Source organism: Flavobacterium palustre, from assembly GCF_014639535.1.
Lineage (GTDB): Bacteria > Bacteroidota > Bacteroidia > Flavobacteriales > Flavobacteriaceae > Flavobacterium > Flavobacterium palustre.
This window is the reverse complement of sequence record NZ_BMGA01000008.1, coordinates 173,015-230,685: the sequence shown is the minus strand read 5'-3', so window position 1 is coordinate 230,685 and position 57,671 is coordinate 173,015. Positions and strand designations below refer to the sequence as shown.

36 protein-coding genes (2 of these 36 running past the window's edge) are annotated in these 57,671 nt (G+C 33.9%); 20 read left to right on the top strand and 16 right to left on the bottom strand.

What is annotated here, in order from left to right; translation table 11 throughout:
* From IEV84_RS14495 to IEV84_RS14465, 7 genes are all read right to left on the bottom strand, one after another.
* Window positions 1–2,243: part of a glycoside hydrolase family 98 domain-containing protein coding region (locus IEV84_RS14495; protein WP_188495164.1), annotated on the bottom strand (this coding region is incomplete at its 3' end). 2,665 nt of the annotated region lie to the left of the window's left edge; the window shows 2,243 of its 4,908 annotated nt.
* Window positions 2,244–2,654: 411 nt separating this feature from the next.
* The gene (locus tag IEV84_RS14490) at window positions 2,655–3,710 is read right to left on the bottom strand and encodes a DUF5627 domain-containing protein (RefSeq protein ID WP_188495162.1); all 1,056 of its coding nucleotides are present in this window, start codon (window positions 3,708–3,710) and stop codon (window positions 2,655–2,657) included.
* 23 nt (window positions 3,711–3,733) lie between these two features.
* Window positions 3,734–5,542 (bottom strand): RagB/SusD family nutrient uptake outer membrane protein, encoded by a 1,809-nt coding sequence (locus IEV84_RS14485; protein WP_188495160.1) that lies wholly within the window; start codon window positions 5,540–5,542, stop codon window positions 3,734–3,736.
* A gap of 19 nt (window positions 5,543–5,561) precedes the next feature.
* On the bottom strand, window positions 5,562–8,546 hold the full coding sequence (locus IEV84_RS14480) for a SusC/RagA family TonB-linked outer membrane protein (RefSeq protein WP_229732699.1): 2,985 nt from the start codon (window positions 8,544–8,546) through the stop codon (window positions 5,562–5,564).
* A 93-nt stretch (window positions 8,547–8,639) separates the two neighbouring features.
* The gene (locus IEV84_RS14475) at window positions 8,640–10,613 is read right to left on the bottom strand and encodes a RagB/SusD family nutrient uptake outer membrane protein (protein ID WP_188495157.1); all 1,974 of its coding nucleotides are present in this window, start codon (window positions 10,611–10,613) and stop codon (window positions 8,640–8,642) included.
* 12 nt (window positions 10,614–10,625) lie between these two features.
* Window positions 10,626–13,802, bottom strand: a complete 3,177-nt coding sequence (locus tag IEV84_RS14470; protein WP_188495155.1) for a SusC/RagA family TonB-linked outer membrane protein — start codon at window positions 13,800–13,802, stop codon at window positions 10,626–10,628.
* A 1,062-nt stretch (window positions 13,803–14,864) separates the two neighbouring features.
* The gene (locus IEV84_RS14465; protein WP_188495153.1) at window positions 14,865–16,928 is read right to left on the bottom strand and encodes a transketolase family protein; all 2,064 of its coding nucleotides are present in this window, start codon (window positions 16,926–16,928) and stop codon (window positions 14,865–14,867) included.
* Window positions 16,929–17,298: 370 nt separating this feature from the next.
* Between IEV84_RS14465 and IEV84_RS14460 the strand changes: the two genes are divergently transcribed.
* The 10 genes from IEV84_RS14460 (at window position 17,299) to IEV84_RS14415 (ending at window position 30,327) form a co-directional block, all read left to right on the top strand.
* A complete protein-coding gene (locus IEV84_RS14460) occupies window positions 17,299–18,345 on the top strand; it encodes a LacI family DNA-binding transcriptional regulator (RefSeq protein ID WP_188495151.1) in 1,047 nt (348 codons plus the stop codon).
* A gap of 346 nt (window positions 18,346–18,691) precedes the next feature.
* Window positions 18,692–20,857 carry an alpha-glucuronidase family glycosyl hydrolase gene (locus IEV84_RS14455; RefSeq protein ID WP_188495149.1) on the top strand — a complete coding sequence of 722 codons (2,166 nt, stop codon included), beginning with the start codon at window positions 18,692–18,694 and terminating at the stop codon, window positions 20,855–20,857.
* Between the two features lie 15 nt (window positions 20,858–20,872).
* Window positions 20,873–23,773 (top strand): glycosyl hydrolase 115 family protein, encoded by a 2,901-nt coding sequence (locus tag IEV84_RS14450; RefSeq protein ID WP_188495147.1) that lies wholly within the window; start codon window positions 20,873–20,875, stop codon window positions 23,771–23,773.
* 16 nt (window positions 23,774–23,789) lie between these two features.
* Window positions 23,790–24,908 (top strand): endo-1,4-beta-xylanase, encoded by a 1,119-nt coding sequence (locus IEV84_RS14445; protein WP_188495145.1) that lies wholly within the window; start codon window positions 23,790–23,792, stop codon window positions 24,906–24,908.
* A gap of 154 nt (window positions 24,909–25,062) precedes the next feature.
* Window positions 25,063–26,499, top strand: a complete 1,437-nt coding sequence (locus IEV84_RS14440) for an MFS transporter (protein WP_188495143.1) — start codon at window positions 25,063–25,065, stop codon at window positions 26,497–26,499.
* 15 nt (window positions 26,500–26,514) lie between these two features.
* A complete protein-coding gene (locus tag IEV84_RS14435; protein WP_188495141.1) occupies window positions 26,515–27,534 on the top strand; it encodes a glycoside hydrolase family 43 protein in 1,020 nt (339 codons plus the stop codon).
* A gap of 205 nt (window positions 27,535–27,739) precedes the next feature.
* A complete protein-coding gene (gene coaD, locus IEV84_RS14430; RefSeq protein ID WP_188495139.1) occupies window positions 27,740–28,195 on the top strand; it encodes a pantetheine-phosphate adenylyltransferase in 456 nt (151 codons plus the stop codon).
* A 525-nt stretch (window positions 28,196–28,720) separates the two neighbouring features.
* Entirely contained in the window at window positions 28,721–29,245 is a 525-nt protein-coding gene (locus tag IEV84_RS14425) for a TetR/AcrR family transcriptional regulator (RefSeq protein WP_188495137.1), read from the top strand.
* Window positions 29,246–29,257: 12 nt separating this feature from the next.
* The gene (locus IEV84_RS14420) at window positions 29,258–29,668 is read left to right on the top strand and encodes a nuclear transport factor 2 family protein (protein WP_188495135.1); all 411 of its coding nucleotides are present in this window, start codon (window positions 29,258–29,260) and stop codon (window positions 29,666–29,668) included.
* 149 nt (window positions 29,669–29,817) lie between these two features.
* The gene (locus tag IEV84_RS14415) at window positions 29,818–30,327 is read left to right on the top strand and encodes an HPP family protein (RefSeq protein WP_188495133.1); all 510 of its coding nucleotides are present in this window, start codon (window positions 29,818–29,820) and stop codon (window positions 30,325–30,327) included.
* A gap of 4 nt (window positions 30,328–30,331) precedes the next feature.
* Here the strand turns inward: IEV84_RS14415 and IEV84_RS14410 are convergent, their stop codons facing one another.
* The 4 genes from IEV84_RS14410 to IEV84_RS14395 all read right to left on the bottom strand — a co-directional run bounded on the left by IEV84_RS14410 (window position 30,332) and on the right by IEV84_RS14395 (window position 34,135).
* On the bottom strand, window positions 30,332–30,880 hold the full coding sequence (locus IEV84_RS14410; RefSeq protein ID WP_188495131.1) for a chlorite dismutase family protein: 549 nt from the start codon (window positions 30,878–30,880) through the stop codon (window positions 30,332–30,334).
* Between the two features lie 103 nt (window positions 30,881–30,983).
* On the bottom strand, window positions 30,984–31,790 hold the full coding sequence (locus IEV84_RS14405) for an ABC transporter ATP-binding protein (RefSeq protein ID WP_188495130.1): 807 nt from the start codon (window positions 31,788–31,790) through the stop codon (window positions 30,984–30,986).
* A 103-nt stretch (window positions 31,791–31,893) separates the two neighbouring features.
* Entirely contained in the window at window positions 31,894–32,781 is an 888-nt protein-coding gene (ntrB, locus tag IEV84_RS14400) for a nitrate ABC transporter permease (RefSeq protein WP_188495128.1), read from the bottom strand.
* Between the two features lie 118 nt (window positions 32,782–32,899).
* Window positions 32,900–34,135, bottom strand: coding sequence for a CmpA/NrtA family ABC transporter substrate-binding protein (locus IEV84_RS14395; protein ID WP_229732698.1), 1,236 nt, complete (start codon window positions 34,133–34,135; stop codon window positions 32,900–32,902).
* A gap of 857 nt (window positions 34,136–34,992) precedes the next feature.
* On the opposite strand from IEV84_RS14395, the gene IEV84_RS14390 reads away from it, so the two are divergent.
* From IEV84_RS14390 to IEV84_RS14380, 3 genes are all read left to right on the top strand, one after another.
* Window positions 34,993–38,511, top strand: a complete 3,519-nt coding sequence (locus tag IEV84_RS14390; RefSeq protein WP_188495126.1) for a nitrate reductase — start codon at window positions 34,993–34,995, stop codon at window positions 38,509–38,511.
* A 76-nt stretch (window positions 38,512–38,587) separates the two neighbouring features.
* Window positions 38,588–40,033, top strand: coding sequence for a rubredoxin (locus IEV84_RS14385; protein WP_188495124.1), 1,446 nt, complete (start codon window positions 38,588–38,590; stop codon window positions 40,031–40,033).
* 27 nt (window positions 40,034–40,060) lie between these two features.
* Window positions 40,061–40,612 (top strand): acyl-CoA thioesterase, encoded by a 552-nt coding sequence (locus IEV84_RS14380; protein ID WP_188495122.1) that lies wholly within the window; start codon window positions 40,061–40,063, stop codon window positions 40,610–40,612.
* Window positions 40,613–40,768: 156 nt separating this feature from the next.
* Here the strand turns inward: IEV84_RS14380 and IEV84_RS14375 are convergent, their stop codons facing one another.
* The 5 genes from IEV84_RS14375 to rpsA form a co-directional block, all read right to left on the bottom strand.
* Window positions 40,769–41,323, bottom strand: coding sequence for a fasciclin domain-containing protein (locus IEV84_RS14375; protein WP_188495120.1), 555 nt, complete (start codon window positions 41,321–41,323; stop codon window positions 40,769–40,771).
* Window positions 41,324–41,479: 156 nt separating this feature from the next.
* Entirely contained in the window at window positions 41,480–43,603 is a 2,124-nt protein-coding gene (locus IEV84_RS14370; RefSeq protein ID WP_188495118.1) for an OmpA family protein, read from the bottom strand.
* A gap of 10 nt (window positions 43,604–43,613) precedes the next feature.
* Window positions 43,614–44,549 carry a PorP/SprF family type IX secretion system membrane protein gene (locus tag IEV84_RS14365; RefSeq protein WP_188495116.1) on the bottom strand — a complete coding sequence of 312 codons (936 nt, stop codon included), beginning with the start codon at window positions 44,547–44,549 and terminating at the stop codon, window positions 43,614–43,616.
* 31 nt (window positions 44,550–44,580) lie between these two features.
* Complete coding sequence (locus tag IEV84_RS14360; RefSeq protein WP_188495115.1) at window positions 44,581–47,226, bottom strand: gliding motility-associated C-terminal domain-containing protein; 2,646 nt, start codon at window positions 47,224–47,226, stop codon at window positions 44,581–44,583.
* A gap of 291 nt (window positions 47,227–47,517) precedes the next feature.
* Window positions 47,518–49,296 (bottom strand): 30S ribosomal protein S1, encoded by a 1,779-nt coding sequence (gene rpsA, locus IEV84_RS14355; RefSeq protein ID WP_188495113.1) that lies wholly within the window; start codon window positions 49,294–49,296, stop codon window positions 47,518–47,520.
* Window positions 49,297–49,773: 477 nt separating this feature from the next.
* On the opposite strand from rpsA, the gene IEV84_RS14350 reads away from it, so the two are divergent.
* The 7 genes from IEV84_RS14350 to IEV84_RS14320 form a co-directional block, all read left to right on the top strand.
* Window positions 49,774–50,022, top strand: a complete 249-nt coding sequence (locus IEV84_RS14350) for a hypothetical protein (RefSeq protein WP_188495111.1) — start codon at window positions 49,774–49,776, stop codon at window positions 50,020–50,022.
* Between the two features lie 448 nt (window positions 50,023–50,470).
* Complete coding sequence (locus tag IEV84_RS14345) at window positions 50,471–51,940, top strand: MFS transporter (RefSeq protein ID WP_188495109.1); 1,470 nt, start codon at window positions 50,471–50,473, stop codon at window positions 51,938–51,940.
* A gap of 143 nt (window positions 51,941–52,083) precedes the next feature.
* Window positions 52,084–53,265, top strand: coding sequence for a hypothetical protein (locus tag IEV84_RS14340; protein WP_188495107.1), 1,182 nt, complete (start codon window positions 52,084–52,086; stop codon window positions 53,263–53,265).
* Window positions 53,266–53,687: 422 nt separating this feature from the next.
* Window positions 53,688–54,305 carry a GNAT family N-acetyltransferase gene (locus IEV84_RS14335; protein ID WP_071183295.1) on the top strand — a complete coding sequence of 206 codons (618 nt, stop codon included), beginning with the start codon at window positions 53,688–53,690 and terminating at the stop codon, window positions 54,303–54,305.
* Window positions 54,306–54,392: 87 nt separating this feature from the next.
* Complete coding sequence (locus IEV84_RS14330) at window positions 54,393–55,586, top strand: argininosuccinate synthase (protein ID WP_188495105.1); 1,194 nt, start codon at window positions 54,393–54,395, stop codon at window positions 55,584–55,586.
* A gap of 119 nt (window positions 55,587–55,705) precedes the next feature.
* On the top strand, window positions 55,706–56,683 hold the full coding sequence (gene argC, locus IEV84_RS14325; RefSeq protein WP_188495103.1) for an N-acetyl-gamma-glutamyl-phosphate reductase: 978 nt from the start codon (window positions 55,706–55,708) through the stop codon (window positions 56,681–56,683).
* Window positions 56,684–56,787: 104 nt separating this feature from the next.
* Window positions 56,788–57,671, top strand: the 5' portion of a protein-coding gene (locus IEV84_RS14320) for an aspartate aminotransferase family protein (RefSeq protein ID WP_188495101.1). It continues 256 nt past the right edge of the window; the window shows 884 of its 1,140 coding nt (coding positions 1–884); it begins with the start codon at window positions 56,788–56,790; the stop codon falls past the right edge of the window.

The following is a 57,671-nucleotide window of genomic DNA, read 5'->3' as shown; positions in this document are numbered from 1 at the left end:
GCACTTGTAGTGGCAACATCATTTGTAAAATTATAAACACCATTATTCTCATTTTGTGAAAATGTAATATTGTCAAAATAAATAGTTGCTAAACCTGCCGCGTTAGCTTCTAATTTTATTTCGTTATCTCCCTCATTCAATTCTATATTTTGTGATATCGTTAACCAGGAACTTTCATCATTGGTTTTATTAAATATTGGAGTTGCAACTTTAATCCCGTTTACATATAAATCAATTGTTGTAACTGCTGAAATTGGAGCTGTATATCGTATCTTAAGTTGATAAGTCCCTTTTCTTAAAGCTTTAATTACATCTTTTATACTTGCTGCTGCATTTGTTCCAAAATTTAAATATCCCTGACCCTGATAATTTCTTATAGAACCATTTTGACCACCAGTTGTAATGCTGTTGATGTTTTTATAATCAAAATGTTCTGCTTCATTTTGGCGGGATCCAATATAAACTGAGGGTTTGTTTGGTTCAATTAGCTTGGCTTCTGTATAAGTCGATAAACGTCCTGTTGCTGTACCTGAACAATTCACAGTTAAATCAAGAGGACCATTATGCTGAATAGTTAAAGTAAGTACCCCTCCGGACCAGTTTTTTGTGATAATACTCGCCTGATGGCTGGCTCTATCCTGATAAGAATAAGTTGGTTCAACACTGCTTCCATATATTTTGATGATATCTGTTTTCAAAGTAGCATCATACTCATTATAATTCGTTAAATAGAAATTAACTTTATTCGAAAATTCCTTAATTATTCCCGTAGTGTATTGTGAATAAGTCAACTCTACTTTTTCGCAGGTATTGTATTTAAAAGGAATACTTCCACTGGCAACTTGTCCAACTGTTTTATATGGATTATAAGTCACCCAGCCGTTTTCATGTCTTCCAACATATAAATCTCCGGTGTATTCTTCAGGAAACAACGCATTTAACTCAGTTTGTTTAGAAGCTACAGTTGGCCATTTAGTAGCATAATTTGATTTATTTATCTGAACATTAAATGACTTGGCCTCAGCATCATCTAATTGAAATACAGTTGGAATAGTGGGATATCGTCCTGTTTTCTTAAAGAAAGTCTTATTGTCTTTAAGATTTCCATCACCATCCATACGATAAAGTCCTTCGAACAAAGTTTCAGGAGTGCTATAAATATTATCAGGAGTCCCCGATTGAACATCATTGACAATTACAACCTTAGTTCGGTCAATAACTTCGGTTCTCGTTGGAATACGAACCGTTCCATCCAATATTTTTCGAAAAATATCTACAGAAGTATTATCAAATTGAGGAAAAGTTTCCCAATTTCGACTCACATAACCATTTGATGAAGTGACACGGTTTGTTTCACGGAAACACTGTGTCCATATAAGCTCCGGACCATCTATTACGGTTTGTCCAGTAAGCATCATGTGTTCAAAATGGGGTGCAGCTGCAGTAGCCATTGTAAATCCTTCATGGACTCCACTGGTATTTGTCCAGCCTGTATCATCATAACGGATACCATAATTCCCACTATAGCCTGAAAGATAAGATCCCAAACAAAGGCTCTCCATATCAGATTGATATGAAATTTGAGTGTGTTTTTCAGACAGTATATAATTTTCTGTATAATCCCGACAAGCTTTGGCAAAAGCAGGATTACGTTTCATCATACCAATAGGATTTATAGAAGGACTCCACTGATTTCCACACCAACTCACTGACAGATAACCTCCATATTGATTGCTCAATTTTAATAAATTAGCAAAGTGAGACATTCGATTAGACCAGGATGGCGAAAGCGGGTCGCTGGTATCATCATATCCCCAGAATTGTTCGGCATAATTAAATCCTATAAAATTGGGATATTCTTTATAAAACTCTTCATAAACCGAAAGATCAAAATCTGAAAACTGAGAAAAACCTCCACTAGAAGGCTGGATCATAGTCCACATTCTATTTTGGGCACATGTTCTAATCCAGGATTTAGCAATTTCATAGCCATATTCAGCCACTTTAAATTGGCTGGTGGCTACATCATGACTAATAGAAAGCGAAATATTCATAACCACATAAGGACGAATATCTACAGGTATTAGATCTATAATTTTTTGAGGATCGGCATAATTCCACGTATCAATATGGATTAACCACATGGGCTTGTTTGGTGAAATTTCACGCCTTAAAGGAGTATTTTGCTGAGCATGAATTACATGCGTAAAAAAGAAACAGAATATCATCAAAAAAATATTCATAATTCTTTGTTTATAAAAAAGTATTTTTTTAATCATAATTAAATTATTTTATTAAAATCGACATAACTATATAGCAAAACAATGAGCATAAAATATCATAGAACGAATTAAACATATAACCGCTCAATAACATCTTAAAAAAAGCAATCGATTGTGTTTTCTCAACTAAGTCAAAAAAAATCTACCTTTTTAAATATTAAAAAAAAACTAATTACTCTTTTGAGTTATTAGCAAAATGCTAATAGTAAATAAAAAACAATGAAGCTATTGCTTCATTGTTTTTTATTAAAATTGAAGTATTATTAAAACAATTATTAAGAAGGATTGAAATTCTAAAATTGTCTATTATGAAGTAACTTTTTATTATATGATAAATAAAAATATAGATACCAGATTTAATATTATCTATATTTACGGTGCTAAAGTAGCTGAAAATTGCTCCATAACAACACCTCTGTTTCTCATTACTAAAGTATCCTTAGTTTGTGTTGTAATACCTTTTGCTGTATGAGTTACGGTGTAATCTAAATAAAGAACATCTCTATCAAGACCTCCAAAACTTTTCTTTTCACCCTTTTTCACAAACTTTCCTGTACCCGTCGCTGTATAAGTTGATGGATCAGAAGAAGTAATGGTACAATTATTGTCTTGATCAAAATTCAAATTTAAAACACAATTATAATTTTGTGACGCATTATCCTGATATACTATTGGGAATCTCAAAACATTTAAAGATTGAGTACTTAATGGAAAAACCCATTTTTGAGAATCAGCAGCTGAAGCGTCATAGGTTAGAACGTCAAACGGACGTCTAACAGTAGTAGCTACTTTATTTCCTGTGTATGTATCTACACCTCTTCTAAGATACTGACCATGCCATGTATTAATGTATTTTACAGCATACAATACATAATCTTTTGCTCTAACATCCCAAAGTGTTCCATTAAGTCTTCTAGGTTTAGAACCAAGAACAATTGGCTTTCCTTGCAAAATAGTATCGGCATTAGTTACTGTAGTCATTAATAAAGGAATTACATAATTATTAGCCGTAGCCAAAGGATCTGCAAAAAAAGCATCCGTTAACTGTACTTGTACACCTCCGGAAATACTTCCCTTCTTAATGATAATTTGATTAGATGCTAATGTATAATAATTTCTAGGCATAGCCTTTATAGCTCTGGTAGTACCTGTAAAGTTATAACCCGTAGGTATAGTATCAGCAATTTCAATATTAACTATTCGATCTTGTTTATTATCATAAACCCCACCCAGTGCACAAAAAATTTCGCACTTACCCTGAAGATCTAAAGTATTATCAAAAATATCTTCTCCAAAAGTTATCGTTCGTACAGGGAACTGATAAGGAAAATATACAGCTGAATAATCATAATCAGGAAATGATATTGGATCATTAGAACATCCTACTGCCGATATCAATACCAATAAAAATAAAATTAGTTTTTTCATAATTTCTGTTGTTAAGTATATTTCTAATTATTCCAAAGATCGTTTTGAAGCAAATTAGTAAATTTTAAGGTTTCCAAATATGGAATTGGACCATAATACATATGGTTTTGATAAGATCTGTTTTCAACATCGGATGGAGCACTATAAACTGGTGCTGCTAATGTTCCTGTTACCGTAATACCTCTGGCCGGTTCTGTTAGTTTAGAGAAAGAAACTTTCCAACGACGTAAATCCCAGAAACGGAATCCTTCAAAAGATAATTCTAAACGACGTTCATTACGAATCAACTCACGCATAGCATCCTTATCATTTTTAATAGATTCCAAGTAAGGATCTGTATTCAATCCCATTGCTCTTTTACGAATAACCTTTATGATATCATAAGCAGTATAACCATAACCTTGTGGATCTGAAACTGATCCCCATGCTTCATTAGCAGCCTCTGCATAATTAAGATACATTTCAGTATAGCGAATACGTGGTCTGTAATGCAACTGCGTATTTCTACCACTTGGATTGTAATTTACATCCTGTCTTAACAATTTTCTCATATAATAACCTGTACGAGTAGAAGTTAACACCTTGTTTACCGGGTCTTGAGTACCAGTTGCCATATTAATTTGCGCATTAGTAACTCCAGCTGTCCTTCCGTGATAATTTACAAACTCTGCTAAACGTGCATCTCTATTGGCATAGGGATTATTAGCATTGTAATTAGAGGAAGGATGCGATATTGGATACCCATTACTAGCAGGGAAAGCATCTACAAAATTTTGAGTTGGATTAACACGACCATTACCAAACAAAGAAGGAGGAAAATGTTCGCGTTCTAAATCATTATTATTTGATGTTCCCGCTCTCCATAATACCTCTGGAGGATTAGATCCTGCTGTCAACGCATTAATTTGCGATGTATTTCGGTACCATGCTACACCACTATTAAAATCAGTAGGTAATCCAGCTAAACCACCTTTAAAAGCAATAACTTCAGCAGCATCTTTAGCCGCATTTGCCCATGTCTCATTTGAACCATTGGCAGTACCATCAGCAAAAGCAGGACTGGCTGCCATTAAAGATGTTTGCGAACGTATTGCTTTTACAATAATCCCACTTACTAAACCTAAATACCTCAATCCCATAGCTCTGTTATATGCCGCAACTGAAGGATTAATCGAATTATAAAAAGCGGGTATTTCAGATACATTAGTAATATCTCTGTAGTTTTGAGGTAAACGTACTGCTGCACTATCCACATCTTTATAAATTTGTGCTACACAGGTATTAAAATCCTCACGTGGAACATTAAAGTTAGAATCCTTAGTTAAAACCTCTGAATAAATAGGAACTCCCATTAATTTTCCATTTACCCAACCTGCGTGTGACTGCAACAAATTAAACATAAAAAGAGCACGTAAGCCATAAGCCTCACCTTTAATACGCTCTTTAAACAATTTATCAATCATAGGATCGTCGGCAAACTTCATCTTATCGGCTTCAGTTAAAACAATATTCATATATTGTATTCCTGAAAAACAAGATGTCCAGCGATCAGCTGCATTATTGGATGCTGTCCATTGACCGGTTGCCAATCTTAAAAAACCATTATTTACATCATTACTTACCGCATCATCAGTGGCTACTTCACTAAAATTGTAGCCATTAGTAGGAATTCTGGTGTACCCCTGAGTAAGTAATCCCAAACCAAAATTTGGCTCATTATACGTTGAACTTTGGTCACGAATATTCTCATCTGCCGGATCTATAACATCTGTACAGCCAACAAATAAAATGGAGAGAATTAAAATTACAAATATGTTTTTATTCTTAGTCATTATACAAATATATTTTAAATTAAAATGTTGCTGTTAAACCCATATTAAAAGATCTCATCTGTGGCATAGAACCAATATTAGTTTCCATATGTCTTCTCTCTTTAGAGATTAACAATAAATCATTACCATTTACATAAAGCCCTAAATTGCTAATAAAACCACTGTTAGGTAAATACGCCTTTGGCAAATCAAATGAGAATTGAATTCTGGATAAGTTTATTCTATCATTCTTAAACAACCAAAAATCTGAATTTCTGTAATTATTAGCCCCAGCAGTAGTTGTCAATCTTGGATAAGTAGCAGTCTCTGCTGTTTCTGGTGTCCAACGGTCACGTAGCGCTGCAGAATATTTAGCATTTGCACCAGCAGTTGCCCAATAATAGGAACTATTTTTTAATCCAACAGAACCACTTGTTCCATTAGCCAAAACAAACAAAGAGAAATGTTTCCATTTAGCTGTTACATTAAGACCTAACGTTAACGGTGATCCTGCCGATCCTACTCTTCCAAGATAAACCTGGTCATTATTATCAACCAAACCATCATTATTAACATCAACATATTTAATATCACCAGCTTTAACGCTACCAAAAGCAGGAGTAGGATAATTGTTATCAATGATATCTTGTTCAGAATAAAAACCATCATTTTTTAAACCCCAAAGAGCATCAATAGGCATTCCTTGTCGCTTTTGATAAGCTTCCTCAAATGTTATATCATTTCTTAAACCAGCATCTGCTTTATAATAAGTAGCCACCATACCTACATTCAAATCAACTTTACTCACTCTCTTGTTGAAAGATACACCTACATCAAAACCTTGACGGTTATCAGCGTTATAATTAACAAAAGGAACAAAAGAACTAGGAGAAGGAAACTGAACTGCTAAAAAACTAGGGTAAAGATTAACATCATTAATAGGAATACCAGTCAATTTATTCACAAAATAAGAGGCATTAAACTGCAACATATTTTTAAACAAAGATCCTTCTATACCAAAACTGATTTCTTTTCTTTGCTGGTACGTTAAATCTGGATTACCTACTCGTTGAATATCTGTAGCACGCAACTGACGACCTTCCTGCCATGAGAAATAAGCACCATTATTTGTACTGTAAACATCTCTCTCTAAGAAATAAGCACCATTGCCAGTTAGAAGAGATTCAAAATCTAAATCGGTATTCAAAATACCTGCACTAGCTGTTAATTTTAAATCATCAATAAAACTTGAATTAGCTAAAAAATCCTCTTTGCTTATTCTCCACCCAATGGAAGCTGTAGGAGAAAAAGCGCCACGATTCCCTTCAGCAAATCTTGCAGAATGTACCTGATTTGCCGTAAAATCAAGATAATATTTTTGCTTAAAATTATAAGCTGCCTGAAAACCTAAATTAGCATTACCAATAGCATGATATACCTGTGATTCAGCAAGCTTATAACCGTGTGCTAGTAACATCCCCGATACATTGTGTACGTTATTGAATGTATTTTTGTACTTAAAAGCTCCTGAAAAGAACAAAGTTTGACGTTGGTATGATCCATCTAATGTTCTTAAATTATTTTTAGCATTTGTACCTATAGGAGCACTAATCGCTGTTATTTTATCATCAGTCCATGTTGGAACATAAACAGCATAAGTATTATCTGAAATATTCTGAGCATAAGAAGTATTATAATCAATAGCAAACTGTGTGTCAAAAGACAAACCTTTTAAGACTTTGGCTAAATCAAAATTGATAGTCGCATCAAACTGGTATTTACGCGTTGTTGCTTGTCTTGTACCTCTGGTATAGATGTCTGCAAAAGGGTTTGTTGTCTGTGTTGGAGTACCTCCCAGAATATATTTACCATCAATAATAAAAGGATTAGAATCCAAACGCCCCTGAGAAACAGCATCTAAATTTTCAAAATAGCTCAATGGCAACAAAGGTGCTAACAAATTAGGTCTAAAAGTAGCAGCAGCTCCCCAAAAATTACCCTGTGCCATATTATTATCATAAAATGTAACATTGGTATTAATCTTGGTTGAAATCATGTCGTTGATTTTGATATCCAGATTTCCTCTAACATTGAAACGATTTTCACCCTCTTTTTTACCATTTCCTATATCAAGTAATGAAGTGGTATTGTAATTCCCTATGTTAACATAAAATTGTGCACTTTCAGTTCCTCCAGTATATTCAGTAACAATTTCTGAACGTCTGGCAAATTTATTGATATTCTTAAAAGAATAAAAATCAACATCCGGAAAGCGGAACGGATTAGTTCCAGCAGCATGATTTGCTATTTCAGTATTAGAATATAAAGGAGCAATACCATCATTAGCTAAAGCTTCATTATAAAGAGTCATATACTCAGCAGAACCTAAATATTCAGCATAACGTTTAGGCGTATAAAGCGTATTATTTAAACGCACGTCAAATTTACTCTTTTTAGCAGTACCTCTTTTAGTAGTAATAGATACTACACCTTTAGCGGCACGACTTCCGTATAAGGCTACAGCAGCAGCACTCTTTAACACCGTAATATCTTCAATTTCAAATGGTAAAACATTGAATTCATCACGTGGAACTCCATCAACAATAACTAATTTACTGTTCATCCCCCATATATTACCATGGTAGCCGGGAATAAAATTAGCCAAATTATCTAAACTCGAAATGGAATAGTTAGAGTTTATCATCCCCGCAATATTTACATTCGAAACACCACCAAGGATATCAGCTTTGTCCACTTTATTAAAAGCAACATTAACCATATTAGAAGTATCAGCTTGCAAAACTATGGTCTTTAAATCTGGCTTAGCCTGAAAAGTACTTATTTTATACCCAGGAGCTTTTACAGACAAAATACTATTAGCGCCAACAGTCAGTGCAAACTCACCATCTTCATTAGCAATTACAGTTTGATTATTCTCATCTACTACAATAGCGCCTGGTATATTATTCCCTTTTGTATCAAGCACAACTGCAGACACAAGTAGCTTGCTGACTTGTGCACTCATTTTTGGTAAAAAAAGAGTGTGTATTGCGCATATAAAAAAAACTATTTTGATATATTTCATTATTATTTACTTTTTTTCGATTATATATTGCAATTACCAACCAGGATTTTGAGGAAATTCTGCATACAAGTTCGCATCCGCTCTTTTCAAAGGAAGCCAATAATGTCTTTCAGTAAAATTACGCTGCCAAACTACATATTCTCTCAAATTTTCAATTCTATTATTTTGAGGAACATTCTTATCAAGGAAATTAAAGGTTGGAGTTGCATTATTGGTTTCAGGAATTGATCGATCAAAACTAATACCTGTTTTAACATTATATGGCGACTTAATTAACAAACGCCAACGACGTAAATCATTGAAGCGATGTCCTTCGTAAGCCAATTCAACTGCACGCTCACGTCTAACCTCAGACATAAAACTCTCAACAGAAGTAAGAAATATTGGAGCAACACCAGGCAGAGGGTTCCCATTTGGTAATATAACACGATTTCTTACTTTATTAATCGCATAAACAGCATTCTGACTAAAAGTTGTCGAAGTAGCATTAATATTATTATACCCCATAGCCACAGATTCTGCATACATCAAATAAACATCAGACAAACGCATCCAAGCTGTATGTACTTGATGTCTGTTGTATGCATTATCATATTTATTAAATCCAAGAGGATTGAATTTCATCATCAAATAACCTGTATTACTACCTGTGTTTGCAGCTCTGTAATTTCCTCCGGTATATAAATTAGCATAAACAAAATTTTTAGCAGCAGCAGCAGTACTGTTTACCATTTTTTGAGTATCAATACCAAAATTGATATAAAAGCGTGGATCTCTATTTTTCCATGGATAATGAACATCATAAGTTGAACCCTGATCTCCAGGAACATCTGCTTTACTGGCACTATTGATAGGTAAACCTGTATCCATACCAAAATAATTTACATAATTTGCTGTAGCATACTGCGACCAACTTCTGTCTTGTAAAACACCACCAGCACACAAATACTGTTTATTAGTGGATTGATCAGTACCGCCCCAGTTAGGTCCTCTAAAAATAGCCTCATTATAAACAACATTATTAACTGTTGCTGTACCAGGCATTCTCCCTCCTTGACCATTGGTCATGTAATTTTCAGAATATTTACTCCAAGGAATCAAGCTGTACTGACAAGCACCAGATTCAGAAGCCTGTAACAATATACCAAAGGCATCTGCCGCTTTTTTGCAATATTCAGCATTGTAAGACTCAGAACCTCCTGAATACAAATTCATAAGTGGGCTACCCGCGTACAAATAATTTTTTCCTAAATAGGCAATAGCCATCCACTTGTTTATTCTAAGTTCATTTTTACCTTGAGTCAGCTGACCTGCTGGTACCGCATCCCAGTTGCCTGGCAACAATTCATAGGCTTTTTGAAAATCTTCAGCAATCTTATCTGCCGTTTGTTGATAAGTTAAACGAGGTAATCGCAATGGTTGATCAGATGGTAATACTTCATCAATATAAGGCATACCTCCCCAATACGTAATTAAATGCATGTGAAACCAAGCTCTAAAAAAATACAATTGTCCTGCAATTATATTTTTCTCTTCAGGAGTAGCATCGATCATTTTATCTAAATTGGCAAGACCAATATTAGCTCTTCTTATTCCATACCATGCACCAACCCAAAGTGACTTAGATCTTTTGTTGTTATCAGTACTAAAATTGTCAGTGTTTTGATCCAGAAAAGAACCTCCGTTTCCAAAACCACCTCTTTGCCAAGCCCAATAGTTCCCTAAATCCACTTGCCAAATCCAAGCTCCTTGATTAGTAGCATTTTGTTGCCACATTTCTTCTTCACCATTATTAAAGAAATTGTTATCATCACGATTACAAAAACTTGGAACACAATTATACAACTCTTCAGTAAAACCTTGGAAATTTATAAAATTTTTGTAAGCATCGTCAGGATTAACTAAAGATGCAGGTGCAACATCTAAATAATCTGTACAAGAAGAAGTGCTTCCTGCAAGTAAAAAGAATAGCCCAGCATACAAGATTATCTTATTATGTATTTTCATTTTTAAAGTATTTTATAAAGTTAATCTAAAACCTAAATTGACACGTCTAACTGTAGGATATGCTATACCTCCGTTATCAACCTCTCTATCATCAGGTGTTTTAGTCCATAAAAACAAATTATTACCATTAGCATAAACGCGTAAGGATTCAAGACCAATAGACTTAACCCAATTTGAGGTGAAATTATAAGCAATCTCTGCATTCTTCAAACGGACATAAGAACCATCATACACATAACGTGTACCCCAACTATCACCATTTAATGTATTATTCAATCTTGGTACAGGCGAATCGGCATTGGTATTGTCTTTAGACCAATAGCTTCCTTCCTCAAAAACATTGTTAAAATACGCTAATGAAAAAGTTGAAATTGGCACAGAACGCATCACATTATTTACACCGTAAAATTGAACCATAGCTGAAAATCCTTTCCAATCTACACCAAAAGTAGCATTATACGTATTTTGCGGATTACTAGGATAACCATATCGTACTCTATCAGTGTCTGCATTAATGATACCATCACCATTGTAATCCATTATTCTGTAATTACCAGGTATTTTAAAATCATTACTTTCAAAAGCTGTACTACCATACAACTCATCCCAAGTATTGTAAAACCCCTGATCAATCATATACCTTCCTTGTCTAAGTGGATAACCAGCTCTTTTCATGTAGTCAGGCAATAGTTCTGGATCATCTCTAAAGACTACTTCATCTTTAGCATGAGTCATAGCAAGATCCGCCCACAAGCGTACATCATTATTGATTCTCTTGCTAAAGTGCAACTCAAACTCATATCCACTTACCTTCATAGCTCCTAAATTTACAGAAGGAGGAGTGAATCCAAAATAAGGAGGCATTGCTCTATCACCACCAGCCATTAGAATATCTGTTCTGTAATCATGAAAAATATCAACGCTTCCTGAGAATAATTTATCAAAAACAGAAAATTCTATACCTAAGTTTTTCTTTGTTACATTCTCCCAAGCAATGTTAGGGTTACCAATTTGTGTTTGAGTATACCAACCATAGGCAGAACTGGTTTCACCTTCTGTGGTCGTTAATCTCGGTCTGGTAATTCCATTACCATATTGGTCAAAGTATAAAAAACGTGCATTTGAACTATCATCACCAATTGTTCCATAAGAAGCCCTTACTTTTAAATTATCTAAAAAAGTAAGTTTACTCATAAATTTCTCTTTTGAAATTACCCAACCAACAGTTCCAGAGTTGAAAAAACCAAAACGATAAGCAGGAGCAAATTTTTCAGTACCGTTATAAGCACCACTATATTCCGCAAAATATTTGCTTTTATAATCGTATGTCGCACGGAAAACCCAATCCTCTCGATACGATGGGATTCCGCTACCAACTCCTAACTCTTGACGCTGAAGGTTACCCATAGCAGTAACATTATGCCCTCCAAATTCACGTCCATAAAATAATTGAGCCTGATACGTTAAATTACGACGAGTTTGATTGTTATCCATTAATCCCCCGTTAGTTGTCCAGTCTGAAGATTCATAGAAGTCAAAACCAGTAAGACCGTCAGGAGCATTACGTAAAGTAGGAATACCAGTTAGCGGATCTATCCATTTTTCATAAACCGTAAAGTTTTGGTTATTGGCTCCTCTTTGATTTTCAACAAAAGTATTATCCAGAGAGAAAGTTACATTTGCAGAAAGCCCTTTTATGAATTTTCCTAAATCTTGTTTTAAATTAAAATCTGAGGTAATACGAGTTGTTGTTATATATTCAGCCCCCCCCATACTCAAGTTCATTGCAGAATTTGCTCCTTGAACCTGATTTAAAGGATGGTATCCCCATGCCCCATCGGAATATTTAGGATAGTAAACATCAGGGGGTAAGGTATAAGCCCCCTGCCACAAATATCCTTCAGAAATTACCCTCCAAGGCTGTTGCTTTTGGGAATAAGAACCTGCCAAATTCACTTTTAAAGTAGTAGTTTTAGACAATTGAAAATCTAAATTAGCTCTGGAATTCAATCTGTTTAAAGCATAACCAGAATCAAAACCTTTCCCATTAGGAATCAAATCAACCAAATCGCCTTCATGCAAATAATCCACTGCGGCAAAATATTTAACCTTATCCGTTCCTCCTGTAATATTTAAATTAGCATTATGAGTCATTGCAAAGTCTTTGAACATAAAATCCTGCCAATCAATATTAGGATAACGTTCTCTTTGCTCCTGAGTAGTTTGATTACGATAATTATCAATAAAAGATTGTGGTCTTATGTAAGACCAACTGTCAGGCCTTTGATTTAATTCGTATTCAATTACTCTGTTTTTAATAAGCAAAGCGTCATAAGCATCATATTTACCTGGCAACTTAGAAGCTGTTTTCATTACAGAGTTGAAACCAAAATCAATTTTTGCTTTCCCCTGAACCCCTCTTTTAGTTGTAATCAAAATTACCCCATTCGCTCCACGAACCCCATATACAGCAGTAGCCGAAGCATCCTTTAAAACTGAAACGGTTTCAACAGAAGTAATATCAACACTGTTAATTGCACGCTCAATACCATCTACAAGAATAAGTGGGGCACTATTATTCCAGGAACTAACTCCTCTAATAATAATTTGAGGGTCTTCTTCTCCTGGCTTACCAGTTGTTTGTAAGGTAGAAATACCCGGAAGATTACCCGTTAAAGCAGCACCTAAACTGGATACACCACCTGTACGCTGCAAAACCTTGCCAGTAGTTTGAGAAATAGCACCAATAACACTAGCTTTTTTTTGCGTTCCAAAACCTACCACAACTACCTCCTCTAAAGTAGTTTCACTTGAAGTCATTATTACATTGATTACAGATTGGCTTCCAACTCGTTTTTCTATCGTTTTCATACCAATACTGGAAAAAACCAATATTACATCAGACGAAGGTAAACTAATTTTATAATTCCCATCAAAATCAGTTACTGTACCATTTTTAGGGTCTCCCTTAACAAATACATTAACACCAGGAATTGGCATTTTATCGTCTGCCGAAGTTATTGTTCCCGAAACAGTAATTTGCTGACTGTTTTGATCCTTTTTAGTAACTAAAGAAGAAGAAGGACTCCCTTCATTAGCCAACAAGACATTCGAAAACATAAACTGAAACAAAACTCCTAATGCCGCGAATTTTATTTTATGCGGAATTTTAATTAATTGTATTTTCATATTAATATTTTGACATTTTTTAATTTATTAAAAATTAGATTGATAGACCAAGTATATAAAAATGAAACATATCACTTGAATCTAAAAAAAAACAGATACCTTCATTTATTCAAAAACAAAAATACCTTTAAAAAAGGTGGTTAACTCATAGGCTTTTTTCTGGTTTATTATTAGTTAGTTAATAGATTAGTATGGTTTAAAAATTTATTCATTTTTATAAAAACTTAAGTATCTCTATCTTTTAGTTATCACAAATTAAAGATAGATATTTAAAAAAACAATCGGTTGTTTTTTTAAAGCTTGTATTTCTCCCAATTTATTATTCTTTACAAAGAAGAAAAAAACTCAGTCAAAAATATTGATCCTAGAAACTTATTTAGTTGTTATATTTTTTGTAAATTATTATTAAAGCTAGATTTGCTAACAAATAGAAATCTCTCGGTTTCCTAAACAAACATTAACAACAATGTCTGGCTCTACTTCTTTAATGAAGGGTTACCTAACCAAAGCAACCCCTCTAACATTAAAAAAAACAAACTAACCAAACTTCAATTTCTTTTATTGATAAAACAAATCAATACATAGTGTCAAAAACACACTTCATAAACAAGCAACAGAAGTGTTAAACAAAAACAATCCATTTAACATTACGTTTTATTTACATTAACAAATATAAATAAAATTTTATTTTAAACAACCGATTGTGTAATTTTTTTTTCAATTATTTGTAAAAAAAAATCATTTTAAATTATTAATAAATAATAAAAAATAGATATTGTTAAACATAATTTAAAAAACCATCTGCAATAGAATTATTTATTAAATAAAAAGCAAACAATAACTAGAAACCTTAAAAAAAATATAAAAAAATAAACTTTAATAAATAACTAAACAGCTAAGTAATAGACAATCAACAACTCATTAGATTTCAAATTTTAATAATTCTAATAAATTTCATCCTAAAAAAGATATACCCCTTAATTGTGCTGCATAAAAAAGGGAAGCCTTATTAAAGACTCCCCTTCCACTACAGTTAAATACCCTAAAGTAAAATTCAATAACTTAATTTATCAATTTATAGCAATTTACCTTATTATCGATTAAGTATTGAATAATTTCTTTACTCACATTCTTCGCATTAAAACCAAACTTCTCATCTAAAACAGTTGCAGGAGCTGAATATCCAAAATGTTCCAGACCAATAATCTTTCCAGTATCACCTATCAGGCCTTCAAGATTTACAGGAAGCCCTGCTGTAAGTCCAATCACTAATTTATCTTTTGGAATTACGCTTTCCTGATACAATTTAGATTGCGCTTTAAATAAACCTTCAGAAATGATAGAAGCAACATTTATCTTCAAACCATTTTCTGTTTCTAAAATAGTCGCAGCATCCAAAAGAGTCGAAACCTCAGAACCATTTGCAATTAAAGTAATATCTGCATCCGGAGTTGATTTTACTAAATAACCTCCTTTTTTAGCCTGAATAGCATCTTCATATCTGGAAGCTCCGGTTGCAGGAATATCCTTAATGCCCTGTCTTGACAAAATTAAAGCCGTTGGAGTAGTAGTGTTTTTTATAGCCATATCCCAGGCAACAGAGGTTTCAATTGCATCAGCTGGACGTAACGCTAATAAACTTTGATGACCCGAGTGATTTTTTACTTTTTCCAACAATCTCATTTGTGCTTCTTGTTCAATTGGTTGATGTGTTGGTCCATCTTCCCCCACCCTAAATGAATCATGGGTTAAAACATATTTTACAGGAAGCTCCTGAATGGCAGCCAAACGAATAGCAGGCTTCATATAATCAGAAAACACAAAGAAAGTAGCAACCACAGGAATAACTCCTCCATGTAATGCAATTCCATTTGCTATGGCTGTCATTGTTAGTTCAGCTACTCCAGCTTGTAAAAAAGCTCCGTTAAAATTATTTTTCTGTAAAACAGATGATTTTTTCAAAAAGCCATCCGTTTTATCACTATTTGATAAATCTGCTGACGATACAATTATATTCTCTACATGTTCCGCCAAATAAGCTAATACTGCCGATGATGCATCCCTTGTAGCAGCATTTGATTTTTGAACCACGGCACTCAAATCTAATTCTGGTAATTTACCCGAAAGGAACAAATCTAATTTTTGCGACAAAACCGGATTTTCTTTTCTCCACGTTGCAATAGCACTTTTTACAATAGCAGCTTTGGCCTTTTTTTCAACTAAAATATTTCCGTAATAATGCCTAACTTCATCATAAATCTCAAATGGCTGCTCCGGATTAGCATTTAAATTTATTAATGTCTTTACAAAATCAGCTTTAGTTTCACCTATAGGCTTTCCGTGCAACTCACACTCTCCTTCATACATTCCTCCATCAGCAGTCACACAACCTTTACCCATGATAGTCTTACCTATAATTAATGTTGGCTTTTCAGTTTCTGCATTGGCTGCATTCAAGGCTTCCCTAATTTGCTGATGATCATGCCCATCTATTGTAATAACTTTCCATCCCCAGGCCTCATATTTCTTAGCTGTATCTTCAGATGTTACTTCATCAGTCATTGAAGAAAGCTGTACATCATTAGAATCGTAAAACATAATAAAGTTATTCAAGCCTAAATGCCCAGCAATTCTTCCTGCTCCTTGCGAAATTTCTTCCTGTACCCCACCATCAGTTATAAAACCATATACTTTATGATTAAATAATCCATTAAACCTAGCATCTAAAAATTTCGCAGCAATAGCCGCACCAATCCCCATAGCATGACCTTGTCCTAATGGTCCTGAAGTATTTTCAATTCCTCTAAGAACGTCAACTTCAGGATGTCCCGGTGTAACAGAACCCCATTGTCTGAAATTTTGTAAATCTTCTTTGGAATAATTTCCTAGCAAATGATACTGAGAATACATCAAAGCCGATAAATGACCTGCATCCATAAAAAAACGATCTCTAAATGGCCAATTCATTTCTGTTGGATCGAAATTCAAATATTCAGTATATAAGATATGCATGAAATCAGCTCCTCCCATAGCACCACCGGGATGCCCTGATTTTGCTTTTTCTACCATCGAAATGGCTAAGGCTCGAATGTTATCAGCTGCTAAATTGTCGATTTTTTTATTCATCATTTTTATTTTTAAAAGATATATCTAGATAAAGTATTATTAATTTAGCGTTACATACAAAAGTCAAAGGAACCTGATTTTCTTTTCAAAACATACTCTTGCTTAATTTAATACTAACAAAAAACAAATTTTAATCGTGCTGTTCTGGTCTGGTATGTTTTGCAAATATAATCTTTTTTTTGATTTGTTGATTAAATAATTTCCCAAAAATTAAAATCTGTAACTTAAATCAGGAATGAATCAAACAAAGAATATCAAAATTAAAACCAAGGAAACAATACTAATGAAAACATAATTTATTGGAAAAAATCACAAAAAATTAATGTTTTATAATTAATTAAATATATTTGTTTACAGAATGATATAATTTATGGAAGAGAATAAAGACGTAACTATTTATGATATTGCCGAAAAACTAAACCTAGCAACCTCTACAATATCGAGAGCCTTACAGGATCATCACACCATTAGTAAAAAAACCATAAAAAAAGTAAAGGAAACTGCTGAAAAAATGGGCTACGTTCCTAATACTTTGGCAGCAGGTTTACGTGGTAACAAAACAAAAACTATAGGTGTCTTAATTCCAACAATTACACAACCCTTCCTGTCATCATTAATTAGTGGTATCGAAATTGCTGCGCAAAAATCAGGCTACACTGTAATAATTATGCAATCGCATGATTCTTATAAAGAAGAAGTCAATATGGCCAAAGCATTGTATAGTAATCGTGTTAGTGGTGTCATTAGCTCTCTTGCTATGGAAACCCGAGATACATCCCATTTTGATCAATTTATAAGCAACAATATTCCCCTGGTCTTTGTTGACAGGGTACCGAAGAACTTTAACACCTTTAGAGTAATCATTGATAACTATGCCGCTGGCTACAAAGCTACAAAACATCTTATAGACCAAGGTTGTACACGTATTGCTCATCTTACAGCAGGTTCCGAATTTGGTAATCTTTATAACGAAAGAAAAAGAGGTTATCTCGAAGCATTAAACGACCACAATATCCCTGTAGATGAAGATTTAATAATTTACTTAAACGCAGTTACTTATGAAGAAGGTGTCAAAGCCAGTAACAAATTATTCGATTTAAATCCTATACCCGATGGCGTATTCGCATCAGGTGACATCATTGCTGTTAGTGCTGTTCAAACTGCCAAAAAAAGAGGATTTAAAGTTCCTGAAGACATTGCTGTTATCGGTTTCAACAACGACCCTATTTCGCAAATTATTGATCCCAATATTTCCACAATTACGCATCCGGCTGAAAAAATGGGGAAAGCATCTGCAGATATTATTTTGAAAAACTTAAAATCAGACAAGAAAGACGATGTCAAAGAAATTACTTTCTTAAATACAGAAGTTATCATTCGCGAATCGTCGAACAAACTAAACAATAAACTGCCATAAATCTTTAAATAATAAAAACATCTTTTTATTCCAATTCAGATTTCTATAAGCAACAAGACTTTGGAGTAATCCATGGCCTAAATGAATTATTCTAATAATTGATTGGTTTTAGCCCAAAAAACCATACTCTATTAAAAAAAAAAAACATCTATTCTTTTAGCTGTTTCAAAGAAAATCAAATTCTAAAAAAAATGACTTAAAATTTTTTTCTTCAAAAACAAAACTATACTTTTACGCAACCGATTGCAAATATAAATGTATTTATTCTGATTCATTATTATCAAATATTCTTTTTTTATTAAAATAATACAGAATATAAACAAAAATAAGCTACAGTAAAAGACACATGAAACTTAAAAACATTCAATCAATATTCTATATCATTATTATTTATGCTATGTCTTTTACGGCAACTGCACAAAAAGATTATAAATTATGGTTGCAATACGAGTCTAAAACTGATCGTGAAATTATAACTAAATACCTGAATACAATTCAGGGAATTGAAATATTAGGGAGTTCGGAAACCTTAAAAGTTGCCTTAGCAGAACTTGAGCTTGGACTTGAAAATATGCTAGGTAAAAAAATTACTCATCCTACTGATAATGAACAAAATAATTTAATAGTAATAGGAAATAAATCATCCCTACCCCTTACCCTTCAGGAAAATTTGAAATCAGAATTTGAAAAAGTCAGCAAAGACGGTTTCATAATAAAAACCATTACCAGTAAAGGCAAAAAAAATATAGTAATCACCGGAAAAAATGATGTGGCTGTTTTATATGGAGTTTTCAATTTTTTAAGACTAATTCAAACCAATAAATCAATAGAAAACCTAAACATTATTGATTCGCCTAAAATAGATGTAAGAATATTAAATCATTGGGACAATTTAGACGGAACAATAGAAAGAGGTTACGCTGGTTTTTCATTATGGAATTGGCACAAACTACCCGATTTTATTGACCAGCGTTACATAGATTATGCGCGTGCAAATGCTTCTATTGGTATAAACGGAACCGTACTAAATAATGTGAATGCCAATGCACTCATATTAACACCGCAATATTTAGAAAAAGTTCAGGCTTTAGCAACAGCTTTCAGACCTTATGGATTGAAAGTATATTTAACGGCACGTTTTTCTGCTCCTATAGAAATTGGAGGATTGAAAACTGCTGATCCATTAAATGCAGATGTAATCAATTGGTGGAAAAACAAAGCAGCAGAAATTTATGCCCGAATTCCTAATTTTGGGGGATTCTTAGTAAAGGCAAATTCTGAAGGACAGCCAGGACCCCAAAATTATAATCGCAATCATGTTGATGGCGCCAATATGCTTGCCGATGCAGTAGCTCCTTTTGGCGGAATCGTCATGTGGCGTGCTTTTGTTTATTCAGAACATGATGCCGACGACAGAGCCAAACAAGCCTATAGTGAGTTTGTCCCTTATGATGGGAAATTTAGAGACAATGTAATTGTTCAGGTAAAAAATGGAGCGATAGATTTTCAACCCAGAGAGCCTTTTCATCCGCTATTTGGAGCCATGCCAAAAACCAACACTATGATGGAGTTCCAAATCACTCAGGAATATTTAGGTTTTAGTACGCATTTAGTTTATTTGCCTAAATTATATCAGGAAGTATTAGAATCAGACACCTATAGAAAAAGCAAAGGTGCTACTGTTGCCAAAGTAATTGATGGTTCTTTATACAACAATAAAATTACAGGAATTGCCGGAGTAGCTAATATTGGAAATGACTTAAACTGGACAGGACATCCTTTTGCGCAAGCCAATTGGTATGGCTTTGGAAGATTAGCCTGGAATCCTTATCTGGATTCAGAAATCATTGCCGATGAATGGTTAAAAAGCACTTTTTCTAATGATGAAAATTTTGTCAAACCAGTTAAAGAAATGATGTTACAATCCAGAGAAGCTGTTGTAAACTATATGACTCCGTTAGGATTACATCACATCATGGACACAGGTCATCATTATGGCCCGGGACCTTGGGTTGGCAATTTATCAAGACCTGAATGGAATCCCACTTATTATCATAAAGCCGATACTAAAGGAATCGGATTTGACCGCTCTAAAACCGGAAGCAATGCTACAGCTCAATATGCTCCTGAAGTAGCTAAATTATTTGACGATGTAACAACTTGTCCTGAAAAAGACTTGCTATGGTTTCATCATCTGTCCTGGGATTATAAATTAAAGAATGGTCAATCGCTTTGGGACGGAATAGCTTTAAAATATCAGGAAGGAGTTGATGAAGTTGCTTCAATGAATGCAACCTGGAATAAAATGACAAATTATATTGATAAGGAGCGATTTAAAGAAGTTCAAATGCTTTTAAATATTCAAAATAAAGAAGCTAAATGGTGGCGTGATGCCTGCCTGTTGTATTTTCAACAATTTTCAGGAAAAGAGCTACCCAAAGGAGTCGAAAAACCAACTCAATCTCTGGAATATTTTAAATCCTTAAAATTCCCATTTGCACCCGGTAATTAATAAAAATTAAATCAAATGCAGTTAATTAAGAAACACTTTTACCTACTCTTATCCAACTTTTTACTTGTCCTGTCAAGTAGCAATGGCTATGCTGTAAACCCAACAAAATATGTAACCAGTAAATCTTCTTCTGAAAATTTTGCTTTGGCAACAAAAGGCCAAATAGCTTCATTATTAATTAGTAATAATGATTTTTCAGGCGTTATAAAAGTTGTTGGACATCTTCAAAATGACATCAATACAGTTACTGGCTTAATGCCAAAACTTTTCAAAGATCAAATAAATTCAGAAGAAAATGTCGTAATCATAGGTACATTAGGAAAAAGCTCCATAATTGACCAATTAGCTAAAGAAGGCAAAATCAACGCCTCACTTTTACAAGGTAAATGGGAAAAATTCACAACTCAAATTGTAGAAAATCCAATTAAGGGGGTTAAAAGAGCCTTAGTAATTGCAGGGTCTGATAAAAGAGGAACTATTTATGGTATTTATGATCTTTCAAACCAAATTGGTGTTTCTCCATGGGCATTTTGGGCGGATGTTCCTGCAAAAAAACAGTCAGAATTACATATCCTCCCTGGAATTCATTCTTTAGGAGAACCTAAAGTAAAATACCGTGGAATTTTCATTAATGATGAAGCTCCTGCCCTTACTGGTTGGGTTCGTCAAAACTATGGAAAATTTAATGCTAAATTCTATGAGAAAGTATTTGAATTAATCCTTAGAATGAAAGGAAATTATTTATGGCCAGCCATGTGGAGCGAAAAATTTTACGCTGATGATCCCCAAAACGGAATTCTGGCTGACGAATACGGAATTGTTATGGGAACCTCACACCACGAACCACTGGCGAAAGCACATGGCGAATGGAATAAATCCGTAAATGGTGAATGGGATTTTAATAAAAATCCTGAAGGTTTAAAAAAATTCTGGACAGACGGAGTTAAAAGAATGGGAAATAAAGAAACACTGCTAACCATTGGAATGAGAGGCGATGGCGATGAACCCATGACAGAAGGAACTGCTATTGAACTTTTAGAAAACATTGTTAAAACGCAACGTGAAATCATAAGCACAATTACTCAAAAACCTGCCGAAAAAATACCTCAAATGTGGGCTCTATACAAAGAAGTTCAAGAGTATTATGACAAAGGAATGCAGGTTCCTGATGATGTCACTTTATTATTATGTGATGACAATTGGGGAAATCTAAGAAAATTACCGGCATTAGATGCAAAACCCAGAAAAGGAGGTTATGGTATTTACTATCATTTTGACTATGTAGGAGGACCTCGAAGTTACAAATGGATCAATACTTACCAAATTGAACGCACTTGGGAACAAATGCACTTAGCCTATGAACATGGAGTAAATCAAATTTGGATTGTAAATGTGGGTGATATAAAACCCTTAGAATTCCCTATCGAATTCTTCTTAGATTATGCCTGGAATCCGGAATATTGGAACGAAAGTAATCTAAGCGATTATTACAATCAATGGGCTGCAACTAATTTTGGAGGACAAAATACCGAAGACATTGCTACTCTTTTAAAGATGTATTCCAAATACAATGCTAGTAGAAAACCTGAACAATTGGATTCTTCTACCTATAGTTTAATCCATTATAATGAAGCCGAAAATGTAGTTTCAAATTACAATAAATTGGTTCAGAAAGCACAGGAAATTAATGCTCAGCTCAAACCAGAATACAAAGATGCCTTTTATCAATTGCTCTTATACCCTATTTTGGCAAGTGCAAACCTAAATGAATTGTATGTTACGACAGCAAAAAACAATTTATATGCTAATCAGGGAAGAGCTGCAACCAATGAATATGCTGAAAAAGTAAAAGAATTATTTAACAAAGACGCGGAACTTTCGACCTATTATAATAAAACAATGGCGAATGGGAAATGGAATCACATGATGTCGCAAACTCATATTGGATATACCAATTGGCAGGATCCAAGAACAAATATTATTCCTAAAACAAAAACTATTGAAGTTCCTGTAAAAGCTGAATTAGGAGTTGCAATTGAAGGGGCATCAAATTGGTGGCCAAATACAACCGAAAAAGCAGTATTACCAAGCTTTAATTCTTCTGAAAACAGCACTTCTTATATTGATATTTTCAACAGAGGAACCACTCCTTTTTATTTCAAAATCAAATCCAAATCAAATTGGATAAAGTTATCTAAATCAAAAGTAAGTATTGATAAACAAGAAAGAATCACAGTAAATATAGATTGGGAAAAAGCACCTCAGGGAAGTCATACCGAAATTGTGACTATTTCAGGAGCTGGAAAAAAAATAGCTGTTGCTATCAAAACCAATAATACTGAAATAACTACTGAGAAAGGTTTTGTTGAAAACAATGGATTTATAGCTATAAAAGCCGTACATTTTTCAAATAAATCCGAACCAGATTCATTCCAGTGGAAAGTTGTTGATAATTTAGGAAAAACTGACGGAGCCGTAATTTCATTACCAATAAAAAAAGGAAGAGTAGAATTGAATGAGAATTCGCCTAAACTATCGTATGATGTACATTTTAAAAACGCAGGAACAGTAAAGGTTCATTTGCATTTCTCTCCTACTATTAACTATTCTACAAGAGAAGGTATGTATTATGGATTATCATTTGACAACGAAAAACCTGTTAAAATAAATTATGCTTCAGACCCAATTATATTTGATTATAATGGTAAGGTGACTAAGAATTGGGACAAAGATGTAACCGAGAATATCAAAGTTATTACTACTGAATTAAAAATTGATAAACCGGGAAATCATACGCTGAATTATTATCGGGTTGATGAAGGTTTAGTTCTTCAAAAAATCATTATAGAAACTGAAAAAAGCGAATTAAAAACAACTAAACTGGGTCCTCCTGAAAGTTCAAACATCAAAAATTAATCAAAAAATATAGACCATGAAATCGACCAAACCTTTTCTACTATTTTTCTCGGCTGTAATTACACTGAGCAGCTGTACCGCTATAAGTCAAAAAAAAGCGAACCAAAGCTCACTTAAAGATGCCTATAAAAATGATTTTTATATCGGTACTGCATTAGATATTAATCAAATAGAAGAAAAAGATGCTAAAACAACCCAACTAATTGCTAAAGAATTCAACAGCATCACACCCGAAAACATCATGAAATCGATGTTTCTTCAACCCGAAGAAAATAAGTTTGATTTCAATGTGAGTGATAAATATGTGGCTTTTGGACAGAAACACAACATGTTCATTCATGGACACACTCTTGTATGGCATAGCCAATTAGCACCTTGGATGACAAAAATAAAAGACAGTGCAAGCATGGCTAATATGATGACAAATCATATTACAACTGTAGTGAAAAGGTACAAAGGAAAAATCGATTCCTGGGATGTGGTAAATGAAGCATTGAATGAAGATGGAACATTACGAAAATCAGTCTTTTTAAAAACCTACGGAAAGGAATTCCTAACACTGGCTTTTAAAACAGCTGAAAAGGCTGATTCAAAAGTAGATTTATATTACAATGATTACAATCTATGCAATGCTAAAAAAAGACAAGGAGCTGTTGAACTTGTAAAAAATCTTCAAAAAAGTGGAGCTAAAATTGATGGCATTGGAGAACAGGGACATTGGCATTTAGATACACCAACACTTGAAGAAATAGAAAAAACAATTCTGGATTTTTCTGCTCTTGGAATAAAAGTGGCTTTTTCAGAATTAGACATCTCTGTACTTCCTAGTCCTTATGGATTACAAGGCGCTGAAATAAGCCAAAGATTTGAAAATAATGAAAAGATGAATCCTTATCCAAAATCTTTACCGGATTCAATGCAGGTTAAATTAGCTCAACGTTATGCCGATATTTTTAAATTATTCTTAAAACATAAAGATAAAATAAGCAGAGTAACATTTTGGGGAGTCAACGATACTCAGTCCTGGCTAAATGATTTTCCAATTAAAGGAAGAACCGATTATCCACTATTATTTGACGCTGATTTAAAATCTAAAAAAGCCTATTTCAGTGTTTTAGACATTAAGAACAATTAAACATAATTCTCTAAAACAGATAAAAAAACGCTAATTTCTTGTTTTAAGCAATTTTTTATATACTTTTACACAACCGATTGTTTAAGTTGGAAGTTCTTAATACAAATACGCTAAAAATTATCTTGAAGATAAATACACTATTAAACCACACCTAATGAATTCAACCACCGAAAAACTATCCATAAAAGAAAAAATTGGATACAGTTTAGGAGACCTTGCCGCAAATTTGGTTTTCCAAACCCTGATGACCTATCTCGCGTATTTCTATACCGACATATATGGTTTATCAGCAAAAGATTCATCCATAATCATGCTGGTAGTAGGGCTTATAGCGGCTTTTATATTCAATCCAATTATTGGAGCTATAGCCGACAGAACTTCAACTAAATGGGGAAAATTTCGTCCCTGGATATTATTTACATCAATTCCTTTAGGTATTATTGCTTTATTAGCCTTTACTACTCCTAATTTCTCTTATCAGGGAAAAGTTATTTATGCTGTAGCAACATATACATTGCTTTTACTTTTTTACGCCAGCAATAATTTACCCTATTCAGCACTTAGCGGTGTTATTACAGGAGAAATGAAAGAGCGTAATAGTTTGTCATCCTATCGTTTTGTTGCTGTAATGTTTGCCCAATTTTTTGTACAGGTTTTCATGCTTGGCATTATTAAAACGGCAGGTAATGGCGATAAAGCTATTGGTATCGAAAAAGTAATGACTGTATTAGCAATAATTGGAACAATAATGCTCATCATTACCTTTTTGACAACTAAAGAGCGTATTATCCCTAAACCGGAACAAAAATCAAGTTTGAAAGAAGATTTAGGTGATTTATTAAAAAATAAGCCTTGGGTAATCATGCTAACACTAACCACTTTGGTTTTTGTAACCCTGGCAATGAAAGGTGGAGCTTACGTTTATTATTTTGAAAATTATGTAAACAAAGAGCAGTTAACTCTATTTGTACAACCATTACTAGATTGTTTTAATTCAATGGGAATTAATCCTTTTGGAGAAGACCCTATCTCAGCAGGATTTGGATTATTTAATGCTGGAGGAATTATTTTCATGATTGTGGGAATTACATTTTCAAAAAAATTGGCCGACAAATACGGTAAAAGAGATGTTTTCAGACTTTTTTTGTTAGTATCAACACTTTTTATAATAGCTTTTTATTTCTACTCTCCTGAATCCATTATTTTAATATTTGTATCTCAAATTCTACATGGCTTTTTCTACGGAATTACCATCCCTATTTTATGGGCAATGATAGCCGATGTAGCCGATTATTCAGAATGGAAAAATAACCGACGTGCCACTGCTATTATATTTTCAGCTATGATGGTGGGATTAAAAGCGGGATTAAGTATTGGAGGTTCATTAACAACTTGGTTTCTAAGCTATTTTAACTACACTCCTAATTCAATTACCCAACAAGATAGTGCGATAAACGGAATAAAATTATTGATAAGCATTTTCCCTGCTATTCCATTTTTAATTGGTGTAGGAATACTTTTTTTCTATGAAATCAATAAAAAAATGGAGCTGGAAATTGAAAGCGAATTAAAAGAAAGAAGACAACAATAAATAATGCAATAAGTTATGCCTGAGAATAGTATAGAACAAATTGATTTTGCCGAATTAAATAAAAAAGCAATTTCACAACCCTTAATAAATCATATATATACTGCCGATCCATCTGCTCATGTTTTTGATGGTAAAATTTACATTTATCCTTCACATGATATTGATGCCGGAATTCCTTTTAATGACAATGGAGACCATTTTGGGATGGAAGATTACCATGTTATTTCAATGGACTCTATTGATTCAGAAGCTAAAGACAATGGAGTAGCCTTACACGTAGATGACGTGCCATGGGCTGAAAGACAAATGTGGGCTCCGGATGCTGCACATAAAGAGGGTAAATACTATTTGTATTTTCCGGCAAAAGCACATGACGGTATTTTTAAAATAGGCGTAGCCATAAGCGATTCTCCTATTGGCCCATTCATTCCTGAACCGGAAGCAATTGCAGGAAGTTATAGCATTGACCCAGCCATTTTTGAAGATGAAGATGGTAAATATTACATCTATTTTGGTGGCATATGGGGAGGCCAACTTCAAAAATACCGAAACAATATTTATTCAGAAATAAATGAAGAACCTCATGCTGATAAAAAAGCTTTAGGCCCTATTGTTGCCCAACTTTCCGAGGATATGAAACAATTTGCCGAAGAACCTAAAGAAATCCTTATTCTGGATGAAAACGGCAAACCCTTATTGGCCGGAGATCATGACCGCCGATTTTTTGAAGCCTCCTGGGTGCATAAATACAATGGAAAATATTACTTTTCATACTCAACAGGAGACACACATTTTATTTGCTATGCCACTGGAGACAATCCTTACGGACCATTTACCTACAAAGGACGAATCTTAAACCCTGTAGTTGGCTGGACAACACACCATTCTATATGTGAATACAAAGGTAAATGGTATTTATTTTACCATGACTCGAGCTTATCTGAAGGAGTTACCCATCTGAGGTCAATAAAAGTTGCCGAGATAAATTATAATGAAGATGGTACGATTGTTCCTTTAAACCCGTACAAAAATTAATGGTATAGCACTCTTAATAGTAAAAACACTCCAAATCTTAAAGAAAATAATTCGAGATTTAGTTCGTTTTAAAAACAAGACAGGAAAAGAGATTAAACAATCTTTTGTCCTGTTTTTTTTATCTAGAAAACTGAAGTTACAAAACAAGAAACTTACTCCTGAAAATCTTTGTAACTTAGCAGCTCAGAATCTTAAATACTCTAACATGAGAAAAGCCATATTTCCGGGGTCATTCGACCCAATTACCTTAGGTCATGAAGACATTATCAAAAGAGGAATTCCGCTTTTTGATGAAATTGTTATTGCTATCGGGGTGAATGCCGAAAAAAAATACATGTTTCCTCTGGAAGAAAGAAAACGTTTTATTGAAGAAACTTTTAAAGACGAACCAAAGATTTCTGTTATTACTTATGAAGGCTTAACCATTGATTTGTGCAAAAAAATCAACGCTAATTTTATTCTTCGCGGTTTGCGCAATCCTGCCGACTTTGAATTCGAAAAAGCCATAGCACACACCAACAGGGAGCTGTCAAAAATAGAAACTGTATTTTTATTAACCGCAGCCAGCACTTCATACATCAGTTCCAGCATCGTAAGAGATGTTCTTCGAAATGGTGGAGAATATGAATTATTAGTTCCTAAAGCTGTCAGAACGAAGTAAGTTGGGAGCCGGAAGTTAGAAGCTGGAAGAGTGGAATTAAAAATTAAACTTTAATTAATCGAATATCTACTTCCTTTTCCACATAATTCCATTCTTCAGTTTTTCTAAGTTTATACAATAATTCCTCAAAAGCTTCTTCATCAGAAGGTGCAAATTCGAACCAGGTTAAAAAATCAAAAACTTCACCTATATCCCGACTATGGAATAATTTTCGGGCAATGGCATGCTAAGTATCTTAAATCTTATTGCTTCTCGTTATCAATAGGCTACTACTTAAATGAATGATAATTCGTTGCATTTATAAAAACAATTCCTAAATAGATTTGATTTACAATCTTTTCTTTTCTTAAAAAAAATAAATACGAATACAGATTGCTTACGATTACTTCTCCCTCCTATTAATAGTACTTTTTAGACGTTGTAAAGCTGATTTTTAAAACTTTTCAAAAAAAAATCAACAAAAAAAACGAACAGACTTGTCTGTATGTTTTATTTTTTATACATTTGATAAAAAATAAAGAACTGATGAGTGCACCAAGAGAAAGAATACTAGAAAAAGCTTCTGTTTTATTTCATCAACAAGGTTACAACAGTACCGGAATTAACCAAATTATAAGTGAGGCTAATGTTGCGAAAGCCAGCTTTTACCAGCATTTTAAATCTAAGGATGACTTATGTATTGAGTTTCTAAATAGAAGACATGAATATTGGTTTAGTAAGCTTGTAGATTTCACTTCAAAATCAAAAAAACAAAAAGAAAAAATTGTAAGTGCATTTGACTTTATCATACAAATGAACGAGAGAGAAAATTTCAGAGGTTGCAGTTTTCTTAATATTTTATCCGAAATATCAAAAGAACAAGAAAGTATTCTTAGAGTAATTCAATCACACAAAAATGATTTGAGAGTATTCTTTAATCAGCTAATAAAGGATGAATTATTGGCGACACATATTTATATTCTATTTGAAGGTTCTATTATAGAAAGTCAATTGTTTCAGTCAAACGAAATTGTAAACAAATCAATAGCAATAGTAAAAAGTATAATTTAAATTAATAACAAAATGGAACAGAAACACCCACTTCCTCCTTTTACGTTGGAAACCGCAAAGCAGAAAATTCAAATGGCTGAAGATGCCTGGAACTCACAAAACCCAGAGAAAGTTTCATTAGCCTATACCATTGACAGCGAATGGAGAAATCGAAGTACTTTTGTCAATGGAAGAGAAGAAATTGTAAAATTCTTAACCGACAAATGGAAAAGAGAATTGAATTACAAACTCAAAAAAGAGTATTGGTCGCATTCAGAAAATAGAATCGCTGTCAGATTTGAATATGAGTATCAAACCAAAGATGGAAAATGGTTTAGAGCTTATGGAAATGAAAACTGGGAGTTTGATGAAAATGGCTTGATGAAGAAAAGATATGCAAATATAAATGACTTAGAAATAAATGAGTCTGAAAGATATTTATAAAACAGAAGGCAGTTGTAATATATTAATATTGTGCAACTTAAAAACACAAACAAACCTCTATAAACTAAAAAAAAGAGGTTTGTTACCAAAACAGGGAGTATCTCAAAACATACAATTAAAAAGGAACTAAAAAAATCAATTCCAGTAAAATGAAAAATTACATTATCAAATTTAAAACTGCTGATACAAGCCCTAAACCAGTAACAGTTAAATTTTCAGTTTATTCAGCACTCGGTGGCTTTATAGCGATTACAATACTAGCTTTTCTTACAAAGAATCTCCAGATGCCTTTTATTATGGCACCATTTGGAGCTACCTGCGTACTGGCTTTTGGTGTGCCCGATAGCCCTTTAGCACAACCCCGAAATATCATTGGCGGACACTTGATTTCTACATTCATAGGGCTTTGCTGCTTTTTCTTATTTGGCAACCAATGGTACACGCTTGCTTTAGGTGTTGGATTAGCTATAGGAACAATGCAACTGACCAAAACAACACATCCACCTGCAGGTGCGGACCCTTTAGTTGTTATATTAGGTGCTTGTCATTGGGATTTTTTATTAAACCCTGTTTTATCTGGTTCTGTGATTATAACGATTATCGCTTTATTGTTTAATAATATCAGCCCTTACAGGAAATACCCAAAATATTGGCTATAAACATTTAAACTTTAATTAGTCGAATATCTACTTCCCTTTCCACATAATTCCATTCTTCTGTTTTTCGAAGTTTATACAATAGTTCCTCAAAAGCTTCTTCATCAGAAGGAGCAAATTCGAACCAGGTTAAAAAATCAAACACTTCACCTATATCCCGACTATGGAATAATTTTCGGGCAATGGCAGGTAAATATTGAAGTCCGGTATGGGTATGCCTGGAACTTTCTTCCATGATTTTTCTTCTTTCATCCTGAGCGAGATTCCACCACTCAGCCGATTTTCGCAACGGAATAAATGCGGCATGAGTAGCTAATGGTCGGCCTAAATCTTCCTGAATAGCTATTAATTGTTCTTTTTCGGCTTTTTCGGTGTATCTCAAATTACTAATTACACCTTTTAGAGTCCAAATTCCACTATTATTATGAGCAAGAGAACTTACAACCTTATTAATATGAGTTATCTCGGGCAAATCATCCCCTCTTAAGGTGGCTACTTTTATCACTTTCCAGTCTCCTGTTGTTCCGCCAACAAAATCAAAAACGGTATTATTCATTTAACATCATTTTAATTACACATTAAAAACTAATCGATACTATTGAAAAATCCCTATTGTCAGGACCACAATAGGGATTAAAAAACAAACAAAACAAATTAAACTAATTTTTATATTTCATTCCCATGTCTTCAATTGAGAAATGATCTGTTAATAAGTGTAATAACTTATCTCTCAACTCAATATATTCGGGCATTTTTACAATTTCAATTTTGTTTCTTGGTCTTGGCAAATGCACTTCAACAATTTCTTTTATCGTTGAAGATGGGCCATTGTTCAAAACAATAATCCTGTCTGATAAAAACAAAGCTTCTTCAATATCGTGTGTAATCATTACAATGGTTTTTTCACGATTATCCAAATTCCACAATTTCAAAACTTCTAATTGCATCGAACCTTTAGTCAACGCGTCCAAAGCTCCAAAAGGCTCGTCCATTAATAAAACTCCCGGATTAATAGCAAAGGCACGGGCAATAGCCACTCTTTGTTTCATTCCTCCTGAAAGCTGTCCCGGTAACTTGTCTTTATGTTCGAATAAATTAACCATTTTAAGGTTTTTTTCAACAATGTCCTGTTTTTCAGAAGCAGTACCTTCCATAACTGAATCCACTACCTGATAAATGTTTTGATAAACAGTTAACCAAGGTAAAAGAGAGTAGTTTTGAAAAACAATTCCTCGATCAGGTCCCGGTCCTTTAATATTTTGATTGTTTAATACTACCGAACCGGCTGATGGTGTCAACATTCCCGCAATAGCATTTAAGATGGTGGATTTTCCACAACCGGAATGTCCAATAATTGATATGATTTCGCCTTTTTTAATTGATAAATTAATATCTCTTACGGCTGTATATTTCCCTTTTGGTGTTGGAAACGAAATTTCCAAATCTTTGATTTCTAAATAACTCATGATATTTCGATTTTAGATTGTAGACTTTTGATATTAGATTTTAGATTTTGGCTCTGATTTTCAGACTTAGTATCTTAACTACTCAGAACCTTAGCGCCTTTCCTTAAGCTTTGTAAGCCACTTTGTTTTCTATGTAAGTAAATAATTTGTCAAAAAGTAATCCCACTATACCAATGATAATAATGGCTGATATTACTTTTTCAAGACTTAGTGCATTCCAACTGTCCCATACAAAAAATCCAATACCGGCTCCTCCGGATAACATTTCACCTGCAACAATTACCAACCAGGCCACACTAATACTCAAACGTAAACCGGTAATAATATGAGGTAAACTAAACGGTATTAAAATTTTTGTCAGGTATCTCATTTTAGAAAATCCAAATGCTTTGGCAACATTTTTATGATCCTGTGGTAAAGAAGCAATACCAAAAGAAGTATTAATTAATGTTGACCATAATGACGTAATAAATACAATAAAAATTGTTGCTAATCCGGTGTCTTTGAATACAACTAACCCAATAGGAAACCAGGCTAACGGTGAAACCGGCTTTAAAAGTTGTACAATAGGGTAAAAAAGTTGTTTACAAACAGTACTTGCTCCCATTAATATCCCTACAGGAATAGCTACCAATGAGCCTAAAAAGAAACCTAATAATACGGTTTTTATAGAGTTAAATAATTGCAATCCGATTCCTTTGTCGTTAGGACCGTAATCATAAAAAGGATCGCTAATCATTTCATATAAAACCGTTAATGTTGCGATTGGAGTAGGTAAAGCACCTGTAGTTAAACTACTTACTAATTCCCAAACGCCTCCAAATATAATTAATCCTAATGCGGCCAAAAAACCTGATTTTGATTTTTCTATAAGTTTTTCAGTTAATAAACTTAATTTTTCGTTTTTGCCTTCTTTACTCTGAGAAGTGGCTACCGAAGCTGCTTTTACCTCCTCATAAGTTCCTACTGCTACTATTTCTCTTTCTGACATAATTCAATCTTTTTTAGTTTAACTTCCTTGTAATGCTTTTTTTGCTTTGTTTTATTATGTGTACTTTTTTTTATCAAACATCCCTCCCTTTCAAGAGGGATGATTGACTATGCTTTTTTTATTTTTTAACTACTTTAAGATAAGCTGCCGGATTTAAAGGATTAAAAACCGTTTTATCCATTGTAAGTGAAAATGGTTTCATATCATCTGCAGGTACTTTTACTTTCATACTTGCCGCTACTTCTTTGTACAAATCCTGTAGAATTAATTTATCGGCTATCGCTTTGTAATTTGGCGCTTCTTTCAAATATCCAAATCTAACAAACTGTGCCATTGCCCAAATAGCATGTGATTTACGGGGAAAATTAACCATCCCTCCTTTATGAAAAACCATTTGGTCTCCTTTGTAGATTTTTTGTCCCAGCTTACAACCCAAGTTGTATTCTCCATTTAAACGATCTTGGATAACATCATTGTTAGCATTTACATAAGGAGCTTTTCCAATAATGTCAGCTGTTTTTTTACGATTTGCAGGAACATCCAGCCAAATACAAGCTTCCATTACTGCTTTCATTACTTTTTTAAGATCCTCTCTTCTTTTAGCACTAAAATCTTTATTTACTACCAATGCTTTTTCCGGATGATCTTTCCAGATGTCCTGAGTAGCAATTTGTGTAAATCCAATTCCCTGCATAGCAGCAACTCCTCCCCACGGCTCACCAACACAGAATCCATCCATGTTACCCACTTTCATATTAGCCACCATTTGCGGAGGCGGGATAGTAATAATTTTAGATGTTTTTTGATTTACTCCGGCTGAAGCTAACCAGTTACGAAGCCACAAATCATGTGTTCCTCCTGGAAAAGTCATCGCAAAAGTCACTTCTTTTTCAGCTTTTAACTTAGCTGCTACTACCGGTGCCACTTTAGCCATATCTTTAAATCCTACCTTTCCGCAAAAATCATTTGATAATGTAATAGCCTGTCCGTTTGAGTTAAGCATCATAGCAATTTTCATTTCTGATCCGGCCTTACCTCCTACTCCTGTATAAACTGAAAAAGGCATCGAATACAAACAGTGTGCTCCGTCTAATTCTCCTGTCAATATTTTATCTCTAACATTAGCCCATGAAGACTCTTTTGTTACTACCACATTCACACCATATTTTTTAAATAAACCTAATTCTTTAGCCATTACAATAGGCGAACAATCCGTTAAAGGAATAAATCCTAATTTTATTGGTTCTCCACCCTGCGCGTTTGTTTTCATTGCAGATAAAGAAAACACGGTTACTATAGCCGCTAATAAGACTCTTGAAAAGAACTTTGCTGTTTTTTGAGTTGATTTTTCCATTTTTACAATTTTAATTATTTATGTTTTGTATGAAGCAAATCTACGTAAGTATTAATACTTAAAAACCATCTAAAAACCAGTCAAAAACAACTTTTTAAAACAGTAAACCGAAGATTAAAAATCATTTAAAATCTTGCCAAAACGCAAAAAACAACAAAAAACATCCGTAAACACTGGAGAAATAAAAATTAAGTACCTAAAAAAACAACTGGCTATTATCTACAAGATAAATACGTATAATCAAAACAACACGCATAAAACAGACATTTATAACTAAATTTATATCGGAAAAAAAATTAAGCACTATACCTATAATATACAGTCACCGAAAAAAATATGTTTACGAAGTATTTATATTACCTTAATTCAACTTATTGTTCTCTGAAATTTTAAAATCCAAAGACAAAAAATCCATCTTTTGAAAAAACAACACCATAATATAGGTCTGATAAAAAACAACCTAAAATAGTAATCCAACCAAAGTAATTATATCAATCAACGGATCACTACCACCTAAAATCGCTAAATATCAAACCAATACAAAAACTTTTTCTTATTCATCCTTAGAGGACAGATAAACCCCAAATTATATTTAGCATAAATTTTATTATCAGGAAAATACTTTCTAAAAATCAAAAATCAACAATTACCTCAGGATTACTTTTTTGAATTAATAATTGTTTTTTAAACCAAAAAAAAGATAAAAAGCATTATTTTAGTCTTCTTTTAGCTATTTGGCAAACTTGCAAATTTTTTAAAAAAATTACGTACTTATACGTAATAAATACGTATTTTTACATTTTAAAAATAGTATCTGCTATTTAAAAAGATTTCGCAATTAAAAAATACCGATGATAATGCAAAATTCAGAAATCAAAACTACGTGTTCATATTGTGGAGTAGGATGCGGAATCATTGTAAGCAAAGATTCTACTAATGGAGTAACTGTAAAAGGAGACAAAGATCATCCTGTAAACAGAGGAATGCTGTGTTCTAAAGGAATGAATCTACATTATGTGGCTAACGATACTTCTGACAGGATTCTGTATCCTGAAATGCGTTGGAGCAAATCACACCCTATGGAACGTGTGAGCTGGGACGATGGTTTAGATCGTGCGGCGGCTGTATTTTCGTCAATGATAAAAAAATATGGTCCGGACAGTGTTGGTTTTTACATCTCCGGACAATGTCTTACCGAAGAATATTATCTGGTAAACAAACTCGTTAAAGGTTTTCTGAAAACCAATAATATTGACACCAACTCCCGACTTTGCATGAGTTCGGCAGTAGTGGGTTACAAAAAAACCTTTGGGGAAGATGCCGTGCCAATTGCTTATGAAGATATTGAACTAGCCGATACTTTCTTAATCACAGGTGCTAATCCGGCCTGGTGCCACCCTATTCTATTCAGACGTTTAGAACAACACCGTGAGAAAAATCCAAATGTAAAGGTTATTGTAATTGATCCGCGAAAAACGGATACAGCCTTAACTGCCGATTTACATCTACAAATTCTGCCGGGAAGCGATATTATATTATACCATGCTTTAGCCAAAAGAATTATCGAAAAAGGCTATGCAGACAATAATTTCATCAAACAACACACTGAAAATTTTGATGCCTACATGAATTTGGTGCTTTCTACCTCATTAGAAAAAGCATCTCAACTGTGTGGAATTTCCATCAAAGAAATTGATTTAGCTGCCGATTTAATTGGCAAAGCCAAAGGATTTCTTTCGCTTTGGGCTATGGGATTGAATCAAAGTGCGGTGGGAGTAGATAAAAACACAGCCTTATTAAATATCTCATTATTAACCGGACATATTGGGAAACCAGGTTCAGGACCTTTTTCTTTAACCGGACAACCTAATGCTATGGGCGGAAGAGAAGTGGGCGGAATGGCCAGTTTATTAGCCGTCCACAGGGAATTAAACAATCCGGAACATCGTCAGGAAGTAGCCGATTTTTGGGGAGTGGACAGCATCTCTGAAAAACCGGGATTGACGGCCACCGAAATGTTTGAAGCCTTAGAATCCGGAAAGATGAAAGCGGTTTGGATCATTTGTACCAATCCTATGGTAAGTTTACCCGATTCCAGAAAAGTGGAAAAAGCATTGCAAAATGCCAAATTTGTAGTGGTTCAGGAAATATCACACAAGGCTGATACCGCTAAATATGCCGACTTATTATTACCGGCTGCCGGTTGGTTAGAAAAAGAAGGAACCATGACCAATTCCGAAAGACGTATTTCTTATTTACCTAAAGGAATTAACGCACCCGGAGAAGCGCTACCTGACTTTGAAATACTTACCCGATTTGCTAAAAAAATGGGATTTAACGGTTTCAACTTCAACACTACTGAAGAAGTATATAAGGAGTATTGTCAAATGACTAAAAACACCAACATTGACATTTCTTTCCTTAATTACAACCGATTAAAACACGAAGGTACTTTTCAATGGCCTGTTCCGGATTACGGACATCCGGGAACACCTCGCCTTTTTACTGATAAAAAGTTTTATACGCCTTCGCAAAAAGCCATTTTCAATTTGCCAACAGCTATTGAAAATACTTCGGAGCAACCCAACGACAAATTTCCGTTTATTCTAACTACCGGTCGCATCAGAGACCAATGGCATACGATGACTAAAACCGGAAAAGTATCCCGATTGTTATCACATATTCCAAATCCGTTTTTAGAAATCAATCCTATCGATGCTTTTAAAACAGGAATTGAAAATGGTGACATTGTTGTGGTGAGCAGTAAAAATGGTGAAGTTCGTGTTAAAGCAACTGTAACTGATGCTATCAAAGAAGGAGTTGTCTTCCTGCCAATGCACTGGGGAAAACAATTAGACAACGATCTAAACCGAACCAATAATCTAACCAATACAGTTATTGATCCTGTTTCTAAAGAACCTGATTTTAAATACACTGCTGTAGCGGTAGCCAAATACGAAAAACCTTTCCAAAAAATAGCCATAGTAGGTGCCGGAGCGGCTGCTTTTAGATTCATCCAAAATTACAGAGAACTCAATAGTACTGATGAAATTATCGTTTTCTCTAATGAGGCGAATCCTTTTTACAATCGCGTTTTACTTCCGGAATATGTTACCAATGAATTATCCTGGGAAAATTTATTAAAAGTAAAAGATCAGGAAGGTTTAAGCAAACTTAATATTACTTTAAAATCGTCAGTAGGCATAAAAAACATTGACACTGTTACCAAATCAATAACAGACAGCCGTGGCGAAACTCATACTTTTGACAACTTAATCCTTGCTACAGGCAGCCGACCATTTGTTCCCGAAAATGCCCAATTACACTTACCGGGACGTTTTACCATGCGTAAAAAAGAAGATGCCGACCGATTAAAAAATTATTTGGACAGCACTAATTTAGCGCCCGAAGAGCAACACGTAGTAATTGTAGGTGGTGGTTTATTAGGTTTGGAATTGGCAGCAGCCCTAAAACATAAAAAAGTAAAAATTACCATAGTTCAAAGGGCTTCCCGATTAATGGAACGTCAATTAGACCGTATTTCCTGTAAATTATTGGCCGAAGAGGTACAACTCCGGGATATCCAAATCTATTTTGACAACGAGGTAAGTACCGTATTTGAAACAGATAATGCTAACGAACTCGAAATAGCTCTGAAAAGTGGACGTATTTTAACCGCAAATGCTATTGTTTACGCCATTGGAACCATTCCAAACATAGAACTGGCCAAAGAATCCGGAATTGCCTGCGGACGCGGAGTAAAAGTAAATCAGTATTTACAATCATCAAATCCTGACATTTTTGCCATTGGAGAAATTGCCGAATTTGACGGTAAACTGTTCGGAATTACCTCTGCTGCCGAAGAACAAGCGGATATTTTAGCTAACTTTTTAGCGGGAGATATCAGTAGTTTCTATAAAGGTTCAGTATTAATGAACATCTTAAAACTCGAAGACATCAATCTTTGCAGTATTGGTGAAGTCAGCATTCCTGAAAATGACGACAGCTACGAAGAGATTGTTTTTGCCGATTTGAAAAAACGCTATTATAAAAAATGTATCGTAAAAGATGATTTACTGATAGGAGCTATTTTAATGGGTGATAAAAATGAATTTGCCGAATTCAAAACCATGATTGAAAGCAAAATCGAATTATCAGACAAACGAAATCAATTATTAAGAGGCAGTAGTGCTACGGCTAAACCCGTTGTAGGCAAATTAGTTTGCTCCTGCAGTCAGGTAGGAAGTGGTAATATCGAAGAAGCTGTCAAAGCAGGAACAACAAATTTTACAGAATTATGCAAATCTACCGGAGCCGGTTTAGGCTGTGGCAGTTGCAAAACCGAAGTAAAAGAAATTTTAGCTAAATGTGTATAAGGTAGTAGTTTATTATTTGTAGTTCAGTGTTCGGTAACTATAAACAATAAACGACAAACCATAAACTTTAAAGAACATGGAATTAACACGATTAATAGTAAAAGGAGGCGTTATTTCGCCGGGAGAATTACGAAATATTGTAAATATGAGTATGGCGCAAGGGCTGAAAACAATTTCGTTTGGTTCCAGACAAGACATTATTTTTCCTGATGGATTTCAGTATTCGGAAACAGAAAATAATGGCAAATTACATATCGTTTATCCTAATGAACAAAGCGGAAACAACATTGTATCTTCTTATGTTTCTACCGATATTTTTAGAAATACACCTTGGCTTACCGGTAATAAATTCCTGTATGTTTTAGAACAATTTAAGGAACAACCGGTTTTAAAAGTAAACATCACCGACCCAAAACAACAATTAGTTCCTTTATTTACAGGTCATATCAACTTTATCGCTTCTGAGCATGAAGATTATTGGTATTTATACATTCGCTTGCCTAACTGGCAACGTATGGAAGTTTATCCTGTATTAATTTACAGCTGGGATATTTCTAAAATTTATTACGAAATAGAACGCATCGTTAATGAAGATCCTACTATAGGAATCGAGATGATTTTCAATCTTGTAAGCGAAAATTTAGACACTAATAACCGAACAATAGACAAAGCCCTAAATGTTCCTTTTTATCCGTTTCCATATTACGAAGGAATGAACCGTTTAGGAATCGATCAGTACTGGCTTGGATTATACTGGAGAAACAACTTGTACGATTTAGAATTTCTAAAAGAAATGTGCGATTTGTGTTTTGATTGCAAAATTGGTAAAATATGTATCACCCCATGGAAATCCTTCATCATAAAAGGAATTCCAAAGGACCGAAAGTTGGATTGGGAAAAATTTCTTGGAAAAAAAGGAATCAATGTGCGCCATTCGCTTTTAGAATTAAACTGGCACCTGCCCGTAGCAACCGATTGGTCTTTGAACCTGAAAACATTTTTGGTTAGAACATTAGATCAGTTTGACATCAGTACGTACGGACTTACTTTTGGCATTTCCGATTACAATCGTGAGGGACATTATTTTACTTCTATTGTTATCGAAAAAAACCAATTACCAAAAGATTTGGAATCCATTAAAATCAGAGATACTTACAATGTATTGTATGCCAAACATTTTGACCCCAACACTCGGGAATACATCATTCATACGCAAGATATTGACAAACTCGAATTGCCTAGCATTCTTATTGAATTGAGTAAAAAATACTTCAACGAATTAGGAAATAATACTCCAATTGAAAACAATGCAGCTGCTGCCACTAAAAAGGAAAAACAGGTACATGATGTTTACCAATGTTCTGAATGTTTGACCATTTACAACTCTGAATATGGTGATGCCATACAAGGAATTGAAAAAGGCATTTTATTCAATGATTTGCCTGCAGATTATTGCTGTTCGTTGTGTGAATCTCCAAAATCTAATTTTGTACTTTTAACAGCTGAAAAACAAGATATTTAACATCGAAATTACACAAAAACAATATTTATGAGTACCGAATATAAAACTGTCGATTCTTCAAAAATAACAATCTCTGAATTAATGTTGCCTTCGCACACTAATTTTAGCGGAAAAATCCATGGTGGTTATATTTTATCACTAATGGACCAAATTGCCTTTGCCTGTGGCTCTAAATTTTCCGGGAATTATTGTGTAACCGCTTCGGTTGACACGGTAAACTTCCTGAAACCGGTTGAAGTAGGCGAACTGCTAACAATGAAAGCCAGCGTAAATTATGTGGGAAACAGTTCGATGATTATTGGTATTCGGGTAGAAGCCGAAAACATTCAAACCGGAGTAATCAAACATTGTAATTCTTCTTATTTTACAATGGTTGCCAAAGATAAGGAAGGAAAAAACACGGCTGTTCCGGGATTGATTCTTACCACATTAAAAGAAGTAAGCCGTTTTCAAAATGCTTTGAGACAAATTGCCCTAAAAAAAGAAAAAGAATACCAAAAAACCATTGCTACTTTTGGATCCATTGAAAATATTTTAAAATCAAACGAATACAAAGTCAAAGTGGACTTTGAAAAATAAAATGTTGCTATAAACCCGACCGTTTGCTAAAACGGCCGAATCTATAAACAACATCTAAAACGCAAAAAGCACAGTGTAATGCTGTGCTTTTTGATTTTGAATAATCAAGTGAATCACTCCAGCTTGTCATTCTCAACAATCTAAATTAACAAACAACTATGATTTAGGCAATAAAACGGTATCAACTACGTGGATTACTCCATTAGACTGATTTACATCGGTAATTGTAACTTCAGACATCGACCCGTTTTCATCCGTGATGTATATTTTTTTTCCTTTCATCCAGGCTGTTAAAGTTCCGCCACTAACAGTTTTCAAAACAGCTTTTCCGTTTCCGGCTTTAATAGCTTTAGCAACATCAGCAGCATTCATTTTTCCTGCCACCACATGGTAAGTCAAAACAGTTTGCAACATTTTTAAATTCTCGGGTTTTAAAAGGCTTTCAACTGTACCTTCCGGTAATTTTTCAAAAGCGGCATTAGTAGGTGCAAAAACAGTAAACGGACCGGCCGTTTGTAAAGTTTCAACTAATCCGGCAGCTTTTACCGCAGCAACTAATGTTGTGTGGTCTTTAGAATTAACTGCATTTTCTACAATGTTTTTGGTAGGATACATAGGCGCTCCACCAACCATTACTGTTTTTTGAGCATAAGAAGTTACTCCAAATACTAGGGCAAAAAAGGCTACTGATACTAATTGTGTAGTTTTCATAAATGTATTTTTTAAGGTTATTTAAAAACATTTACGACAACAGTTTGCTTTTGGTTTTAAAAATTATAAAAAAAATAAAATCACTAATTTACAATTGTTTAAAAACAAAAAGTGAGACTCTCAGAATCTCACTTTTATATCAATACTATTTTATTTTTATAAATTCTTTATCACAAATTCGCTTCTTCTGTTCAGCTCATGCTGCTCTTCGGTGCAGGATTCACTTGGATTGCATTTTATAATCTGAATTGTTTCACCATAACCTTTGGCAAAAATTCGCTTCTCCGGAATTCCCTGGCTTATAAAATATTCTCTTGTAGAAGTAGCTCTTTTAGAAGAAAGATCTAAATTGTACTTATCATTTCCGCGATTATCAGTATGCGAACCTATTTCGACCACCATTTCCGGATATTTCTTCATCAATTCGATAACACGGTTCAAAATTGGTTTTGATTCTTTTCGAATGTACCATAAATCGTAATCAAAGTAAATAGGATCGGTTTTAATGAGCAGCCTTTCTTTATCTTTTACAATGTCTTTCTCAGCAGCAACAATAGCAGCTATTTTTTCTTTTTTCTGTTTCTCAGCATCTGCAATGGCTTTTTTTGCGGCAGCTTCTTTTTCAACTTTTGCTTTTTCAGCTAGAATTGCTGCCTCTTTTTTCTGTTTTTCAGCAAGAAGTTTAGCTTCCTTTTTCTTTAGTTCAATAGCCGCTAATTCTTCTTTTTTGATACTTTCTGCCGACTTTAATGCCATCGAAGCATCGTTTACTTTCTTGCGATCTTTATACAATATTAAAAACTTAGAAGCTTTAGTGTACATTTCTTTCGAAGCCAGAACAGTGTAGTTCTTTTCACAATCTACCGAAAAAGAAAAACGTCCGTCGGCTGAAGTGATAATGCTTTCTATGTCTTTATTTTTAGTATCCTGAAGAATGACTTTGGCATTAGCCAAAGGAAGCTGGGTATCAACATCCGTAATTGTTCCCGAAATATACTGCATGCAATTTTCAACTACCAAAGGCTGAATTTCGCTAATCTCATAAATATCATCACCGCCTTTTCCTCCCTTTCTGTTGGATGCAAAATAACCTTGTTGGCTGTCTGAATCAATTACAAACGAAAAATCATCGTATCCTGAATTTACAGGTAAACCAATATTTACTGGTTTCGTAAAATCTCCATTTTTAATTTCAGAAACAAAAACATCCATAAACCCATAACCGGCATGACCATTAGATGAAAAATACAGTTTATTATCTTTAGAAATGAAAGGAAATTGTTCTTTTTTATCAGTATTAATTGTAGCACCAAGGTTTTTTGGTGTTCCATAATCCGAACCTAAAATAGCTACACTGTAAATATCAAATGAACCTAAAGAACCCGGCATATCTGATGCAAAATACAAGGTTTTCTCATCATTACTCAAAGCAGGGTGTTCTACTGAATAATTGTCACTGTTAAATGGTAAAGCGATAATATTTCGCCATTTTCCATCAACTAACTCGGCTCTAAAAATCTGAAGAACAGAAACTTTTTGTTCATTTTTAGCTCTTACACCGTCTTTTGAATTATTGCGCGTAAAATAAACTGTCTTCCCGTTTTTAGTAAAAACAGCATTGGACTCATGCAAAGGAGTAGCTAATTCGACAGCAAATTTTCGAATCGAATCGATTTTCGGATTTTTAAGCGCAACCGACATTAAATCCAAATAACTTTCGTTGTTCCATTTATAGACTTTTTCAAAAGTATAAGGTTTTCTTATTACTGCTGAAAAAACTAATTTGTCACCATATTTTACTGCTCCAAACTCAGAATTTGGTGTATTGATTGGCATATTTTTACTTTCAAAACGATTGCCTAAAGCCGAAATATTTTCCAAAATCAAATTCTCTTTTTCAAGATTTTCAATGGCTTTTTGATTGTTGGTTTTAAAAAAATAATCACGCATTACTTTATTCGCCTCATCATAACTACCGGAAGCTTTTAAAGTTTGAGCATATCTGAAATAATATTCGCCATCCAGATTCTCAGCAAATCTTGCAATTAAAAAGCGATAATTTCTTTGTGCATTTGCATAATCATTGGTATAATAATAGGAATCAGCAAGGTTTTTAACAACTTCCAGAGAACGATTGCTTTTTAAAATACTTTCATACAACGGAATAGCTTCGCTGTAATACGTTCTTTCAAATAAGCGTTTGGCTCTTTGTAAATCCTGTGTTTGCGCCTGAGAAAATTGTACTGTCAATACAATTAAAATAAGATATATTCTTTTCATTGTCATCATATTAAAAGAATCTTGGTGATTTATCAAATCCTTTGCCTAACAAATCAATATTAAACAAAACGAAAACTTCATGCGTCCCTGAATTAAACTGTCCAAAATTAGAAGTTGTATAATCATAAGCATAACCTATATTAATACTTGGAGAAACTCTAATGCTCATCAAAGCACTTACCGCATCGTCAAAACGATAGGAAGCTCCTAATTCAAATTTTTCATTGAACAAAACATTCGCCGAAAGATCTAATGAAACTGCCGAACCCTGAACCATTCGGGTCATGAATGCCGGTTTTAACTTAAAAGTATCCGACAGATTGAAAACATATCCTCCTGTAAAAAACAAATGAATTTTCTCAGAACCAAAAGCATTAATTCCTGATCGTTCTTCAATGTGTTTGGACGAAAATAAATTAGGTGCCGACAATCCTAAATAATAATTATTGGTAAAATAATAAGCTCCAACTCCTATGTTTGGAAAAATAGCACTGCTATTTTCTGCAAATGCCTCATCAGTAGAAGAACCGCCTGTTTCTAACTCAAAACCATTAAAATTAGTCTTAAACGAAGTAAAACCTGCCTTTAATCCCAACGACAACTTTGCCTTAGTACTTACATCCAGTACATAAGCAAAATCAGCGTAGAAATTATCTTCTTTCAATGCGCCATCACCTATATCATCGGATATTATGGAAGCACCCATTTCGACTTTTTTACTCAAAGGAATGTGTCCAAAAAAGTTAAAGGTTTTAGGAGCTCCTATGGCTCCCGCCCATTGCGAACGGTACAAAACACCTAAATCTAACATGGCTTGTGTTCCGGTGGCATAAGCCGGATTGACAACATTCATATTGTACATATAATGTGTGTATTCCGGGTCTTGCTGTGCAGCTGCTTTTATTACCAACAGTAAAAAACTGATACTTAATATTATTTTTTTCATTCGAGGTTTAGTTTTAATGTAACAAAATCAGCTATCGGTTTAGGTAAAGTCTTCCCTGAGTTGGTTTTTTATTTCCTTTATTAAAATGAAGAACATAAAAATAAACACCATTTGGCGCGATTCCGTCAACTCCTATTTTATAATCCGAATTGCGACCATCCCATTCCGTTTTACTGCGATTTCCTTTGAACATTAAATTTCCATAACGATTATAAATTTCTAAAGTAAAATCAGGATAGATGAATTCAATGTTACTAATTCTGAAAACATCATTTTTTTGATCTCCATTAGGAGAAAATCCGTCGGGGATAAAAAAATCATCAGGAACATCACAGTTTGAAAGCGAAACGGTTACTTCGAGAGGATCGGAATAACAATTAGTTGTACTAGAATAGCTGTAAGCATAATAAGTTCTTGCTTCTGCTAAAGCTGTGTTGGCACTCAATTGATTTCCATTTTCAAGAGCATCAAACCAAACTAATTCATCATCAGCTGAAGTTCTGTCACTTAAATTTTGAATTGTAGGATTATCTAAACCACAGAAATTTTGACCGTCAGCATCTAATACCGGAGTATCTAATTCGTTTACAGTTACAGTAACTGCTGTTCTTCCGGATTCGCAAGTGGTAGTTGGATTAACTTCTTTTACATAATAAGTTCCTGTAACCAGTAGCGTTGAAGTACTTAGAGCTGTAGTAGATGAAACTGAATCAAACCATTGGTATTGCGCACCGGCTGGTGTTAAATTAGCTATTGTTCTTAAATCATTTTTACAAAAACTAAAGCTATTAGTTGCTGGAGCATTAGGAATACTGTTTATAACAAAAGTTCTTGTTTTATTCAAAACTACTGCACTACATCCATTTGAATTATCCAATATCGAATTGAGTGTAATTGTCGTGTTCCCAGTATTTAGAAGAGCCGAAGCAGGAATTGTAAAACTGGCATTCCCAGCACTTACTGTCAGGGTTATATTTTGATTTAAAAGCGTATTAGCATCAGTTAAGGAATAATCAACCGTAATATTAGTCAAATTCCCTAATCCCGAAAGCTGAACACTGACATCCTGATGACCCAAACAGATATTATTAGCATTCAAAGCAACAGCACCAACGTTTGGTAAGGGTTTAACTGTAAAAGCTTTTGATAAAGCCACAGGATTAGAACAACCGCTGGTCAAATTAATAATGTTTGTGAAATTCAAAACTGTATTTACTCCAACATTCGGAATAAGGGTAGCCGGAATTGAAAATTGCGCTACTCCATTTGTCGCCGTAAAATCAATTTGCTGACTTGCAGCAACATTATCTCCCGAAAGGGTGTACGAAACTCTATAAGTACCATTCGCTAAATTAGTATTCCCCGAAATTACAACTTGCGCATCCAGTCCTTTACATATTGGTTCGATAGTTACTGTAGCATTATTAATTCTTGGCAAAGGAGAAATGCTTAGGACATCTGAAATTGTGCCCAGAATGTTAGTACAAGCCCTGCGACTGGCTGTATTAACAATATTGGTAATTGTAAAAGTATAATCTCCTACTGCTTGAAGATCATCTTCATCGATATCAAAAACAAAATTACCATTGACAAAATTACCATTAACAATTCTAAAATTTGTAGTAGTTCCATTGAAAATAGTATAACTAACATCATAACTACCATTAGGAATAATTTGGGGACCTCTCCTTAAAATAGCGTTGTAAGTTGCTGTAGTTATTTGATTTTCACAAATATCAGAATTCACAATCAAAGTACTTCCTGTAAAATTCAATGGCTCTTCAATAACAATCTGAACTGTAGATTGCGAATTGGTACAAATTGGGTTAGAAGACAAGACAGTATATACAAAATTATAAGTTCCTGCTCCTAATGTATTATAGATATTCTCTACATTAATACGATTATCTGATAACGTTGTTAATTCATTTGTACCTGCTTCTGTCCATCTCCCTCCTGCATCCTCTGCCAGTAAAAGATCGTTCAAATTTACATTTCGATACAAAGTCAAATCAGCATTACTACATAATACTAAATCAGAAGGAGTTCCTGATTTTGGTTTCCTAAAAACGGCTATAAAAACCGTAGCTGATTGTTCAGGACAAGTATCTAAAGCCGGTATGGTATAAGTATAAGAATAATTTCCCTCACCCAAAGCTTTGGGATTAATTGTATTTCCGGATAAAGGAGCATTAGTAACACTGTTTTTCCATGTTCCATTTTGTTGAGGAGCTAATTTTGTCCCATCAAAAGCCTGAAATAAATTAAACGATTCTACATCATCACAAGTAGAAACATTTGGACTTGGAACTCCGGCATACGGTCCAATTATTAAAGTAACTGTAGCTTCATTATCAGTACAGCTTGAAGGATCCTGAACGTAAGTATAGCTATAAACACCGCTGTTTCTTAATGCCTGTGCATTTAAAAATCCGTTAAAAATACTTTCTTCCAGTGGCTTTGAGTTATCAACCCATATTCCTCCCGGTGCAGGGCTTCCGCCTAAAAGACTAAAAAGATTAATATTGCTGTTCGTCGGATTTGCAATATCACAAATGGTTACACTGCTGTCTTCTCCAGCGCATTGCGAATAACTATTTGAAGATAAAAGAAATAGAAAAAAAACAGAAAATTTTAGAAGATTATTTTTGATAAAAGAAAGTAGATTTATTGCCATACTGTACTTTTTAGATTAGATTATCGGGGTAACACAATGCTAATGTAAGAAATAAAGCATCAAGAATATCTAAAAAACTCGACAAAATGCATCAAAAAACGGTTCAAGTCAATATTTTTAAGAAATTATATTTTCAATAAACTCAAAAACAAAACCATTAAACCTTATAATTACGCAGCATCCTTACTCAAATTACATAAAACTCTTTTCTTCTAAAAAAAAACTTAAATAATTGAACAAAAAAAAGCCTCACATTTCTGCGAGGCTTTCTATATTTAAAAAATTAAGAAATTATTTTTTCTCAGATTTTTCCATTTTAGCTTTCAAAGCAGCTAACACATCATTGTTATCTCCTAAAGTTGCAGCTGGTGCATTAGTAGTAGATGCAGATGAAGTATTTTCAGCAGCAGCTTTCACATTTTTCTCTTCTTCTTCACGGAAGATAGCAGTATGAGAAGCAACTACTCTTTTGAATTCTTTGTTGAACTCGATTACTTTGAAATCAGCAGTATCACCTTTTTTCAATTTCTTTCCGTCTTCTTTTTCAAGGTGACGAGTAGGAATGAAAGCAACGATATCATCTCCGAATTCTACAGTAGCTCCTTTGTCAACGATTTCAGAAATCTCACCGTTGTGGATAGTTCCTACAGCGAAAGAATCTTCGTATTGATCCCAAGGATTAGCAGTAGTTTGTTTGTGACCTAAAGATAATTTACGTCCGTCAACATCTAATTCTAATACAACTACGTCTAATTTTTCACCAACATTTACAAACTCAGATGGGTGTTTGATTTTCTTAGTCCAAGATAAGTCAGAGATGTAGATTAATCCATCAATTCCTTCTTCTAATTCTACGAAAATACCAAAGTTTGTAAAGTTTCTAACGATACCTGTGTGTTTAGAACCTACTGGGTATTTAGAAGTAATGTCAGTCCATGGATCCTGAGTCAATTGTTTGATACCTAATGACATCTTACGGTCATCTCTGTCAAGAGTTAAGATAACTGCTTCAACTACATCTCCAACTTTCACGAAGTCCTGAGCAGAACGCAAGTGAGTTGACCAAGACATTTCAGAAACGTGGATTAAACCTTCAACACCTTCAGCAACTTCGATAAATGCACCGTAATCAGCGATTACAACTACTTTACCAGAAACTTTATCACCAATTGTTAAGTTAGCATCTAAAGCATCCCATGGGTGAGCGTTTAATTGTTTCAATCCTAATTGAATTCTTGTTTTCTCATCATCGAAATCAAGGATTACAACGTTTAATTTTTGGTCTAATTCAAGAACTTCAGATGGGTGGTTGATTCTTGACCAAGAAAGGTCAGTAATGTGGATTAATCCGTCAACACCACCTAAGTCAATAAACACACCATAAGAAGTAATGTTTTTAACAACACCTTCTAATACTTGTCCTTTTTGTAATTGACCGATGATTTCTTTTTTCTGTACCTCGATATCAGCTTCGATAAGCGCTTTGTGAGATACAACAACATTTTTGAATTCGTGGTTGATTTTTACCACTTTGAATTCCATAGTTTTATTTACGTAAACATCGTAGTCTCTAATTGGCTTAACGTCAATTTGAGATCCTGGTAAGAACGCTTCAATTCCGAAAACGTCAACGATCATACCACCTTTAGTTCTGCATTTAACGAAACCATTAACGATTTCTCCAGTTTCATTAGCTGCAATAACTCTATCCCAAGACTTAATAGTACGTGCTTTACGGTGAGATAATACTAACTGACCTGTTTTATCCTCACGGATGTCAATTAATACTTCTACTTTGTCACCTACTTTTAAGTTTGGATTGTAACGGAATTCATTTAAAGAAATAACACCTTCAGATTTAGCATTGATATCAACAATAACGTCTCTATCTGTAATTCTAACTACAACTCCTTCAACTACTTCTTCTTGGTCAGTAGAAATGAAAGTTTTAGATACTAGTTCTTCAAACTCTAATAAGTTTTTTTCATCTACTGCATCAATACCTTCTTCAAAGTTGTGCCAGTTAAAATTTGCTAAAAACTCTTCTTGTGATTTAATTTGTTCAGACATGCTGATAAAAAATTTGTATTCTGTGTTCGCTTGAGTTTCTTAATGTGATAGAAAACAACAGAAGTGTTTATATAATTAGTTGATACCTAAAGGAAACTCTTCTTCACCAAAAGGTGCGCAAAATTAACACATTATTCTGTAACCACAAAACAAATCTCATTGATAATCACCAACTAAACTAAATAATAAGCTAAACAGTGATTTTTATTGGTTTTAGGAGCAGAAAGTATTGATTTTCAAAAGGACTTCCCTCCTGTCCCGATAGCTATCGGGACTCTTTTATCTCTCCGTTACACTACGAGGATATCGGCTCGATCAGGGCTATTTAGTCCGTTTTGTTTTCAAAAGAACTTTTGTAAAGATATTTTGATATATTTGATTACAAACTATTATTAGTTCACTAATTTTTTAGAAAGCAATACTAACTTTCAAAAACTTAAATAAACATCAAAATCTATTAAAAAAACTTCAGTTATAATGAAAAAATACGAACAAACAGAATACAAAATCAATGAGATATTACGTGTTATTTATATTTTATCGTTTAATATTTACTCTTGGTATTGGCTCTATAAAATTATTTTCATAAATAAATCAAATTGGGAAGATTACCTTAATTGGTTCTTTGTAGTTGCCGGAGTACATTTCTTCGCAAAAGATCATAAAAAGTTTTGGTCGAAAGATGTGAAAAAGATTTCAGATATAATAAACCCGAATATCAAATAATTATAAACATTAACAAAAACAAACACCCAACTACACATATATCCAACGCAAAGACTAGCCCGGAAATATCTCCCTTGCCCACAACAATAAGAAAGCTACTTATTTTCAAATACTTTTTCGACTTTCATGCGAAGTTTTCCCGACCAAACAGATAAACCAATACAATCTCAGTATTGAAATACTTTCCGCACCCCAACCACAAGCCAACAACTTCATTTCTTTAAATAATTTTATCTCTCCCAAAACAAAAAAGAAAGAAAAAGACTTCGAGTAGCATAAGAAAAACATAGTCATATTATTCAAAAATTTGGATTATTTTGTCATTTACATCGTTATCGTTGACTTCGCCCCAATTTCGCTCCCGGAATTATTTTTTTATTTAATTTTTTAAAAATACTTTTACTTACACATTAAAAAACTAAAAACAAAAAATTACATCTAAAAAATTATGAATTCTGAAAATTCACAAACCAAATGGGGGCAATTTATTTCCCTTGTAACCGTATTTTTCTTCTGGGGATTTGTTGGTTCTGCCAATGATATATTAATCCCGGTATTTAAAAAAGTATTCACCCTGTCACAGGTACAATCGCAATTAGTAGCCTGGGCATTTTATGCCGCTTATTTTGTAGGTTCCATCATCTTTTTTCTGGTATCTCTAAAATCAGATGTTTTACAAAAATTTGGATACAAAAAAACACTGGCAGCCGGTTTGACACTTTCTGCATTTGGTTCGTTTTTATTTGTTCCTGCAGCAACAATGGAAAGTTTTCCGTTCTTTCTAACTGCGCTATTTACCGTTGGTTTAGGATTTTCGATCCAACAAATTGTAGCCAACCCATTAGCTATCAAAATGGGAAGCCCTACAACGGGAGCGCATCGTTTAACATTAGCCGGCGGTGTCAATTCATTCGGAACCACTATTGGTGCTATTTTATTAGGAATTGCTCTTTTTGGGATGGGGAGCAATAAAGAAACAACACTTTCATTAGAAGACATCAAACTACCGTTTATTATTCTGGGATTAGCCTTTATTTTAGTGGCGCTTTTTATGCTTTTTTCTAAAATTGAAGATCCTGCCAAAGAAGAAGAAATAAAAATTGAAGCCGGAAGTAAAGCATTTAAAATCAAAGATTACCCACAATTGTATTTGGGAATGATTGCTATTTTCATCTATGTAGGAACCGAAGTAAGCATTATAAGCAATCTTCCTGCCTTGTTAAAAACCGCCGAATTTGGAAACATTCTGGAAGAAGCCATTCCTCCATTTATTGCTTTGTACTGGGGAAGTTTGATGATTGGACGCTGGAACGGAGGCGTAAATGTTTTTAACACTTCAAAAACAACTACCATAGCACTTAAATTTATTGTTCCTGCCCTTGCTTTTGGGGTAATCATAGCTACTAATATTTTTGCTGAACATGATGTTAATGCTTTCTACATCTACCCTGTCTGGATTTTAATTTTTATTCTGATTAGCTTTATTGGCGGAAAAAATGCCGGAAAAACATTGATGCTTTTTGGTCTTTCAGGATTGGTGATGATGTTTTTAGGATTAATTTATCCTGATAGAGAAATCGCTAAATTCTTTTTTATCTCCGGAGGATTGTTCTTATCCATTATGTGGCCTTCTATTTTCGACTTAGCTATCGCCGGATTAGGAAAAAATACCGGAAAAGCTTCTTCTTTTCTGATTATGATGATTTTAGGAGGCGGTGTAATTCCTTTAGTTCAGGGAAGAATCTGTGATTTTGACTTAAGCAACCCGGAAGGAATTTTTGGCATTTCCTGGACTCATTTCTCTTATATTATTCCGCTTTTAGGTTTTGCCTATCTGGCTTTTTACGGTTTTTACTGCCCTAAAATTCTAAAAAAACAAGAAATAACCCATATCGAATCCGAAGGTGGAGGACATTAAAAATCCTGATATATCCTAAAAACAAAGCCGTCAAAATTTATTTTTTTGACGGCTTTTTAGTTTTAAATTTAAACTAAAATTAAAATGATATTCGTTTCGACAATTTAACTTAAAAAAAATATATTTGTTCAAAATTTTTGAAAATGAAAAAACAACTACTCCTACTTTCTATTTTGTTCCTTATCCTTTCCTGCGGTGTAAAACAAACAAGAAACCTGTTAACTTCAGGAAATTATGACGAAGCTATTGATAATGCTATCCATAATTTACGTTCCAATAAAGACAAAAAAAGCAATCAGGATTATGTTTATTTATTAGAAGAAGCCTTTTTTAAAGCCAAAGAAAGAGATTTAAACAGTTTGAATTTACTGGAACAGGATAAAAATCCTGCGAATCTGGAAAAAATATACAACACTTACATACAACTTGATAACCGTCAGGAAAAAATTAAACCTTTGCTTCCTTTACAACTTCTTAAAGAAGGTAAAAATGCCAAATTTCCATTCGACAATTACAACAAACAAATTGTTGACAGTAAGATTGCTTTATCCAAATATTTGTATGCAAACAGTCTGGCTTTATTGAAATCACCGAATAAAATGGATATTAGAAAAGCTTATGATGATTTAGAATATTTGAACCAAATAAATCCTAATTATCAAAACACTTTACAACTACAGGAAGAAGCGCTAAATAAAGGACGTTATTATGTAAATGTAATTTTGCGTAATCAGACAAACATGGTGATTCCTGTGGCTTTGCAAAATGACTTACTGGATTTTAATACTTTGGGAATGAACGACAAATGGACGGTATATCATAACAACATTCAAAAAGGGATTAAATACGACTACCAATTAATAATGAATTTCAGAGAAATCAACATTAGTCCTGAGCAAATAAAAGAGAAGGAATTTGTTAAAGAAAAACAAATCAAAGACGGTCAGAAAAACCTTTTAGACAAAGACGGTAAAGTTGTTAAAGACGGTAAGGGAAATATTATTAAAGTAGACAACTTTAAAACAGTTACTATCAGAATTAATGAATTCAACCAATACAAAGGATGTCAGCTAACCGCCAATATCGATTACGTTGACTTTAAAAACAAACAATTATTACAAACATTCCCTTTAACCGCCGAATCTGTTTTTACTAACGGATACGCCACTTACAAGGGGGATAAACGGGCTACTGACGAAGCGTATTATTCTTATTTTGACAGAAGATTGATTCCGTTTCCAAGCAACGAACAAATGATTTACAATACGGGGGAAGATTTAAAATCCAAACTAAAAGGAATTATCACCAAAAACCGATTCCAATAAGTCTTTAAATATCAATAATTTAAACGCAAAAAGGATTCTCTGTAAAGAAATGTTAAAATAAACGACAAATCAATGTTAGGTTTAAAAAATATGTGTACTTTTGCACCAATGAATTATAAAAGTGCACATATTACCTTTTTGTCACGGTTAAACGAAGCTATTACTTCGCCCGAAGTACGGATACTTGCTTAGTATCCAGGTGTTTTTCGTTTAATTATTCATTATTTTATTATTACCAAAATTGAAATTACAGCCGTTATCCATTGGATTAACCTTTACTAAAAGCAAAAAATTAGCCTTTTTATATTCCTACATTTTTTCTTGTTGGTTTTATTATGTTAATTTTGCAGTCAATTTCAAAATAGGTTCAGTATTGAATTATAATTATTTCACATTTTTTAACTCAAAATTCATCTCTTGAAATGAATATATCTATTGTTATAGCTCAGGAAGAACATTTTAAGTATGCACAAATTATTTGTGATACTATAGAAACGTCTGCCCTATTGAGAGGAACCGGAATAGCAAAAAGAACCCCTGAGTATGTCCAAAAGAAAATGGAAAACAGGGATGCCGTTATCGCTTTGGATAAAAACGGTGATTTTGCTGGTTTCTGCTATATCGAAAGTTGGCAACATGGTAAGTTTGTTGCTCACTCCGGATTAATTGTACATCCTGATTTTAGAAATTTAGGTTTAGCCAAAAAAATCAAAACCTTTGTTTTTAATTATTCATTAAAAAAATATCCGGGAGCCAAGGTTTTCGGTATCACTACCGGTTTAGCGGTAATGAAAATTAATTCCGACTTAGGCTACAAACCGGTACCTTTTTCTGAATTAACCAGCGATCCTACATTTTGGTCCGGTTGTAAAACCTGTACCAATTTTGAAATACTAAAAAGCAAAGACTACAAAATGTGTCTTTGTACCGGTATGCTTTACGATCCGGCCGAAAAGCCAAAAGATCCGCCTAAGCACCCGTTCAATGTTAGGATTTGGAATAGATTGAAAAAAATCAAACAAGCATTGTTTTTAGAATAAAGAAAACGAATAAAATAAATTTATATATAATCAGCTAAATACGAAGCTTATAAAACAGATTAGTAGATAGCCAATAGATCAAGAAAAATGAAAAAAGTTGTATTAGCTTATAGTGGAGGTTTAGATACCTCATATTGCCTTAAATATTTAAAAAATGAACAAGGATATGAAGTTCACACCGTATTAATTAATACAGGAGGTTTTGATGATGCAGAATTAGATGCAATTGAAAAAAGAGCCTACGAATTAGGAAGCGCTAAACACGCTAACCTTACCATTTTAGACAAATATTATGATAAAGCTATCAAATATTTGATTTATGGAAATGTATTAAAAAACAATACTTACCCACTATCTGTTAGTGCTGAACGTGTTTTTCAGGCTATCGAAGCAATTAAATATGCTAAATCTGTTGGTGCAACTGCAATCGCTCACGGAAGTACAGGTGCAGGAAACGACCAAATTCGTTTTGATTTAATTTTCCAAACGATTGCTCCTGAAATCGAAATCATCACTCCTATCCGTGACTTGAAATTATCAAGACAGGAAGAAGTAGATTACTTAATCAAAAACGGAGTACATTATTCTTGGGAAAAAGCGCAATATTCTATCAATAAAGGTCTTTGGGGAACTTCTGTTGGAGGTAAAGAAACTTTAACTTCAAAAGATCCGTTACCAAGTGAAGCTTATCCTTCTCAATTACAAAAAGAAGGTGAAGAGAAAGTAACTTTGGAATTCAAAAAAGGAGAATTGGTAGCTATCAACGGAGTTGCTGACAAACCTTCAAACAATATTGTAGCTTTAGAAAAATTAGCTGGTGCTTACGCTATTGGTAGAGATATTCACGTAGGTGATACTATCATCGGAATCAAAGGAAGAGTTGGTTTTGAAGCTGCTGCTCCGTTAATCATCATCAAAGCACACCATTTATTAGAGAAACACACTCTTGGAAAATGGCAACAATACTGGAAAGAACAACTAGGAAACTGGTACGGAATGTTATTCCACGAAGGTCAATTTTTGGATCCGGTAATGCGTAACATTGAGAGTTTCTTAGAAGATACTCAAAAAACAGTAAACGGAAAAGTATTTGTTTCATTGAAACCTTACCACTTTTCATTAGACGGAATTGAATCAGAAAATGATTTAATGAATACTGGTTTTGGTCAATACGGAGAAATGAACAATGCCTGGACATCGGAAGACGCTAAAGGATTTATAAAGATTTTAGGTAATGCTCAAAACATTTTCTCTTCAGTAAATAAAGAGACTTACGAGTAATTTTTAAATAAAAAATTGCCACAGATTAAAAAGATTAAAAGGATTTAATCTGTGGTAATCATTTTAATCTGTGGCTATAAATTTAAAAGCCAAAATAAAATGTTTTAAAACAAACGATTATGATTACTATTGGAATAATTGGAGGTTCAGGATATACAGCAGGAGAATTAATAAGAATCCTGATGTTTCACCCGAATGCCAAATTAGATTTTGTTTACAGTACAACTAATGCCGGAAAACCGCTTTCGACAGCGCACCACGATTTGATGGGTGATATTGAAATGAATTTTACCGACACTATCAATCCTAATGTAGATGTGCTTTTCTTGTGTTTAGGACACGGGAAATCAATTTCGTTTTTAGAGAATAACAAATTCTCTGATACTACAAAAATTATCGACTTAGGAAATGATTTCCGTTTGACAAAAGATAAAAATTTCGATGGAAAATCATTTGTTTACGGCTTGCCTGAACTAAACAAAACCGATATTAAATCAGCAAATTATATTGCTAATCCGGGTTGTTTTGCTACCGCTATCCAATTGGCTTTATTGCCATTAGCAGCTGATGGTAAGTTGACTGAAGATGTCCATATTAATGCAACCACAGGAAGTACAGGTGCCGGTGTTGGCTTGGCGGCTACTTCGCATTTCAGTTGGAGAAACAACAATTTCTCTCACTACAAAGCATTTGAACACCAGCATTTGGGCGAAATCAACCAAAGCTTGAAACAGTTGCAGGCATCTTTCAGTGACGAATTGATTTTTATTCCAAACAGAGGAGATTTTCCAAGAGGAATTTTTGCAACCTTATATACAAAATCGGAAGAGAGTTTAGAAGATTTGGTTGCCAAATACGAAGCTTTTTATGCCGATCAGCCATTTGTAACGGTTACTACTACTAACATTAATATGAAACAGGTAGTTCAAACCAACAAATGTATTATTAGTTTAATGAAAAAAGGAAACCGGGTTTTAATAACTTCTGTTATTGATAATTTACTCAAAGGCGCCTCTGGGCAAGCCGTTCAAAACATGAATTTAATGTTTGGATTGGATGAAACTACAGGATTGCATTTGAAACCGTGTGGATTCTAAAAATGTTTGTGGTTTGTTGTTTATAGTTTGTCGTTGTTCTGCGATTATAAACTATGAAAAACAAACTATAAACCAAAAACAATAAACTATAAATAGTAAAAAAAATGAACTTATTTGACGTTTACCCATTATACCCTATTACGCCAGTAAAAGCTGTAGACTGCACTATTTACGACGATAAAGGAATCGAATATTTAGATTTATACTCTGGTCACGGAGTAATTTCTATCGGACATACCCAACCGGATTATGTTGAGAAAGTAAAAGAGCAATTGGATAATTTGAGTTTTTACTCGAATGCTATCCAAAATCCGTTACAGGTAGAATTAGCTGAAAAATTAGGAAAAGCTTCAGGCTTAACTGATTTCAGTTTGTTTTTATGCAGTTCAGGTGCTGAAGCCAATGAAAACGCATTAAAATTAGCTTCTTTCCATACGAATAAATCAAGAGTTATTGCTTTTGACAATTCGTTTCACGGAAGAACTTCTGCGGCAGTTGCAGTAACCGATAACAAAAAAATTGTTGCACCGTTGAATGCACAACAAGAAGTTACTTTTTTACCGTTAAACCAAATCGAACTGGTTGAAGCTGAATTACAAAAAGGTGATGTTTGTGCGGTTATCATCGAACCTATCCAGGGAGTTGGTGGTTTAGATCAGGGAACAACGGAGTTTTTTCAGGCTTTGGAAAAAGCTTGTAAAGCTAACGATGTAATTTTGATTTTAGACGAAGTACAATCAGGTTACGGAAGAAGCGGAAAGTTTTTTGCTTTTCAACACCACGGAATTAATCCGGATATTATAACTACTGCTAAAGGAATGGGGAACGGTTTCCCTATTGGAGGTGTTTTGATTTCTCCTAAATTCCAGGCAAGTTATGGTTTATTAGGAACTACTTTTGGCGGAAGTCATTTGGCTTGTGCTGCAGGAATTGCGGTTTTGGATGTGATGGCTGACAAAAAATTAATCGAAAACACCAACAAAGTATC

Excerpts from the sequence above, each read along its gene's own strand:
- IEV84_RS14490 (WP_188495162.1), bottom strand. The coding sequence starts at position 3,710 with ATGAAAAAACTAATTTTATTTTTATTGGTATTGATATCGGCAGTAGGA.
- IEV84_RS14485 (WP_188495160.1), bottom strand. The coding sequence starts at position 5,542 with ATGACTAAGAATAAAAACATATTTGTAATTTTAATTCTCTCCATTTTA.
- IEV84_RS14480 (WP_229732699.1), bottom strand. The coding sequence starts at position 8,546 with ATGAGTGCACAAGTCAGCAAGCTACTTGTGTCTGCAGTTGTGCTTGAT.
- IEV84_RS14475 (WP_188495157.1), bottom strand. The coding sequence starts at position 10,613 with ATGAAAATACATAATAAGATAATCTTGTATGCTGGGCTATTCTTTTTA.
- IEV84_RS14470 (WP_188495155.1), bottom strand. The coding sequence starts at position 13,802 with ATGAAAATACAATTAATTAAAATTCCGCATAAAATAAAATTCGCGGCA.
- IEV84_RS14465 (WP_188495153.1), bottom strand. The coding sequence starts at position 16,928 with ATGAATAAAAAAATCGACAATTTAGCAGCTGATAACATTCGAGCCTTA.
- IEV84_RS14460 (WP_188495151.1), top strand. The coding sequence starts at position 17,299 with ATGGAAGAGAATAAAGACGTAACTATTTATGATATTGCCGAAAAACTA.
- IEV84_RS14455 (WP_188495149.1), top strand. The coding sequence starts at position 18,692 with ATGAAACTTAAAAACATTCAATCAATATTCTATATCATTATTATTTAT.
- IEV84_RS14450 (WP_188495147.1), top strand. The coding sequence starts at position 20,873 with ATGCAGTTAATTAAGAAACACTTTTACCTACTCTTATCCAACTTTTTA.
- IEV84_RS14445 (WP_188495145.1), top strand. The coding sequence starts at position 23,790 with ATGAAATCGACCAAACCTTTTCTACTATTTTTCTCGGCTGTAATTACA.
- IEV84_RS14440 (WP_188495143.1), top strand. The coding sequence starts at position 25,063 with ATGAATTCAACCACCGAAAAACTATCCATAAAAGAAAAAATTGGATAC.
- IEV84_RS14435 (WP_188495141.1), top strand. The coding sequence starts at position 26,515 with ATGCCTGAGAATAGTATAGAACAAATTGATTTTGCCGAATTAAATAAA.
- coaD (WP_188495139.1), top strand. The coding sequence starts at position 27,740 with ATGAGAAAAGCCATATTTCCGGGGTCATTCGACCCAATTACCTTAGGT.
- IEV84_RS14425 (WP_188495137.1), top strand. The coding sequence starts at position 28,721 with ATGAGTGCACCAAGAGAAAGAATACTAGAAAAAGCTTCTGTTTTATTT.
- IEV84_RS14420 (WP_188495135.1), top strand. The coding sequence starts at position 29,258 with ATGGAACAGAAACACCCACTTCCTCCTTTTACGTTGGAAACCGCAAAG.
- IEV84_RS14415 (WP_188495133.1), top strand. The coding sequence starts at position 29,818 with ATGAAAAATTACATTATCAAATTTAAAACTGCTGATACAAGCCCTAAA.
- IEV84_RS14410 (WP_188495131.1), bottom strand. The coding sequence starts at position 30,880 with ATGAATAATACCGTTTTTGATTTTGTTGGCGGAACAACAGGAGACTGG.
- IEV84_RS14405 (WP_188495130.1), bottom strand. The coding sequence starts at position 31,790 with ATGAGTTATTTAGAAATCAAAGATTTGGAAATTTCGTTTCCAACACCA.
- ntrB (WP_188495128.1), bottom strand. The coding sequence starts at position 32,781 with ATGTCAGAAAGAGAAATAGTAGCAGTAGGAACTTATGAGGAGGTAAAA.
- IEV84_RS14395 (WP_229732698.1), bottom strand. The coding sequence starts at position 34,135 with ATGGAAAAATCAACTCAAAAAACAGCAAAGTTCTTTTCAAGAGTCTTA.
- IEV84_RS14390 (WP_188495126.1), top strand. The coding sequence starts at position 34,993 with ATGCAAAATTCAGAAATCAAAACTACGTGTTCATATTGTGGAGTAGGA.
- IEV84_RS14385 (WP_188495124.1), top strand. The coding sequence starts at position 38,588 with ATGGAATTAACACGATTAATAGTAAAAGGAGGCGTTATTTCGCCGGGA.
- IEV84_RS14380 (WP_188495122.1), top strand. The coding sequence starts at position 40,061 with ATGAGTACCGAATATAAAACTGTCGATTCTTCAAAAATAACAATCTCT.
- IEV84_RS14375 (WP_188495120.1), bottom strand. The coding sequence starts at position 41,323 with ATGAAAACTACACAATTAGTATCAGTAGCCTTTTTTGCCCTAGTATTT.
- IEV84_RS14370 (WP_188495118.1), bottom strand. The coding sequence starts at position 43,603 with ATGAAAAGAATATATCTTATTTTAATTGTATTGACAGTACAATTTTCT.
- IEV84_RS14365 (WP_188495116.1), bottom strand. The coding sequence starts at position 44,549 with ATGAAAAAAATAATATTAAGTATCAGTTTTTTACTGTTGGTAATAAAA.
- IEV84_RS14360 (WP_188495115.1), bottom strand. The coding sequence starts at position 47,226 with ATGGCAATAAATCTACTTTCTTTTATCAAAAATAATCTTCTAAAATTT.
- rpsA (WP_188495113.1), bottom strand. The coding sequence starts at position 49,296 with ATGTCTGAACAAATTAAATCACAAGAAGAGTTTTTAGCAAATTTTAAC.
- IEV84_RS14350 (WP_188495111.1), top strand. The coding sequence starts at position 49,774 with ATGAAAAAATACGAACAAACAGAATACAAAATCAATGAGATATTACGT.
- IEV84_RS14345 (WP_188495109.1), top strand. The coding sequence starts at position 50,471 with ATGAATTCTGAAAATTCACAAACCAAATGGGGGCAATTTATTTCCCTT.
- IEV84_RS14340 (WP_188495107.1), top strand. The coding sequence starts at position 52,084 with ATGAAAAAACAACTACTCCTACTTTCTATTTTGTTCCTTATCCTTTCC.
- IEV84_RS14335 (WP_071183295.1), top strand. The coding sequence starts at position 53,688 with ATGAATATATCTATTGTTATAGCTCAGGAAGAACATTTTAAGTATGCA.
- IEV84_RS14330 (WP_188495105.1), top strand. The coding sequence starts at position 54,393 with ATGAAAAAAGTTGTATTAGCTTATAGTGGAGGTTTAGATACCTCATAT.
- argC (WP_188495103.1), top strand. The coding sequence starts at position 55,706 with ATGATTACTATTGGAATAATTGGAGGTTCAGGATATACAGCAGGAGAA.